Source organism: Sphingomonas sp. (genome assembly GCF_026460985.1).
Taxonomy (GTDB): domain Bacteria; phylum Pseudomonadota; class Alphaproteobacteria; order Sphingomonadales; family Sphingomonadaceae; genus Sphingomonas.
On sequence record NZ_JAPKNM010000062.1, the window covers coordinates 1 to 43,297 of the forward strand.

51 protein-coding genes and 1 tRNA gene are annotated in these 43,297 nt (G+C 68.7%); 29 read left to right on the forward strand and 23 right to left on the reverse strand.

Annotated features, from left to right (window positions below):
• Positions 1 to 670: 670 nt before the first annotated feature.
• From MT490_RS09715 to MT490_RS09725, 3 genes are all read right to left on the reverse strand, one after another.
• Positions 671 to 1,540, reverse strand: coding sequence for a phytanoyl-CoA dioxygenase family protein (locus MT490_RS09715; protein WP_297386579.1), 870 nt, complete (start codon positions 1,538 to 1,540; stop codon positions 671 to 673).
• Positions 1,541 to 1,626: 86 nt separating this feature from the next.
• A complete protein-coding gene (locus MT490_RS09720; protein ID WP_297386582.1) occupies positions 1,627 to 2,040 on the reverse strand; it encodes a low affinity iron permease family protein in 414 nt (137 codons plus the stop codon).
• Between the two features lie 825 nt (positions 2,041 to 2,865).
• Positions 2,866 to 3,294 (reverse strand): cupin domain-containing protein, encoded by a 429-nt coding sequence (locus tag MT490_RS09725; RefSeq protein WP_297386585.1) that lies wholly within the window; start codon positions 3,292 to 3,294, stop codon positions 2,866 to 2,868.
• 118 nt (positions 3,295 to 3,412) lie between these two features.
• Here MT490_RS09725 and MT490_RS09730 point away from each other — a divergent pair, with 118 nt between their 5' ends.
• From MT490_RS09730 to MT490_RS09745, 4 genes are all read left to right on the forward strand, one after another.
• Positions 3,413 to 3,763: a glycine zipper 2TM domain-containing protein gene (locus MT490_RS09730; protein ID WP_297386587.1), complete on the forward strand. Its 351-nt coding sequence runs from the start codon at positions 3,413 to 3,415 to the stop codon at positions 3,761 to 3,763.
• A 53-nt stretch (positions 3,764 to 3,816) separates the two neighbouring features.
• Positions 3,817 to 5,001, forward strand: a complete 1,185-nt coding sequence (locus tag MT490_RS09735) for a glycosyltransferase (RefSeq protein ID WP_297386590.1) — start codon at positions 3,817 to 3,819, stop codon at positions 4,999 to 5,001.
• Positions 5,002 to 5,077: 76 nt separating this feature from the next.
• A complete protein-coding gene (locus MT490_RS09740) occupies positions 5,078 to 5,269 on the forward strand; it encodes a hypothetical protein (RefSeq protein ID WP_297386593.1) in 192 nt (63 codons plus the stop codon).
• A gap of 86 nt (positions 5,270 to 5,355) precedes the next feature.
• Positions 5,356 to 5,940, forward strand: a complete 585-nt coding sequence (locus MT490_RS09745) for a hypothetical protein (protein ID WP_297386596.1) — start codon at positions 5,356 to 5,358, stop codon at positions 5,938 to 5,940.
• A gap of 17 nt (positions 5,941 to 5,957) precedes the next feature.
• Here the strand turns inward: MT490_RS09745 and MT490_RS09750 are convergent, their stop codons facing one another.
• Together MT490_RS09750 and MT490_RS09755 are read right to left on the reverse strand one after the other, a co-directional pair.
• Positions 5,958 to 6,347, reverse strand: a complete 390-nt coding sequence (locus MT490_RS09750; protein WP_297386598.1) for a hypothetical protein — start codon at positions 6,345 to 6,347, stop codon at positions 5,958 to 5,960.
• 68 nt (positions 6,348 to 6,415) lie between these two features.
• Complete coding sequence (locus MT490_RS09755) at positions 6,416 to 7,369, reverse strand: C2 family cysteine protease (protein WP_297386602.1); 954 nt, start codon at positions 7,367 to 7,369, stop codon at positions 6,416 to 6,418.
• A 127-nt stretch (positions 7,370 to 7,496) separates the two neighbouring features.
• On the opposite strand from MT490_RS09755, the gene MT490_RS09760 reads away from it, so the two are divergent.
• On the forward strand, positions 7,497 to 8,597 hold the full coding sequence (locus MT490_RS09760; RefSeq protein WP_297386604.1) for a hypothetical protein: 1,101 nt from the start codon (positions 7,497 to 7,499) through the stop codon (positions 8,595 to 8,597).
• A 41-nt stretch (positions 8,598 to 8,638) separates the two neighbouring features.
• The gene (locus MT490_RS09765; RefSeq protein WP_297386607.1) at positions 8,639 to 9,511 is read left to right on the forward strand and encodes an ankyrin repeat domain-containing protein; all 873 of its coding nucleotides are present in this window, start codon (positions 8,639 to 8,641) and stop codon (positions 9,509 to 9,511) included.
• Positions 9,512 to 9,639: 128 nt separating this feature from the next.
• Here the strand turns inward: MT490_RS09765 and MT490_RS09770 are convergent, their stop codons facing one another.
• From MT490_RS09770 to MT490_RS09825, 12 genes are read right to left on the reverse strand one after another with little or no spacing between them, the layout of a single operon-like run.
• Positions 9,640 to 10,278 carry a hypothetical protein gene (locus MT490_RS09770; protein ID WP_297386610.1) on the reverse strand — a complete coding sequence of 213 codons (639 nt, stop codon included), beginning with the start codon at positions 10,276 to 10,278 and terminating at the stop codon, positions 9,640 to 9,642.
• Positions 10,275 to 10,733, reverse strand: a complete 459-nt coding sequence (locus tag MT490_RS09775) for a hypothetical protein (protein ID WP_297386613.1) — start codon at positions 10,731 to 10,733, stop codon at positions 10,275 to 10,277. The genes MT490_RS09770 and MT490_RS09775 overlap by 4 nt, the downstream gene beginning before the upstream one ends.
• Positions 10,733 to 12,058, reverse strand: a complete 1,326-nt coding sequence (locus MT490_RS09780; protein WP_297386616.1) for a FliI/YscN family ATPase — start codon at positions 12,056 to 12,058, stop codon at positions 10,733 to 10,735. The genes MT490_RS09775 and MT490_RS09780 overlap by 1 nt, the downstream gene beginning before the upstream one ends.
• A complete protein-coding gene (locus tag MT490_RS09785; RefSeq protein ID WP_297386619.1) occupies positions 12,051 to 12,659 on the reverse strand; it encodes a FliH/SctL family protein in 609 nt (202 codons plus the stop codon). The genes MT490_RS09780 and MT490_RS09785 overlap by 8 nt, the downstream gene beginning before the upstream one ends.
• Positions 12,656 to 13,174 (reverse strand): hypothetical protein, encoded by a 519-nt coding sequence (locus MT490_RS09790; RefSeq protein WP_297386622.1) that lies wholly within the window; start codon positions 13,172 to 13,174, stop codon positions 12,656 to 12,658. The genes MT490_RS09785 and MT490_RS09790 overlap by 4 nt, the downstream gene beginning before the upstream one ends.
• Complete coding sequence (gene sctJ / locus MT490_RS09795; RefSeq protein WP_297386624.1) at positions 13,171 to 13,920, reverse strand: type III secretion system inner membrane ring lipoprotein SctJ; 750 nt, start codon at positions 13,918 to 13,920, stop codon at positions 13,171 to 13,173. The genes MT490_RS09790 and sctJ overlap by 4 nt, the downstream gene beginning before the upstream one ends.
• A gap of 36 nt (positions 13,921 to 13,956) precedes the next feature.
• A complete protein-coding gene (locus MT490_RS09800) occupies positions 13,957 to 14,352 on the reverse strand; it encodes a hypothetical protein (RefSeq protein WP_297386627.1) in 396 nt (131 codons plus the stop codon).
• A gap of 8 nt (positions 14,353 to 14,360) precedes the next feature.
• The gene (locus MT490_RS09805) at positions 14,361 to 14,672 is read right to left on the reverse strand and encodes a hypothetical protein (protein WP_297386631.1); all 312 of its coding nucleotides are present in this window, start codon (positions 14,670 to 14,672) and stop codon (positions 14,361 to 14,363) included.
• A 29-nt stretch (positions 14,673 to 14,701) separates the two neighbouring features.
• Positions 14,702 to 15,820, reverse strand: coding sequence for a hypothetical protein (locus tag MT490_RS09810; RefSeq protein WP_297386633.1), 1,119 nt, complete (start codon positions 15,818 to 15,820; stop codon positions 14,702 to 14,704).
• Positions 15,817 to 17,700, reverse strand: a complete 1,884-nt coding sequence (gene sctC, locus MT490_RS09815; RefSeq protein ID WP_297386636.1) for a type III secretion system outer membrane ring subunit SctC — start codon at positions 17,698 to 17,700, stop codon at positions 15,817 to 15,819. Before sctC ends, MT490_RS09810 begins: the two co-directional genes overlap by 4 nt.
• A gap of 15 nt (positions 17,701 to 17,715) precedes the next feature.
• Positions 17,716 to 19,704, reverse strand: a complete 1,989-nt coding sequence (locus MT490_RS09820) for a flagellar biosynthesis protein FlhA (RefSeq protein WP_297386639.1) — start codon at positions 19,702 to 19,704, stop codon at positions 17,716 to 17,718.
• A gap of 7 nt (positions 19,705 to 19,711) precedes the next feature.
• On the reverse strand, positions 19,712 to 20,410 hold the full coding sequence (locus MT490_RS09825; protein WP_297386642.1) for a lytic transglycosylase domain-containing protein: 699 nt from the start codon (positions 20,408 to 20,410) through the stop codon (positions 19,712 to 19,714).
• 486 nt (positions 20,411 to 20,896) lie between these two features.
• On the opposite strand from MT490_RS09825, the gene sctU reads away from it, so the two are divergent.
• The 14 genes from sctU to MT490_RS09895 all read left to right on the forward strand — a co-directional run bounded on the left by sctU (position 20,897) and on the right by MT490_RS09895 (position 30,901).
• Positions 20,897 to 22,057, forward strand: coding sequence for a type III secretion system export apparatus subunit SctU (gene sctU / locus MT490_RS09830; RefSeq protein ID WP_297386646.1), 1,161 nt, complete (start codon positions 20,897 to 20,899; stop codon positions 22,055 to 22,057).
• The gene (fliO, locus tag MT490_RS09835) at positions 22,057 to 22,380 is read left to right on the forward strand and encodes a flagellar biosynthetic protein FliO (RefSeq protein WP_297386648.1); all 324 of its coding nucleotides are present in this window, start codon (positions 22,057 to 22,059) and stop codon (positions 22,378 to 22,380) included. Before sctU ends, fliO begins: the two co-directional genes overlap by 1 nt.
• Positions 22,377 to 23,372: a FliM/FliN family flagellar motor switch protein gene (locus MT490_RS09840; protein ID WP_297386651.1), complete on the forward strand. Its 996-nt coding sequence runs from the start codon at positions 22,377 to 22,379 to the stop codon at positions 23,370 to 23,372. Before fliO ends, MT490_RS09840 begins: the two co-directional genes overlap by 4 nt.
• Positions 23,372 to 24,034, forward strand: a complete 663-nt coding sequence (sctR, locus tag MT490_RS09845) for a type III secretion system export apparatus subunit SctR (protein ID WP_297386655.1) — start codon at positions 23,372 to 23,374, stop codon at positions 24,032 to 24,034. The genes MT490_RS09840 and sctR overlap by 1 nt, the downstream gene beginning before the upstream one ends.
• Before the next feature lie 9 nt (positions 24,035 to 24,043).
• Entirely contained in the window at positions 24,044 to 24,313 is a 270-nt protein-coding gene (sctS, locus tag MT490_RS09850) for a type III secretion system export apparatus subunit SctS (protein WP_297386658.1), read from the forward strand.
• A complete protein-coding gene (gene sctT / locus MT490_RS09855) occupies positions 24,310 to 25,086 on the forward strand; it encodes a type III secretion system export apparatus subunit SctT (protein WP_297386662.1) in 777 nt (258 codons plus the stop codon). Before sctS ends, sctT begins: the two co-directional genes overlap by 4 nt.
• Positions 25,087 to 25,112: 26 nt before the next feature.
• On the forward strand, positions 25,113 to 25,451 hold the full coding sequence (locus MT490_RS09860; RefSeq protein WP_029727311.1) for a helix-turn-helix transcriptional regulator: 339 nt from the start codon (positions 25,113 to 25,115) through the stop codon (positions 25,449 to 25,451).
• A gap of 141 nt (positions 25,452 to 25,592) precedes the next feature.
• Positions 25,593 to 26,201, forward strand: a complete 609-nt coding sequence (locus tag MT490_RS09865) for a hypothetical protein (protein WP_297386664.1) — start codon at positions 25,593 to 25,595, stop codon at positions 26,199 to 26,201.
• A gap of 74 nt (positions 26,202 to 26,275) precedes the next feature.
• Positions 26,276 to 27,187 carry a DUF6683 family protein gene (locus MT490_RS09870; protein ID WP_297386666.1) on the forward strand — a complete coding sequence of 304 codons (912 nt, stop codon included), beginning with the start codon at positions 26,276 to 26,278 and terminating at the stop codon, positions 27,185 to 27,187.
• A 61-nt stretch (positions 27,188 to 27,248) separates the two neighbouring features.
• On the forward strand, positions 27,249 to 27,467 hold the full coding sequence (locus MT490_RS09875) for a hypothetical protein (protein WP_297386668.1): 219 nt from the start codon (positions 27,249 to 27,251) through the stop codon (positions 27,465 to 27,467).
• Positions 27,468 to 27,499: 32 nt separating this feature from the next.
• Entirely contained in the window at positions 27,500 to 28,012 is a 513-nt protein-coding gene (locus MT490_RS09880; protein ID WP_297386670.1) for a hypothetical protein, read from the forward strand.
• 60 nt (positions 28,013 to 28,072) lie between these two features.
• Complete coding sequence (locus tag MT490_RS09885; protein ID WP_297386672.1) at positions 28,073 to 28,915, forward strand: hypothetical protein; 843 nt, start codon at positions 28,073 to 28,075, stop codon at positions 28,913 to 28,915.
• 253 nt (positions 28,916 to 29,168) lie between these two features.
• Positions 29,169 to 30,506, forward strand: a complete 1,338-nt coding sequence (locus MT490_RS09890) for a phage tail tip lysozyme (protein ID WP_297386673.1) — start codon at positions 29,169 to 29,171, stop codon at positions 30,504 to 30,506.
• 38 nt (positions 30,507 to 30,544) lie between these two features.
• Positions 30,545 to 30,901: a hypothetical protein gene (locus MT490_RS09895; RefSeq protein WP_297386675.1), complete on the forward strand. Its 357-nt coding sequence runs from the start codon at positions 30,545 to 30,547 to the stop codon at positions 30,899 to 30,901.
• A gap of 4 nt (positions 30,902 to 30,905) precedes the next feature.
• On the opposite strand, the gene MT490_RS09900 is transcribed toward MT490_RS09895, so the two are convergent.
• Positions 30,906 to 31,256 carry a hypothetical protein gene (locus MT490_RS09900; protein WP_297386677.1) on the reverse strand — a complete coding sequence of 117 codons (351 nt, stop codon included), beginning with the start codon at positions 31,254 to 31,256 and terminating at the stop codon, positions 30,906 to 30,908.
• Between the two features lie 377 nt (positions 31,257 to 31,633).
• On the opposite strand from MT490_RS09900, the gene MT490_RS09905 reads away from it, so the two are divergent.
• Positions 31,634 to 32,296 carry a hypothetical protein gene (locus MT490_RS09905; RefSeq protein ID WP_297386679.1) on the forward strand — a complete coding sequence of 221 codons (663 nt, stop codon included), beginning with the start codon at positions 31,634 to 31,636 and terminating at the stop codon, positions 32,294 to 32,296.
• A 224-nt stretch (positions 32,297 to 32,520) separates the two neighbouring features.
• Here MT490_RS09905 and MT490_RS09910 read toward each other — a convergent pair.
• A tRNA-Pro gene (locus MT490_RS09910) sits at positions 32,521 to 32,597 on the reverse strand.
• A gap of 141 nt (positions 32,598 to 32,738) precedes the next feature.
• On the opposite strand from MT490_RS09910, the gene yajC reads away from it, so the two are divergent.
• Genes yajC through MT490_RS09935 form a run of 5 tightly spaced genes read left to right on the forward strand, consistent with a single transcriptional unit; the run spans position 32,739 to position 36,698 of the window.
• A complete protein-coding gene (gene yajC, locus MT490_RS09915) occupies positions 32,739 to 33,077 on the forward strand; it encodes a preprotein translocase subunit YajC (RefSeq protein ID WP_297386681.1) in 339 nt (112 codons plus the stop codon).
• Positions 33,077 to 34,672, forward strand: coding sequence for a protein translocase subunit SecD (gene secD / locus MT490_RS09920; protein WP_297386682.1), 1,596 nt, complete (start codon positions 33,077 to 33,079; stop codon positions 34,670 to 34,672). Before yajC ends, secD begins: the two co-directional genes overlap by 1 nt.
• 11 nt (positions 34,673 to 34,683) lie before the next feature.
• Entirely contained in the window at positions 34,684 to 35,649 is a 966-nt protein-coding gene (gene secF / locus MT490_RS09925; RefSeq protein WP_297386684.1) for a protein translocase subunit SecF, read from the forward strand.
• A 15-nt stretch (positions 35,650 to 35,664) separates the two neighbouring features.
• The gene (locus tag MT490_RS09930) at positions 35,665 to 36,036 is read left to right on the forward strand and encodes an Mth938-like domain-containing protein (RefSeq protein ID WP_297386687.1); all 372 of its coding nucleotides are present in this window, start codon (positions 35,665 to 35,667) and stop codon (positions 36,034 to 36,036) included.
• An 8-nt stretch (positions 36,037 to 36,044) separates the two neighbouring features.
• Positions 36,045 to 36,698, forward strand: a complete 654-nt coding sequence (locus tag MT490_RS09935; protein ID WP_297386689.1) for a prolyl oligopeptidase family serine peptidase — start codon at positions 36,045 to 36,047, stop codon at positions 36,696 to 36,698.
• On the opposite strand, the gene MT490_RS09940 is transcribed toward MT490_RS09935, so the two are convergent.
• On the reverse strand, positions 36,699 to 37,544 hold the full coding sequence (locus tag MT490_RS09940) for an endonuclease/exonuclease/phosphatase family protein (protein WP_297386691.1): 846 nt from the start codon (positions 37,542 to 37,544) through the stop codon (positions 36,699 to 36,701).
• Positions 37,545 to 37,642: 98 nt separating this feature from the next.
• Between MT490_RS09940 and hslV the strand changes: the two genes are divergently transcribed.
• The 3 genes from hslV (at position 37,643) to MT490_RS09955 (ending at position 40,382) form a co-directional block, all read left to right on the forward strand.
• Positions 37,643 to 38,197, forward strand: coding sequence for an ATP-dependent protease subunit HslV (gene hslV, locus MT490_RS09945; RefSeq protein ID WP_297386694.1), 555 nt, complete (start codon positions 37,643 to 37,645; stop codon positions 38,195 to 38,197).
• Positions 38,198 to 38,320: 123 nt separating this feature from the next.
• Positions 38,321 to 39,613, forward strand: coding sequence for an ATP-dependent protease ATPase subunit HslU (gene hslU / locus MT490_RS09950; protein ID WP_297386697.1), 1,293 nt, complete (start codon positions 38,321 to 38,323; stop codon positions 39,611 to 39,613).
• Between the two features lie 142 nt (positions 39,614 to 39,755).
• Positions 39,756 to 40,382, forward strand: a complete 627-nt coding sequence (locus MT490_RS09955) for an outer membrane beta-barrel protein (RefSeq protein ID WP_297386699.1) — start codon at positions 39,756 to 39,758, stop codon at positions 40,380 to 40,382.
• 103 nt (positions 40,383 to 40,485) lie between these two features.
• Here the strand turns inward: MT490_RS09955 and MT490_RS09960 are convergent, their stop codons facing one another.
• Genes MT490_RS09960 through MT490_RS09970 form a run of 3 tightly spaced genes read right to left on the reverse strand, consistent with a single transcriptional unit; the run spans position 40,486 to position 43,099 of the window.
• Positions 40,486 to 41,109, reverse strand: a complete 624-nt coding sequence (locus MT490_RS09960; RefSeq protein WP_297386702.1) for a DUF4893 domain-containing protein — start codon at positions 41,107 to 41,109, stop codon at positions 40,486 to 40,488.
• 51 nt (positions 41,110 to 41,160) lie between these two features.
• Entirely contained in the window at positions 41,161 to 41,946 is a 786-nt protein-coding gene (locus tag MT490_RS09965; protein ID WP_297386706.1) for a 3-hydroxybutyrate dehydrogenase, read from the reverse strand.
• A gap of 13 nt (positions 41,947 to 41,959) precedes the next feature.
• Complete coding sequence (locus MT490_RS09970; protein ID WP_297386708.1) at positions 41,960 to 43,099, reverse strand: patatin-like phospholipase family protein; 1,140 nt, start codon at positions 43,097 to 43,099, stop codon at positions 41,960 to 41,962.
• Positions 43,100 to 43,297: the final 198 nt, after the last annotated feature.

Consider the following 43,297-nt stretch of genomic DNA (forward strand, 5'->3'; position numbering starts at 1 on the left):
GAGCGCAGTGGTTCCGCCCCCTCCGTCACGCTGCGCGTGCCACCTCCCCCTGGCGGGGGAGGATTGAAACGCCTCGCTCGCCTGAATGTCGATACGACCTAGGCTCGGTGAGACGGACAGGCCCCACCCCCAACCCCTCCCCTGAAGGGGAGGGGCTAGGAAACGGGGCAACCGCTTCCCACCATCCCCGGCCACTCAGCGTCCCAGCCGAACGCGTGACCCAGCGGCTCGACTGGTCCCTCCACATGCGCAGAGGAAAAGAAGCGGGACCCCGGGTCGAGCCCGGGGTGACGGAGGAACCGGCTGACGGCCATCTCCGATCCGCCGCCTCTTGGCCCCCGGGGGTCACCCCACCACGTTATCCCTGGCAAAGTAGGATTTGTTCTGCTTTCGTTCGATCGTGCACGACCAGCAGGATCCTCGCGCGGTGCCGCCGCTCTCCGGTTTGACGGATCCCACGTGCGCGCGTGAGACATGTCAACATCGTCAATCGGCTTGTCGCCGGGAATGGCGGAAATCAGCGCAAATCGGCGCTTTTCGATGCCAACCGAAAGGTTGGATATCATCGGCGCCAACCTTTCGGTTGGCGGTCGCCTCCAGAACCGCCTCGCCGCCGGGAACGGGGTTGCCCCGGCCGGACGGCGCGAACCTGGTCGGTCAGCGCCGGCACTCAGACGTAATGCGGCTCGCCGCGCTCGCGCAGTTCCTCGTAATGGACGAGCGCGGGCTCCGGCCCGAGCGGCACGGGCTCGCCGTCCCGGAACGCCCATTCGCCGCGGTCGCAATCCGCCGCGCGGACATAGCCGTTGATGTAGAGCCGGCGCTGGTGGTCCGAGCGGTTGGTCCCCGAGCCGTGCACCAGATAGGGGTTCCAGAGCGCGAGATCGCCCGGCGCCAGGTCGAGGTCGATCACATCGGCGGACGAGAGCCCCACGCTCTCCAGCACGTCGTCGGCCATCGCGTTGCCGAGCACTTCGGTATCGGTGTCGAGGTCGAGATCGCCGGCGAGATGGCTGCGCGGGATGAAGCGCATCCCGCCCGACCGCGGGTTGTGCGGATCGATCGCGAGGCCGGTCTGGACATAGGAGGTGCCGAGATTGCGATAGCATTCGTCCGGCTTGCGGAAGCGCGAATCCTGGTGCCAGGCGAAGTCGCCCATCCCGCCCGGCGCCTTCCAGTGGAGCTGGTTGATGATCTGCTTGACGTCGCCGCCGATCAGCGGGCGCAGCATCGCCGCGAAGCGCGGATCGAGCCGCACGCGGTCGAGCACGGGCTGGTGGTAGGACGGCCATTGCACCATCCGCACCAGCGGTTCGCCGCCTGGCCGCGGGGCGACATTGTAGAAGAGGTTGCCGTGGCGGAAGCTGCGGCCGTGCGCGACGCCCTCGGCATGGATCTGGTCGATCGCCGCGCCGATCTCGACGACTTCCTGCGCGTCGAAGAAACCGCGCAGCACGGCATAGCCGTCGCGCCGGAACTTGGCGGCATAATCGGCGCCCTCGGCGCCGCTACGCAGCCCAGGCTGTTCGAAACCCACCATTTTCCTCCACGTCCGGACATTATGATCCTGGCCCGTTCACCCTGGCCGCGGCAAGAAGCGTGCGCGCCGTCCATAATGCCCTGCGGCTATGGCACGCGTCCACGCCGCTTGAGCAGGCGGCCCACGCCTTCGTGGCGCTCCGGCATCTCGCGCCCGCATTCGCGCTCGAGCTTGTCGCGGATCGCGATCAGTTCCTTCTCGCTCAGATGCTCGATGCCGATGAACTCGTTGCGGCCATGGTCGAGCGCGCGGATCAGTTCGTCGAGTTTGGCCTGGATCGCCGCGGCGTCTCGATTCTGCGCGTTCTGGATCAGGAACACCATCAGGAAGGTGACGATGGTCGTGCCGGTGTTGATCACCAATTGCCACGTGTCCGACCAGGCGAAGAGCGGGCCGCTGATCCCCCAGACCAGCACGATCGAGAAGGCGATCGCGAAGGCTGCCGGCCTGCCTGCCCATCCTGCAACTGCTTGTGCGAACCGCTCGAAGACGCCGCGCATGCCAATCCTCTCGATTTCGGCACGCATGGTAGCGAGGGATCGGGCGCCGGTCATCAGCCCGCGGTGCGACGGGAAGCGGCGGGCCCGCAGGCTGCGAAGGGAAACCGCGCACCGAAACGCAAAAGGGGACCGGCATTGCTGCCAGTCCCCATGTCACCGGACTTCAGCCTCTCATCCCGAAGGACCCGTGGCCTGGTTTCGGCGGCATGCTCCACTCGCGCCGGCAAGGGCATGCGAGCTTCGCGTCGGTCACCGAGGCCGGCTGATCCTCCCATATCCGGAGACATGGGCTTCCTTTCCGGCCATCGGCGGCCCGCTTCATGACCTCGCCCGGAGGCGGAACCATAAAGCCTTGCTGGATGCGGTTTCCCGATCGATCCATCGGCTTCGGCTTTCGCTTGCGCGTCGGCCACCGCCTTGGGTTTCTCTCTTCGAGACGATCCCTCCGCCGATCTGCCGCTTGCGCGGGCCCATCGCCTTCGGTTTCGTCCATCAGGGGGATCCTTCGCCTCGACCGGCGCTTTCGCGCGAGCTCCGGCACCCAGTTCCACCCGGCTTCGGCGTCTCTCGAAATCGCCGCGACGCTTGCGCACCGCCTTGATCCCGATCGCTACCGATGCTTTCGCATCCCCGTCTCGTTCCAGCGCGGTTTCCCGAAGGCACCATCGCTCGTTCGAGCCGTGTAAGTTGTTGATCCTGCTTTGGTTTCCCGCTGCCGAACCGCCTTCCTTACAAGACTGATGCTGTCATCGATCGCGAGTCGCTCAAAGCGCGAAATGGGAGTCCGAGCCTGTGGATAACGTGAATAACGGGGACAGATGGCGGCTAGAGCGGGCCCGGCGTCCATCCGGGCGCGGCAAGCTCGAAGCCGGCGAATTCGAAGCCGGGGACGACCACGCAGCTCACCAGCGCCCAGCCGGAGCGTGCCTCGGTCGATTGCCAGCGATTCGCCGGCACCAGGCATTGGGGCGCATAGCCGCGCGCCACGTCGCCGCCAAGCCGGATCGTCGCGATCGTGCCGTCTTCCTGCTCGACCAGCACGTCGAGCGGCGATCCTGCATGCCAGAGCCACAGCTCCGCGGCGTCGACGCGGTGCCAGTGCGAGCGCTGGCCTTCCTCGAGCAGGAAATGGATCGCCGTCCCGGCCGAGCGCGCGCCCTCCACCCCTTCGGCGCGCCAGGTTTCGCGGTACCAACCGCCCTCTGGGTGCGGTGAAAGGTTGAGCGCGTCGATGATCGTTCGTGCCGCGTTCATGTCTAAAACCCCAACCTCAGATGAGCGGAACGTAGTTTTATGTTCATGAAACTTCGCCTCGCCGCGGAACGTTTCGCTACCGGTTTCTGCAACTAGAATCGATATATGGGAGTGAATCATGCGTAAGTTCATTGTCGCGCTCAGCGCGGTCGCGGTGGCGATCCCCACCGCAGTTGCCCTTCCGACCGGCAAGGCCGAGGCCAAGTCCTATGACTATGGCGCCGGCTACAGCGCCGATCAGCGCCGTCGCTATGCCTATCGCGAATGGCGCGGCCGCGACGGCCGCCGCTATTGCCGCAAGCCCGACGGCACCACCGGCCTGGTCATCGGCGGCGTCGCCGGTGCGCTGGTCGGCCGCAGCATCGATACCAGCGGCGATCGCGCCGCCGGCACCCTGATCGGCGCCGCCGCCGGCGCGCTCGTCGGCCGTGAGGTCGAGCGCAGCAACAGCCGTCGTCGCTGCCGCTAAGGGCTGAACAGACGCACGCGGAGCATTAACCTTGGCGCTGTACAAGCGCCGCCATGCTCCGCGTGCTCATCCTCTCGACGCTCTTTCCCGATGCCACGCGTCCCAATTTCGGCATCTTCGTGGAACGCCAGTCGCTCGCACTCGCCGAGCGATCCGGCGTGGAACTCCGGATCGTCGCCCCGCGCGGCCTTCCCCCCGCCCCGCTCGACCGCCTTTCCCGCTATCGCGGCCTCGCCGGGCTTCCCGAGCAGGAGGACTGGAAGGGGCTCCAGGTCCGCCGTCCCCGCTTCCCCAACTATCCCGGCACCGGCGGCCGCTTCCACGCGCGCGCGCTCGCCGACGCAGTGACGCCGCTGCTCCGCGAGATCCGCCGCGACTTCGCCTTCGACGTGATCAACGCCGAATTCTTCTTCCCCGACGGCGTCGCCGCAGTCGAGCTCGGTCGCCGCTTCGGCGTGCCCGTATCGATCAAGGCGCGCGGATCGGACATCCACGATTGGGGCCGCAAGCCGGTGACGGCCGAGCAGATCCGCACCGCCGCGCATGCCGCCGACGGGCTGCTGGCAGTCTCCGAGGCGATGCGCGACGACATGACCGCGCTCGGCCTCCCCGGCGCGCGCACCGAATGCATCGTCACCGGGGTGGACTTCGCGCGCTTCGCGCTCGGCGATCGGGCCGGAGCCAAGGCCGCGCTCGGCGTGAGCGGGCCGCTGGTCCTTTCGGTCGGCGCGCTGATCCCGCTCAAGGGCCATCAGATCGTGATCGACGCGGTGGCGGCGATGCCCGGCGTCCAGCTCTGGATCGCCGGCGAGGGCCCGTACCGGAGCCAGCTCGCCGAGCAGATCGCCCGGCTCGGTCTCGGCGATCGCGTGCGTCTGCTCGGTTCGGTGCCGCATGCCGAACTCCCGCGCCTCCTCGCCGCGGCCGACGCGATGGCGCTCGCCTCCGAGCGCGAAGGCCTCGCCAATGCCTGGCTCGAGGCGCTCGCCAGCGGCACGCCGGTAGTGATCCCCGATGTCGGCGGCGCACGGCAGGTCGTGCGCAGCGACACCGGCGGCCATATCGTCGCGCGGACCCCAGCGGCTTTCGCAAATGCGCTCAACGGCTTGATCGCCGCGCCTCGCGATCCCGCGGCGGTCCGCGCCACTGTCGAGCCCTTCACCTGGGCCGCCAACAGCGAGCGCCTCCACGCCTTTCTCCAGCGCCTCGTGGACGAACATCGGCGCATGGCCGCCTGACTCCTCGGGGGCGCAGGCGGAACGACTGGCCCCGCGCACCGTTGACGCGCTTCGGAGCGGGCCACGGAGAGAGCAGATGGCTGACTATGACCGCAAACCCACGATCATCGGCCGCGACGCCGACGCCGCCGATGATGCGGATCTGATCGGACAGCTCGCCCGGCCCCCCGGAAGCGACGGGGCCAATGTCGGCGGCACCGGGCCGCTGGAATGCGACGAGCTCGAAATCGTCTTCGAGCGGGAGGACTCGCAGGACACGCACCATTGACCCGGCAAGGACACAGCTTCGCGATCCTGCGTTGACTCACCCGGCGGTGATTGTGACACTGATGTCACGAAGCGCGGAGGATCTCGATGGCGGGCAAGAAGAAGAAGGACGACAAGGGTGCGGCCGGCAAGGGCTCGTTCCTTCCCAAGAGCATCGCGGGCGTGAAGCTCCCCAAGACCGTGCGCGGCAAGCTGGCCGAGCTCGCCAAGCACCCGCTCGTCGCCGACATCCTCGCCGCCGGGCTCGTCGCCATCGCCGCGAAGCTCAAGAGCGAGCCTGCCGTGCAGAAGGGCGCGGCCAAGGCTGCGGATAAAGCGGGGGACGCGGCGCAGAGCGTCGCCCAGGCCGCTGCCGACGTGGCAACCGCGGTCGCCGAGCCTGCCACCAAGCGCACCCGCAAGGCTCCTGCCGCGGCGCCCAAGGCGGAAGCTGCCGAAAGCGCGGCCAAGCCCGTGGCTCGCCGCGCGCGCAAGCCGGCTGCGAGCCCGGCGCCCGCTCCCACCGCGCGGACGCGCAAGGCACCCGCGGCGGCTGCCACGGCGGACGCTGCCAAGCCGCCCGTGCGGCGCACGCGCAAGGCAGCGGAAAGCACCGCCGCCAAACCGCGCGCGACGCGTCGTGCGGCCCCGAAGACGCCCAAGAAGCCCTCGCCTCCCAAATCGACCGAATAGTCCGCCGCGGGGCGCGATCACTTGCCCGTGAAGCGCACCGCGAAATAGGCGACCGTGCCGCCGGCCGGCGAAGGCACCATCGCGACGAGCACGCCGTGCCCGTCGCGCGTGCGCCAGGCCTGGGCGAGCTTCTTGCCGGGATCGGCGCCGGGCAACGCCACCGAAGCGGCGCCGCGCTGGCGCGCGATATTGTCGATGCGCTTGGCGACCGCGACCCAGGGGAGGCCCTTGCCGACCTTGAACAGGCGTTCGCCTTCCACGGTGAGCGTGCCCTTCGACACGTCCTGCGCCAGCGCATGCAGCGCCTGCCGCTCGGCCGCGCTCGCGCCCGGCTGCGCGCCCGCAGGCGCAGGGAGCGATGCGAGGTCGAACCCGCGCGCCAGGCCCAGAAAGGCTAACAGACTCAAGAGCGCCGCTTTCAGCAAGGGATGTCCTTCGGGGCCAGCTTGCCCCCTTTGCGCAGGGAGCTCAACTCTCAGCGCGATGCCGGCCCGACCGTGAAGGCCTCGGCGCCGCCGGTGTCGGCGAGGGTGCGCAGCGGGACCTCCATCGTCGGCCCTTCGGTGTCGTGCCCTTCGCCCACGTTCATGTTGGTGCTCCACGGATTGCGCACCGATACCATCCACTCGCCGTCGGCGTTCTTGTGGATGCCCTCGACCGTATAGACGTGGTTGTCGACCAGGCCGTCCTGCGTGCCTTCGTTGCCGCGGATGCGGTCCCAGAAACTGCGGTTCTCGGGCACGGTCCAGAGCGTCACCGGGCGACCGTTGGACAATGCCGCGTCGACCTGTCCCGCCATCCGGTCGAGCGCCGAATTCTCGCTCTCGAAGAAGCCCTCGGAATAGCGGATCTCGTCGCCGCGATCGCCGGTGATCGCCTGCATCGCGTCCTGCGGCCAGCCGCCGTTCGCGATCGCTTCATAGCCCTCGGCAAGCCCGTCCGCCGGGTTGCCGTCATGGATCTTGGCATAAGCGGTCTCGGCGACCGCGGGCCAGATCGGGCCGTCGAGCCCCGTATTGTCGGCGGTCGAGCCGCCCTGCCGCGCGAGATTGTCCTCGAGTTCGGCCTGGGTGACCTGCACCGATTGCGGATTGCCGTTCTCGTCGTGGAGCTGGACCGTGAAGTTGCCGTTCTGCGCGTCGAAGCTGATCATGTTGCGGATCGCGTCGGGCTGCTGCTGCGCCACTGCGCCCAGGGTCGCGACGAAATAGCAGTCGCCGAGCGCGTCCTGGCGGATGTCCGCCGCCTGTGGCCCCTTGGCGCCATAGAGGTCGGCGGCGTCGAAGCGGACCTCGGCGGGCTTGGCACCGCCGCCCGCCCCGTCGATCGGGATGCGGAACCCTGGGACCGAGACCGAGCTGCCCGCGAGCAGCGAATCCAGGTTGAAGCGACTTGCGACGCCCATCGCGGCGCCTGCGGCCTCGATCATGCCGACTCTCCCATTATCGCACGGAGCTATGCCCCGCGCGTGTCGCGCCCGCGATAATCGGATCGATTATGGCGCGCGCCGCCCGCGGACGGCATCTCCGGCCCATCCGATCGAAGGACGGCGCGCTATGCAGGTAAACAGAGCAGCCCACCCTACGGCGTCGACTCCCCCGTCGACCCCGCCTTCGGCGTCCAGCAGGGGCGCCGAGGCCTATCGTTCGGACTGGCAGTCGCCGAGCGTCACGCCGGCGCTGCACACGACGCCATCGGTTTCCCCTTCCCCCCGGACCGATGGCGTCGACTCGTTTCAGCAGCGCGCCGCGAACGACCAGGGCGCCGCCGTCCCGTTCGCCCCCGGCACGCGCAACGCCTCCGACGCCCAGCCGACGCATCTCGCGACTTTGTCGCCCGTCACCGCCACCGCCGCTTCCTCGGAGCCGCGCCTCGCCGCCAACGACGCGCCCGACCTGAACCAGGTCCATACCAACGCGCTGCTCGCCAAGGACGTCTACAACGACGTGCCCAGCCCGCCCGCGGGCTATCGCGCCGCCGGCGCCACCGATCTCGCCCGGCTCGGGCTCACCGCCGAGATGCTCGAGCAGCCCGGGGAAAGCAGCTTCCGCGCGCGCGTCTATGTGAGCGGCGAAGCCGGCCAGGAGCGCTACACCGTCGTCTTCCGCGGTAGCCAATCCGGCGACGACTGGAAGAGCAACGCCCAGCAGGGCCTCGGCCTGAACTCGACGCACTATGCCAATGCGCTCGAGATCGGGAAGAAGCTCGCGCGCACCGACGCCGACGTGACCCTGGTCGGGCATTCGCTCGGCGGCGGGCTCGCGGCGGAGGCGGCGATCGCGTCAGGCCGCCCGGCCGACACCTTCAATGCCGCCGGCCTGCACCAGAACACGATCGATCAGGCCCGGGCAGTCGCGCAGGCCAATGACAGGGGCCTCTCCTCGATCAACAATTATCGCGTCCCCGGCGAGATATTGACCACGCTGCAAGAAGGCGGCGACCGCGCGATCGGCGCCGGGATCGGCGGGCTGATCAGCGGTGGCAGCGGCGCGATCCTCGGCGGGGCGGTGCTCGACCTGCCCGAGGCGGTCGGCACGCAGCACGACCTGCCCAATGTCCGTCCCGAAGGCGCGCATTGGTGGGATTCGATCAACCCGGTCGATCGCCACAGCATGGACTGGGTGCTCGCCGGAACCGCGGCACAAGCCGGCCGCTGAGCCATTGACGCGCCGGGTATGATCGGCAGAGGATGCGGCGTGTGCGCAACTTCCTCCTGTTTGCCCCAGCGCTCGCGTTCATGACGATGGGCTGCGAGAACGACGCCCGCGCCGACTGCTTCGCGCAGGGCACCGAGCTGCCGACGCGCCGCGACACGCTGACCGACCAAAGGCTGGGCGCCGCCGCGCGCGACTTCGCCGAGGCTTTGTTCGACGGCGATCTCGGACGCGCCGGCCAGTTGCTGCAAGGCGATCCCGGGCTCGCGCGGCGGCGCGTGGGCGCGCATTACGACATGCTGTCGGTCGCGCTCGCGACGTGCCGCGCCGACGCGGTCGACCTGGTGATCCGCGGCGGGGCGCCGCTCGACGGCGTCGAGGACAAGGGGCTGCCGCTCCGGCTCGCGCTGCGGGCGAAGGATCCTGCCTTCGCGCACCGCCTGCTGGAGGCGGGCGCCAGCCCCAATCCCAAGGGCAATCCGAGCGGGCCGCTGCGCACCGCGATCGCGCTCAACTCGCTCGGCGCGGTGCGCATGCTGCTCGACTTCCGCGCCGACTCGAACGTGATGGAGGCGACGGGCAACCGCCCGCTCCACACCGCGCTCGACATGGAGCATTTCCGTATCGCCGAGCTGCTGCTCGATCGCGGCGCCGACCCCTGGGCGATCGACAGCGGCGGCGCCAACCTCGGCACCGCCGCGACCACGCCAATGCTCACCAACGCGGCCGCGGAGGCCGAGGCGCAGCACCGGCTGGCGGAGCGGCTCAAGCGTCTCGGCTGGCCCGAACCGGCGCCCTCCTTTCGCGAAGTACGCGCGGCGGCGGCGTCGGGTCGATGGCCGCCGGCAGGCGCTGCGGGCGCAAAGCCGGTGCCGCCAGAGGTACTCGCGCTGATCAAGGCGAATGCTGCGCGCTAATCCTTTCTCCGTCATCCCCGCGAAAGCGGGGACCCATCTCCCAGACGCGCCGCGCATACGGCAGCTGTCATATTGCCGGGACAGTGCACGAGATGGGCCCCCGCTTTCGCGGGGGTGACGGGTATGAGTCAGCCCAATCCGGCCTCGGTCGAGAGACTCCCCAGCGCCACCCCCGCATCCCGAAGCTGCGCCTCGAGAGCGCGTAGCGTGCCGTCATAAGGCGGCCCGCCATTCCCGAGCAGCAATGCCACGTCGAGCGTCCCCGCGGCATTGCGCACCAGCCGTGCGCCGGTGGCGGGCCAGGCGCGGTCGCCGAAGGTGACGGTGACTTCCTTGGTCCCCTTGCCGTTCTCGCGCGTCCAGAGATCGGCGAGCAGCTGCGCGAACGCGCCGGGATCGACATGCGCGGCGGGCATTGCCGGCATCGCCATCGGCTGGGGCTGGGCATGGCCGGCAAAGCCGAACAGCCCGTCCTGCCGCTCGCGCGCCTCGCGCTCCTGGCGCAGCGCGGTCTCGCGCGAATCGCCGAAGGCCTCGCGCTGCTGGACGATCGCCTCGCCGCGACGCTCGGGCTGGACCAGCCCCTTCATCGGCTTTTCGCGCACGGTGCCGGCGGGCTGCTCCTTCGCCTGGAGTTGCGCCTTCGCCTTTCCCAAAGCCTCGTTCATCGCCCGGATATCGGCGGGGGCGGGCTGGGCGCGGCCCTGGGCCGGACCCTGGGCCGGCTGGCGCACCGGCTGCGCGTTGGGGGAACTGACGCGGGTCATGATCGCCTCCTTGCCTCCGCATTGTCGAGCGCGGTGCGCTCCTCCTGCCGGCGCGCCCATCGGCGCAACGCCTGCCCGGCATGCTCGACCAGCCGGTCGTGCCGCGCCCGCGCGAGGATCATCGCCTTGCGCCGCTCGGCCTCGGCCTCGCCGGTCAGCCGCTCGGCCTCGCGCGCGTCGTTGAGCGCGCTGCGCGCCACCGAGCGCCGGAAATGGCTGCGATCGACCACCGCGAGCAGCCGCTCCGCCTCGGCCGGATCGGTCGCCAGGCTCGCGCGCGCCTCGGTCATCGCGGCATCCGCGACGTCGGCTGCGGCGTCGGCTGCGGCGCGCTCGCGCTCGGCCGCAGCGGTGGCTTCGCGCGCCTCGGCAAGCGCGAGCGCCGCGCTCTGCATCCGCACCGCGCGCAGCCGGACCAGCGCCCGCGTCTGAAGCTGCTGGTCGCGCGCGTCCATCAGCCGGCAACTCCGCGCAGCAGCATCAGCGAGGTCGTGAAGTCCTCGGGTCGGTTCGCGTCCTGCCGCAACAGCGCGTCTATCTCGGGCTTGGCGGCGATGGCGCGATCGGCGAGCGGATCGGCACCCGACCGATATTCGCCGACTTGGACGAGGAACTCGATCTCGGCATGCTTGGCGAGCAAGGCGCGCACCCGCGTCGCCGCCTCGCGATGCACGGGCTCGGCGAGCCGGGGGAAGAGGCGGCTGAGGCTGCCGAGCACGTCGATCGCGGGATAATGGCCCGCCGCGCCAAGCTTCCGGGAAAGGACGATGTGCCCGTCGAGGATCGAGCGGACTTCCTCACCGATCGGGTCGTCGCCTTCCTCATCCTCGATCAGCACGGTGTAGATGCCCGTGATCGATCCGGTCGCGTCGTTGCCGGCGCGCTCGAACAGCCGCGGCAGCTCGGCGAAGACCGAGGGCGGGAAGCCGCGCCGCACCGGCGGCTCGCCCGCCGCCAGCCCGATCTCGCGAAGCGCCCGGGCGAAGCGCGTCACCGAATCCATCAGCAGCAGCACGTTGCGACCTTCGCTGCGGAAACCTTCGGCAATGGCGGTGGCATGATGCGCCGCGCGCACCCGCTCCATCGCCGCGCGATCCGAGGTCGCGCAGACGATCACCGAGCGCGCGAGTCCTTCCTCGCCCAGCGAATCCTCGATGAACTCGCGCACTTCGCGGCCACGCTCGCCGATCAGCCCGATGACGATCACGTCGGCCTGGGCAAAGCGCGCGAGCATGCCGAGCAGGGTCGACTTGCCACCGCCCGCCATCGCGAACACGCCGAGCCGCTGCCCCTGCCCCACCGTGAGCAACGTATCGATCGCGCGCACCCCGGTGGGCAGCGGCGCGTCGATCAGCGCGCGCTCCATCGGCTGCGGCGCGGGGGCGTGGAGCGGGCGTCGCTGGAGCCCGGGCGGCAGTTCGCCCTTGCCGTCGATCGGGCGGCCGCGCCCGTCGAGCACGCGGCCGAGCAACCCCTCGCCCCAGGGCACATTATCCTCGCCGCTGCGCACGATCACCTCGGCATCGACCGAGAGCCCGCGCACGTCGCCGAGCGGGGTGAGGATCGTCGCCTGTCCCGCGATACCCACGACCTCGACCGGCACCACGCGCCCGGTCGAAGGCTCGATCACTTCGCAGAAATCGCCGACGCGCGGCGCGATCCCGGTCACCTTGAGCGTCGTGCCGAGCACTTCGACCAGCCGCCCGCGCCGCTCGACCGTGGGGCTGCGCTGGAGCCCGGCGAGCAACTGGTCGATGGTGCTGGCGGAACCGTCAGGCATCGAGCGCCTCGCCCCACATGCGCGCGATCTGCGCGAGCTGGGTGTCGAGCCCGGCATGGGTGCGCCCGAGCGCGGTCTCGATCACGCAATCCTGCGCGCCGAGCATTGGATCGGCCTCGACGCTCAGCCCGGCACGCCCGTCGAGCCGCGTGCGCACCATCTCGAGCGCGGCCGGGGCGACGCGGACCACCGCGACGCTGTCGGGCGCGAGCTGCGCCGCCGCGCGTTCGGCGAGTCCCGCCACCATCGCGCCATGGTCGAGCTCGCCCGCGATCCGCCGCACCACTTCGAGCGCCAGCCGCGCAATATCCTTCTGGCGTTCGCGCTGCAGCTCGCCGTCGCGCAGCGCGATGCGGAAGAGCTCGGCCTGCCGCTCGCTTTCGGCCGCGGCCAGCCCCTCCACGCGCCCGGCGGCGAAGCCCTCGGCCCGGGCATTCTCGCGCGCAGTGTCGATCGCGTCGCCCGCCCCGGCTCGCAGCCGGCCCGCCTCGGCGAGCAAGGCGAGCGCGTCCTGCACGCGGCCGACATCGTCCGCGGGCACCAGGGGATCGTCGGTGAGCGCGGTCGCCAGCCGATCGGCGTGCAGCACGAGGAAACTCATTCGCGCGCCGCCTCGACCGCCGCGGCGACGAAGGCGTCGAGCGCGTCGCGCGGGCACGACAGCGCCAGATGGTCCGCGCGCCACGGGAGATAGCCGCGCAGCGCCATCGGCAATTGCTCGCGCAGCAGCGAGAAGCCGTAGATCTCGAGATCGCCCGGCTCGAGCCGCCGCGCAGGCGCCGCGGGCATCGCCGGGATCGTCGCGATCGCCCAGTCGAGCAGATCCTCGCCCGCGACCTCGGCCAACCCGCCCAGCCAGGCGCCGTCGATCGATCCGGCCAGCGTGTCCCCCATCCACAGCAACGCGACGCGCAATGCGAGCTTGTGCTGCGCGGCGGCGGGCAGGCGGAGCCAGCCGGGCGCGCTCGGCAGATCGGTGAAGCAGGCGACCGGATCGTCGCAGCCGCTCAGGTGCTTCAGCAACAGGGCGGCACGGCGATGTCCCGGCCCGCCCTCGACCGCGACGAGATCGTTGCCGATCGCCGCGAGCGTCGCGCGCTGCTCGGCCGCCCTCATGCGCCGCCCTCGCGCCGCGCGACCGCGGCCCGCCGTTGCTGCCAGCGCCGCAAGCTCGGATAGCCGAGCGCGGCGATGAGCAGGACCAATCCGGCGATCGCGATGCCGAGCAGATTGGCGTTGAGCACGGCCTCGCCGTCCTTGCGCGCCACCGTCGGCAGCGGCTGGGCGGGGAAGGTCTCGACCGAGACATTCTCATATTTGAGGCCCTGGACCGAATTGACGATCAGCGCCTTCACCTTGCCGATCTGCGTCTCGATATTGGTGCCCGGGCGGTATTTGATGAACACCGATGCCGAGGCGGGCTGGCCCGTTTCCGCGAGCGGCTGGGTGTCGGGCAGGACGAGGTGGACGCGCGCCTGCACCACGCCGTCGATCTCCGAGATGGTGTGCGACAGCTCCTGGCTCATGCCATAGACCAATCGCGCCTTCTCCTCGGTGGGCGAGGAGACCAGCCCCTCGCGCTTGAACACCGTTCCCAGCGAGGCGAATTCCTCGCGCGGATAGCCCTGGGCATGGAGCACTTCGACCGCGCGGCTGAAATCGCCCTCGTCGGTCAGCAGCGTCCAGCCGGCCTCGCCATTCTCCTTCTTGGTCGCACCGATCCCGGCGCTCTGAAGCACCGCGATCATCTCGTTGGCCTGCGTCTCGGTGAGCTTCGAATAGAGCTCCGCCCGGCCGCAGGCGGCGAGCAGCAGGCAGAGCCCGATCAGCGCCGGGCGCAGGTTGCGGGCAAACTTGCCCATGTCAGTTCTCCACGTGTGGGCCCGCCAAAGCGGACCTCACGATTGCTGCCGGAACAGCTGCTGGATGCCGTCCGAGGTGCGGTTGGCGATGTTCGAGGTCAGCTGGCAGTGGAACATGAACTCGTGGCACTTCATGGTCAGGTCGACCACTTCGCCCGGAGTCATCTCCGAACCGCTGGCCTGCGCCGCCTTGGCGTATTCGGACACGCTCTTGGCCTCGCCGTTGACGCGCTCGATCTGCGAGAACATCGCCTGCATCGCCGGGCCGAGCGCATCCGCCCCGCCGACCCCGCTAAAGCCCGCCGCGGAGAGCGAGCCCTGGAAGCTGGTGACGTCGGAGAGCGAGGCGTTCGGGCTCGCCTGGACGATGTCGGGCGGCGTGGGGGCGAAGGCGGAACTCGCCATGGCCCCCGCGATTGCTTCGATCGACATGGCCGCCGTCAGTTCTTGCGGGCCATGGTCTCGAGCGCCTTGCCGACGCTGTCGATCGAGCTCGACGAGCTGTTCGCCATGAACGACATCCGCATCGATTCGGCGGTCAGCTTGGTGATCTGCGAGGGATTGTCGCTGCCGTTGTTGCCGACTTCGTTCGACATCGCCTCGATCCGCGTCGCCTGCTTGTCGAGCGTCTGGCCCCATGCGTCGGCCAGCGCCTCGAACCAGGTGCCCGGCGCCGAGCCCTTGCTCATCCGGTTGCCGGTCAACGGCGAGAGCGAGATGTTGGTGAGCCCGGTGGTGACGGTATTCGACATGACTATACTCCTTCACTCAAAACATCGGTTCAGAACTTCAATTGCGTCTCGCGGCCGTTCTTCTCGAAGAAGACCGTGTCTCCCTGGATGGTGATCAGGCGGTGGCCGCTGGGCATGATCGCGCCCGCGAAATAGCGCGCGCCATCGACGGTCTGGATATAGGCGGGGTCGCCCCCGACCACGGTCGAGACCTTCTTGGTCGCGTCGGCGACGGTGCGGAGCGGCGTGTCCTCCCGCGGCGGCAGATCGTCGCGGAAGACCAAGCGGCCCAATTGCCTGACGTCGGTACGGATCGCCTGGGCGAGCTTGAGCCTTTGGTCCCCGGTCAGCCGGGTGATGCGGAGCTCGACGCCGGTACGCGAGATCGGGCGGCCCATCGCCTGGAGGCCATGGATGCGCGCGACGTCCGCCGCGGCCTGGGCGAGTTCGGCGCTGGTCTGGACGTTGACCGTGGCGTCGATCCCATGGTCGCGCAGCACTTCCTGCGCCTTGAGCCGCTCGGCATCGTTCGAAACCACGCCGCTCACGGTCACGCCGCCCGTCGCGGCGTCGTTCGCGGTCGCCAGCGGCGCCAGCCCCGCCGAATCGAGGACGTGATCGGCGCGCGCGGCCAGGTCGCCGCGCAGTCCCAGCGCGTCCATCGTCGGCACCGCCAGCGCGGCCCCGGCCGCCAGCGTGGCGACCGCGCCGATCACGATCGCGCGCTTGCGGGTGAACCAGCCGCTCACCTGCTCGCTCGCCTTGCCGAGCAATGCGAAGGCCTCGTCCTGCGCCGAGGGGGGCGGCAAGGGCGGCGCGGGCGTGCTGCCCGCGATGCCGCTCGCCTCGGCCCAGCGCGCGCTCTCGGGATCGCCCCAGGCGAGCGCCACGCCGCCGATCGAGAAGGGAACGTAAGGCGGGAGGATCGCAGTCTGCCCCTCGCCCAGATGCGAGCCGAGCAGCAGCGCCTCCCCGGTCAGCACCGTGATCTGGGCCCCGCCTTCGCCGTCGACCTGCAGGTCGACGGCGATGCCTTTGGTCGCAGGATCGCGGATGACGACATCCTGCCAGAACTGATGACCGATCGACACGGTTCCGCTCGTCGGCAACTGCTTCTCGGTGCCGGCGAGCCGGCCGTTGAGCACGCGAAGAACGGAAGCGTCGGTCATTGGGTCAGGTTTCCGCTGGCCGGAACCGGGATCCGCGCGGGCGGCTGGTTGGCCGCGGGCGTCGGCGCGCCGGGCACCATCGCGGTCGCGCGCGAGGCGAGCGGCACGAGCCGTGGCGTGATCAGGAACAGCCGTTCGGTATGGCCCTTCTGTCGGGTGCGGAACTTGAACAACTCGCCGAGCAGCGGGATGTCGCCGAGCAGGGGCACCTTGGTCTCGTCGTTGATGTCGGCGTCGATCGTCATGCCGCCGAGCAGCAGGCTCTCGCCGTCGAGCACCATGCCCTGCGTCGCCACGCTCGCGCGGTCGACCACGGGGATGTTCTCGACCATCGAATCGGGGCTGATGCTGCCGTCCTCGATATTGACCAGCATGCGGATCCGCGTCTGGTCGTGATCGCGGAAGACGTGCGGGTTGACGCGCAGCACGGTGCCCGCGGTCACGTTGAACAGGTCGACTTCCTCGCGGCCCGCCACGCGGACGTAGAAGGTGCGCGTGCGATCGAACACCGCCTCGACGTTCGACAACGTCATCACCTGCGGCCGCGAGACGATGCGCGCGGCGCCCTTGTTCTCGAGCGCGGTCACCCGGGCCAGGAACTCGCGCTGGCTGCCGATGATCGTCGAGATCGTGCCGCCCTGGCCGACGGGGGTGATGTTGCTGACATTGTCGCGCCGGCTCGATCCCGGCACCGGCAGCAGCCGCGTGTCGCTGTCGGCATTGCCGCTGCCGAACAGCGCGCCGAACCCGCCGCTGCCGAACCGCCAGTTGATCCCGAGCCGCCGCATCCGATCGACGTTGATGTCGATGATCGTCGCCTCGACCTCGACGATCTGCGGCTCGACGTCGAGCGCGCGGATCAGCGAATCATAGGCGGCCATCCGCTCGGGCACGTCGCGCACCACGATCGCGTTGAGATACGCGCTCGGCTCGATCCGGACCACGTCCTGGCTGAGCGGCGCGGCAAGCCCCATGTCGCCGCCGCCGAGCACTTCGGTCGCGGCATAATTGCCGCCGCCGATCGGCGTCTGCGCCGCATCGGGCGGGACGGCGTCGAGCCCCTGCCCCTTCAGCCGCGGCTGGCTCTGCCGCACCAATCGCGCGCCCAGCGAAGGCACCACGGCGCTGCCGCCGGGCTTCTGGTCGAGCACGAGGTTCTGGAGGATCGTCGCGAGGCCCGGCACGCGGGTCTCGCGGCCGCCGGCGGTGATCACCGTGTCCTCGGCGCGCGCATAGCGCAGGTAGAAGACGCGGAATTCGATCGGCTGCGACACCGGCAGGCGCGGCGCGTCGTAATAGCCGCCGCCGCGTCCGCCGCCATAGGCGCCGCCGGGCGCGGCCGGCGCGCCGTCGGCGAACCCGCCCTCGCCGCGCGCCATGCTCGCGACCTGCTCGATGAAGCGCGGCGTGCCGCTGACGACGAGCCCGTCGGTGGTGACGCGGAGCAGGTTGCGCCGGTCGGGCAACCGCTGCGCCCGCGCCTGGCGCGCGACGCGCTCGGCGGCGGCGCGCCCGAGGGGCAAGTTCTGCACGCCCAGCTCGGTCGGCGCGTACACATAGACCGCCGCGCCGTCATAATAAGAGATCAGGTTGAACGCCTTGGCGATGTCGCCATAGATCTTCTCGACGCTCCCGTTGAACACGCCGTTGACCGTGCCGGTCAGCTTGGCGCTCGGCACCACCGGGCGCCCGACGCGGCCGAACAGGTCGCGCAGGAACGCCGCGATCGGCTGGTCGCGCGCAACGATCGAGACCTGGTTGCGATTTTGCGTGGGCGCCGGCGCCGGTGCCGGCGGCGTCTGCGCGCTGGCGGCAAGCGGCACCGGCAAGGCGGCGGCGAAGGCCAAAAACAGCATCGACGAATTCTGGTGCAGCTTCAAATCGGCCCTCCGTTATCATTCCGCCGCCAGCGCGGCCTGCGACTCTTCCGCCAAAGCCCCTGGCGGCAGTCCGATCTGGCCGACCATCTCCACGGAAGTGGTCGGCGAGAGTTCGTTGAAGGCGAGCACGGGCAGCTCGAACAGGTCCGGCTCGATCAGTTTCCGGACCGAACGCCGCACCTCGAACGACGTGACCAGCGCGTTGGCGCCCGTCTCCGCCGCGGTGCGGCCGATCGTCGCGACCAGCTCGCGCGCCACTTCGGGCTTGACCGCGAGTCGCTCGACTCCGTCGACGAGGCGGGTCGCCTCGCGCACCAGGGTCTCGAGCTCGGGAGTCACCACCAATGCGCGGATGCCGCCGCCCTGCGCGACCGCGTCGAGCAGATAGCGCTTGAGCGAAATGCGGGTGAGATCGGCGATCCGCGCGATCTCGCGCTCCTGGTTGGCCGCGTCGGTGAGGCCCTCGAGCACGTCGCGCATGTTGCGCAGCGGGACCTCTTCCTCGGCGAGTCGACGGAGCACCTCGGCGATGCGCGCGGCGGGGACGGCGCGCACGGCTTCCTTGACCACTTCGGGATAATCGTCGCCGACGCGGTTGAGCAGCCCCACCGCTTCCTGCACGCCGAGGAAGCGCGGCAGGTTGCGGCGGATCAGCGCCTCGACTTCGCGCACCAGGGTCTCGGCATCGCTCCCCTCGCCCGCGCCGACCGACAGCTCGAAGGCGAGCAGCCGCCACGCGCGTGGGCCTTCGGGCGCGAGGAAATGGATCGCAAGCTTCGGCAACGGCACGCCGCTGCGATATTGCAGCCGCTCGAGCATCGCGGTGAGCCCCGCCGAAAGCGCCGCCTCCTCGTCCACCGGCGGCTGCGGGCCCGAGATCTGGAGGAGCAAAGGCACCACGGCCTTGGGCGCCTCGGGCTGGGCGAGCAAGGTGACCGGTCGCGGCGGTTCGCGCCCGCCGGTGAGCAATTTGCGCATCGGGCCCGAGTGCCGGACCATGTGCGGCTTCAGCCGCGGATGCATCGCCGCGCCCGAGAAGAGCGACAGGAAGCCCAGGCCGATGAACACCGCGGCGGGGAAGCCGGGGATCAGCGCCATCAGGAAACAGATCCCGCCCACCGCGAGCAGCACGCGCGGATTGGCGACGAGCTGGCGGTGCATCGCCTGGCCGAGATTGGAGTCGGTCTCCTCGTCGGTCGAGCGCGTGACCATCAAGCCCGCGGCCATCGCGCCGAGCAAGGCCGGGATCTGCGCGACGAGGCCCTCGCCGATCGTCAGGATCGAATATTTGGAGGTCGCCGCACCGATCTCCATGCCCTGCTGCATCACGCCGATGGCGAGGCCGCCGATCAAATTGACGATGACGATGACGACCGAGGCGATCGCGTCGCCCTTCACGAACTTCATCGCGCCGTCGAGGCTGCCGTGGAGCTTGCTCTCGAGCTCGAGCGTGCGGCGGCGGCGGCGCGCCTCGTCCTTGTCGATCAGCCCCGAGCGCAGGTCGCTGTCGATCGACAGCTGCTTGCCCGGCATCGAATCCAGGCTGAACCGCGCCGCGACCTCGGCGACGCGCTCGGCGCCCTTGGCGATGACGATGAACTGGACGATCGTGATGATCAGGAACACGACGAGCCCGACGACGATGTTGCCACCGGCGACCATCGTGCCGAAGGTCTGGATGATGTGCCCGGCATGCCCCTCGACCAGGATCATGCGGGTGGTGGCGATCGACAGCGCCAGCCGGAACAGGGTCGAGACCAGCAGGATCGAGGGGAAGGAGGAGAAGTCGAGCGGACCGCGGATGTAGAGCGTGGTGAGCAGCAGCATCACCCCGAAGGTGATGTTCACGCCGACGAGCATGTCGATGATCAGCGTCGGCAGCGGCAGGATCATCAGCCCGACGATCGCGATCACGCCGACGATGAGGAACAGGTCCGCGACGCGCGCCGACAGCGGCAGCGGCTTAGCCGCGTTGCTGCTGGCGAGATAGCGCTCGACGCTCATCGCGGCCTCAGCGCGCCGCGCCGCGCTGCGCGGCCTGGTAGCGGCCCACGACTTTCTTCACATAGGCCTGGGTCTCGCGATAGCGCGGCACCTTGCGCCCGGCCTTGATCACCGCACCGGGCCCGGCATTGTAGGCGGCAACCACCAGCGGCACGTTGTTGCCGAGCTGGCCCTGGAGCTGCTTCAGATATCTGGCGCCGGTGTGCATCGCGAGCACCGGATCGTCGAGCAACGCGCCCGGATCGCGCACGCCGAGGCCGCGCGCGGTCGCCGGCATCACCTGCATCAGCCCCAGCGCGCCCTTGTGCGACACCGCGCGCTGGCGCCCGGCGGACTCGGCATTGACCATCGAGGCGAGCAGGTTCGGATTGATCCGATAGCGATAGGCGACCGACGCGATCAGCGCGTCATGCGTGCCGTCGCCGCCCGCGCGGACCGCCCGCGTCGCCGAAGCAAGCCTTTTCTCGAAGCCCGGCATGCTGACGCTCACCGAATCGCGTTCGGGAAGCATGACGGGTTCGGCCTGGACTCGCGGCGCCTCCGCGGCCTGCGGACCGCAGAAACGCAGTGCCTCGACATAACGCGTACCGATCGCCGCGGCGTCGCAATCCCCCGCCTGCGCGGGGATTGCCGCCACGACCGCACTCCCGAGCGCGACGAGCTTCAACGCGAAGCGGAGCGACGGGGCGTAGCCTGAAATGCGCATACACGACCTCCCTGCAAGCCCCGGACGGGGCGTGCTGACGATCGTTTGGCTCGCAAATGGGTCCTGCGATCCGGACTGATCCGGCCAATAAAGGCTACGCCGTTCGGTTGGTCGCGGACACCCCCGGATTTCGTCAAGTCATCGCGGATTTGGACCGCCCCATCCCGGCCAAATGGCGGCTCACCGATGCCCGAATGATTGTATCACATGCGAAACGGTCGGCAGAACGCCGTATCGTTTCAAGTGATTCGAGTTCGTTTAATTACGACTTTACTTCGCTTTAGTGACGATTCTGCACATGCGCGCCGTGTTGACCGGCGCGACGGCTTTTGGGAAATACGTCCCTGTTTGGCACGCAACAGGGTCCTGCGCTCCAACCATGAAGCCTAGCCGCCGCGTCCTACCCGGACGCGGGTGGGCGAACGCATCCGGCGCTCTCCTCTCATCCGTCGTTCGGATGAGGCAGGCGTATGGCTGGAGGCGCGATTGGCCGAGAAGAACAACGGCGGCGACAAGACCGAGAAGCCGACGCCCAAGCGGCTGCAGGATGCGCGCAAGAAGGGCGACGTCGCCAAGTCGCGCGATATCACGGCGACCGCGACTCTGTTCGTCTGGCTGCTCGTGCTGCTGTTCGGCGCCGGCTATGCCGGGAACCGGATTATCACTTTGTTCGACGACGGCTTCGCGCTGATCGGCGGCAACGCGCCCTTCCACGCCGCCTTGTACCAGCTCGGCTGGAGCGCGCTCTGGGCGCTGCTCGGCATCACCGCCGTCGCCCTGCTGCCCGCCGCGATCACCGGGGTGATGAGCGAGTTCCTCCAGGCCGGCGGCGTGTTCACCACCGAGAAGATGAAGCCCTCGCTCGACAAGCTCAACCCGGTCGAGGGCTTCAAGCGCATGTTCAGCATGGACAACCTCGTCGAGCTTGCCAAGACGCTCGCCAAGGCGACGCTGATCGTGTTCGTCGTCTGGCTGGTGCTGCGCGGCTCGCTCGCCGAGATCATCGAGCGCACCGGCCCCGTGCTCCTGCCCGTGGCGGAGACCGACGGCCGCGCCGCCGCCGCATCGATCCTGGTCTATACCGGCGCGCTGGTCCGCACCGCCTTGCTCTGGACCTTCGGCGTCTTCCTGCTCGTCGCGGTGCTCGACATGGCGTGGCAGAAGCACAGCTACATCAAGAAGCTGCGGATGAGCCTGCGCGACATCCGCGAGGAGCATAAGGAGAATGAGGGCAACCCCCTCATCAAGTCGAGCCGCCGCCAGCTCCATGAGGAATGGGCCAGCCAGAACGCCGTCGGCGCCACGCGCGACGCCAATGTGCTGGTGGTCAACCCGACGCACATCGCGATCGCGCTCGCCTACGACCAGGAGAGCTGCCCGGTCCCGATGATGACCGCCAAGGGCGAGGGCCCGCTCGCCGCGGCGATGCGCGCCGCCGCCGAAGAGGCTGGCATCCCGATCATCCGCCACGTCCAGGTCGCGCGCCGGCTCTACGAGGACGGTGCGCCCGACGAGCTCATCCCGCGCGACATGTTCGACGCCATCGCCCAGATCATCCTCTGGGCGAAGCGCGTCCGCGATGGTCAGGCCGCGCCCGATCTCACCGAACCCGAACTGGCAAAACACGAACCGATGGGGCCCCATTGATGGATTCGACGATCGGCACTGCGCTTTCCAGCCTGCTCGGTATGGTCATCGCGCTCGCGGTGGTGCTCGGCCTCGCCTGGGTCAGCCTGCGTGCGCTGCGGCGCTGGCAGGACCGCGGCCTGGGCGGGCGCGACAATGGCGCCGAACGCCAGATCCGCTTCGTCCGCGCGCTCCCTGTCGGCCAGCGCGAACGGCTGGTGCTGATCGAGGCCGAGGGCGAGCTGATGCTCGTCGGCGTCTCGCCCGGGTCGATCTCGCTGCTGCGCAACTGGGGCACCGGCGCCGGCAAGGACGCGGACGGCGCGGCGGAGGAGGTCCGATGAACGCGCCCCACGAACCCCTCCGCGCCAATCTGCGCGCGATCGACCAGACCCGCGCGCAATTGCAGACCATGCTGATCGGCGCGCTCAACCGGCGGCTGATCGACGCGCTCCAGACCGGCGTCCGGCTCGCCACCGAGCGCGACCGCCGCGCCGCCATCGCCTGGATCCAGTTCCGCAGCGGCGAGCATCTCGTCCAGATCGCGCCGTTGCTGGTCGACGGCACGCTCGCCCGCGTCTCGGGGGCGCAGGGCAGCGTCGACGCCGCCGCCGCCGCCGCGACGCTCGGGCGGATCGAGCCCCTGGTCGGCGCGCTCGAGCTCGTGCTCGGCTGCGAGCTCCAGCCCGCCGGGCTCCACAAGAGCTATGCCGGCGATCCCGTCCTGCTGCGGCTCGACGCGACCAGCGCCCAGGGCGTGATCCAGCACCGGCTGCTGCTCGCCATCCCGCCCGACATGGCGGTCGAGCCGCTCGCCGAGATCGAGCTCGCCTCGACCGCGATCGGCGGATTGCGCCTGCGCTGGACCGCGCGCTTCGCCGGTCCCGCGGTCCGCGCCGCCCGCCTCGCCGGACTCGCGCGCGGCGATCTTCTCCTGCTGGGAACCGGCACCCCGGTCGCGAAGTTATCATTGCCGGGTCGCAACGATGCGCCACGCGCACGAATCGCTTTCAACGATGGGATGCTCGTTTTGCAGGATGATGTTGCGATGGACGGTTCGCAGGAGGCGTCCATGCCCGCCGCCGCCGCTGGCGGCGAACCCGGTTGGGCCGAGGTCCGGCTTCCGACGACGATCGAGATCATCGGCTCGGGGATGACCGCCGCCGAGTTGGCGACCCTGGGCAAGGGCAGCGTGCTCCCCTTGCCCGCGGGCGGTGGGACGCTGCCCGTGCGCGTGATCGCGGGCGACCAATGCGTGGCCGAGGGCGAGCTCGTCGCGGTGGGCGACGGCTTCGGGGTGCTGGTCACCGGAGTCTCCGCCGACGGGGAGGCGTGATGGAACTCTCGAGCTTCACGCCCGGCTCGGCGCTCGTCGTCGTCGTCGCGCTGGCGCTGGCGCCCTTCTTCGCGGTGATGGTCACGTCGTTCACCAAGATCGTCGTGACGTTGAGCCTGCTCCGCAACGCGCTCGGCCTGCAGCAGGTGCCGCCCAACATCGTCCTAAACGGCCTAGCGCTGATCCTGACGCTCTACGTCATGTACCCGGTCGGCCAGCAGATGCAGGACGCGATCGCGGCGCGGCAGGCCGAGGGCAGCGTCCTCCAGTCGACCGCATCGATCTCGACCGCGATCGACGCCGGCAAGGAGCCTTTGCGCGAGTTCCTGATCAAGCACAGCGATCCCAACGAGCGCGCCTTCTTCCTGCGCACCGCGCAGCGCGTCGGCAATCCCGAGCATGCCCGCGAGATGACCGATCGCGACCTGATCATCGTCATCCCCGCCTTCGTGGTGAAGGAGTTGAGCCTCGCCTTCCAAATCGGCTTCCTGATATTCCTTCCCTTCCTCGTCATCGATCTCGTCATCTCGAACATCCTGCTCGCGATGGGGATGATGATGCTCTCGCCGACGACGATATCCTTGCCGTTCAAGCTGCTGCTGTTCGTGCTCGTCGACGGCTGGGTGAAGCTCAGCCACGGCCTGGTGCTGTCCTATGCGTGAGGCGGCCCCATGAACGGCGACTTCATCAGCCTCACCAACGACGCGCTCTGGCTCGTGCTGATCCTGTCGGCACCGCCGATCATCGTCGCGTCGGTGGCGGGGCTGCTCGTCGCGATCGTCCAGGCGGCGACGCAGATCCAGGAACAGACGCTGCAATATACCGCCAAGTTCTTCGCGATCGTGCTAACCCTGTTCGTGACCGCATCGCTGATCGGCGCGTCGCTCTATCGCTACAGCGACCGCATCTTCAGCGAATTCCCTGCGATGATCCGGCGGTGACCGGCTGGAGCGATCCGATGCTCCTGCTCGGTGTCGCGACCGCGCGGATCGCGGCCGCGTTCATGCTGATGCCGATCTTCTCGCCCGATCTGATCCCGGCGATGGTGCGCAACTCGATCCTCGTCTCGCTGGGCATCGTCTCGCTCACGCTCCAACCGACGCTCGACGTCTCGATGCTCGGGCCGGGCCAATGGGGCGCGATGTTCGCCAAGGAAGTGTTCGTCGGGCTGCTGATCGGCTTCTTCTTCGGCTCGGTGCTCTGGGCGCTCGAGGCCGCGGGGCAGATCATCGACACCAAGGTCGGCGCCACCATGGCGCAGATCGTCGATCCGCTCTCGGGGCACCAGACCTCGCTCAACGGCGCCTTCCTCGGCCGGCTGGCTGGGATCGTCTTCATCTTCTCGGGCGGGCTCTCGCTGCTCGTCCATGTGCTGATGGAGAGCTATGCGCTCTGGCCGGTCGCCGCGCCGATGCCGACGCTCGACGCGCGCGGGCTGGCGCTGTTCGAGGCCGAGTTCGGCCGGCTGATGGTGCTCGCCACGCTGTTCGCCGCGCCGGTGCTCACCGTGCTGTTCCTGATCGACATCGGCCTCGGCCTGATCAACCGCTTCGCCCAGCAGCTCAACGTCTTCACCCTGTCGATGTCGATCAAGGCCTTCGCCGCCACCGCGATCGTGCTGCTGCTCGTCGGCTCGTTCATCGAGGCGATCACGCGCGACATCCTCAGCCGGCCCGACATGATCCTCAATATCCTGCGGGGGCTGGTCCATTGAATGCCGCCGCGCCCGCCCCGGCACCGATGACCGAGGACGAGCGACTCGCCGCGATCGCCGAGCTGCTGCGCAAGGCCGACGCGATGCCCGGCGCACCCGAGCGCGTCGCCTTGGGCGAGCACATGATCGAGGCGGCGCGCGTGCCCAAGCGCCACCGCGAGGCGCTGCTGCGGCTCACCCCCACCGAGATCACCTGCATCCGCTTCCTCGGCTGGGGCCGCTCGAACGGCGACATCGCGACTCTGCTGCTGATGGCGGAGAACACCGTGCGGGTGCATCTGTCCAACGTCGCGCGCAAGCTCGAGCTCGATGGGATGCGCGAGCTGGCGGCGCTGGCGGGGCTGCTCTTCTACCCCTCGGACTGAGGCTAATCGGATCGACTAGGGGCGCCTAATCGTTTCGCGGAGAGAAAGGCCGGAGGAAAAATGCTGAAAGGTCATCGTCGATCAGGAGCATCGGCACCTGACCATCCGGCGGCGGCGCCGCCCTCGTGAAGGAGTAAGGCGATGTTTGGTGGCGTTCTGAACAATGTGATCAACCCGACCAATCTTGCGATGCTGGCGATGGGCCCGGGCGGCTGGGCCGCGCTCGCCGCAAAGACTTTGATGTCGGCCGTCGGCCAGCAGATCATCCAGCAGCTCGGCGAGAAGCTGGGCCTGCCGCAGTCGACCATCGATCTCGCCCAGGGCGCCTTCTGCGCCTCGATCGGCGACACGCGCGGTGCGACCCGCAACATCGGCGAAGTCGTCTCCGGCATCGCCAACCAGACCGGCGCCAGCCCGTTCGAGGCGGCTTCGGCCGAACGCGAGCTCAGCGATATCGTCGACAAGATGTCAACCAGCCTGGCCGAGAGCCGCGAGGCCAAGGAAGCCCGCGCCAGCGGCGGCGGCAAGAGCTGGCTGATGGCGATCGCCGAAGCGCTCGGCCGCACCTCGGACAAGCTCGCCAAGGAAATGGACGACATGAGCAAGACCCTCGGCGAGGGCGAGAACAAGTCGTCGCAGAACCTCAAGTTCGGCGCCAAGTCGCAGGAGTTCAGCCAGTTCTTCAGCTCGGCCAACACCGTGATCAAGACGCTGGGCGAAGCGCTTTCGCAGGGTGCGCGCAAGCAGTAACCAGCGCACTCGTCACACTCTCTCACCTCGGGGTCCCGCGCCCCGGGGTGAGTATCTGTTTTGGGAGATTGTCGATGCGTTTCCGGAAAGCTCACAGCCGCCTCGCTGCGCTCGTCCTGCTGCTCACGGGCGTCGCCGCCCCGGCCGCGGCCCAGGAATTCAGCGCGATGGATATGACCGGAATGGGCATCTACGCGATGGAAGACAGCGTTATGGAGGCCGCCGGCGAGACCGTGTCGACCACGCGCCGCGGCCAGGCGCGCGTGGCGCCGGCGCGAAACGTGCGGCTCACCTACACGCCCTCCATGGAGCGCCGGCGCGCCAACTTCGCCCAGTTCGTCGCCAAGTCGCGCAAGAAGGATCCCAAGGGCGCCGCGATGCTCGAGAAGGAGCTGGCCTCGTCCGACGTGATCGCCAAGATGGGTCGCGAGCTCTCCGCCTTCGGCATGCGCACCGACAATGTCGCCGACGCCTATGCCGCCTGGTGGCTCAACGCCTGGCTCGCCTCGCGCCAGCGCACCGACACGCCGCCCGCGCGCCAGGTCGCCGCGGTCCGCGCCCAGGCCGCGCGCGCGATGGCCGCGGTCCCCGAAATGGCCAGCGCGAGCGACGCGGTGAAGCAGGAGATGGCCGAGGCCAATCTCGTCCAGGCCGCTCTGATCGGTGCCTATATGGAGCATGCCAAAGGCAATCCGGGATTCGGCCGCCAGGTTGCCGCCGCGGTCCGCAAAGGCGCGCGCGCTTCGGGGCTCAACCTCGACGCGATGGAGCTCACCGACGACGGCTTCGTCGGCGCGGGTATCGGCGCGGTCGACGGGTCCGAGCAGCAGGCGGCCGCCACGCCCGAAGCCAAGCCGCAGGTGGCGGCGGCGCGCGAAGAAGAAAAGGGCGGCAACGACACGATCGTCTATGCCGTCGGTGCAGCTGCGGCCGCCGGGCTGATCGGCGGCGTGTGGCTGGCGCGCAGCCGCAAGGCGCAGGGCTAATCGTTGCGATTATGGCGTGCACGGGCGCGCCTCGCCACATAGGCTGGGAACGGAGATAGCCATGTCGGTCGAAATCGGCGCGAGAATCGGAAATGTGAACGTGGGCGCCACGCTCGCCTCGCGTTCGCAGCAGCGCAACGACATGGCGACCGAGATGCAGCACGAAAGCGGCGACGTCGTCCGCGACGCCAATCGCCGCTCGCCGCTGGCAGAGGGACCGCTCGAGCAGTTGCTCGCCACGCCTTCGCCGCTCGACCGACTCGCCGAAAGCAGGAAGTGACCGGCAGCGACGCCAGCCATGGAAACAGGATCATGACCAGCATCGACCGCATCTCGGGCCTCTCGCCCCTCTCCCCCGCCGGGGCCGGCGCGTCGAGCGACGCGCGCGGCGCGGCGATCGAGACCTTGGGCGAGATCGGCCACCGCGTCCTCGCCTGGGTCGACGCCGCCGGCCGCGGTAATGGCAGCGGTGCGCAGGCATGGAACCAGACCGCCGGCAACGGCAGCGGCTTCGCGCCCGACATGGGCGAGCTCGCCCGGCGCGGCGACGTCTACGGCCTGGGCGAGCTGACTCGCGACCTCTCGGCGCGCTTCGGCGCCAGCCCCGCGCAGGAAGGCGCGCTGCGCCGCGCGCTCGACGATTTCACGAGGGCGGCGGTGATCCAGGTCGCCGGCCTTTCGGGCGCAAGCGGCGACCAGCAGGTGAGCGGCGTCCGCGCCGCACTCGACAGCGCCTCGCGCGCCGACGCGCCCACCGGTCTCGACGGCGTCATCGCGCGCTTCGAGGCCGCGACCGCCGATCTCTCCGCGCAAAATCGCAGCTGACGCGGAACCTCGCGCGCGCTCGCGCGTGCTAGCGCCACAATCCATTCGGGAGGGTCCTTCATGCACCGGCCGTTGATGCTGCTCGTTCCCTTCATGCTGTCCGCAGGCGCAGCGGCGCATGCCGCCGATCAGAAGGCAGTCGTGGTCTCGACCGGCAGCGAGCAGGCGATCAAGCTCGGCAAGACCGTGATCTCGCGCCCCTTCGGCGCCGAGCTGGTCGATCGCCTCGCGGTGATCGGCAGCTATCCGGTCGACGGCGCGCGGCTGCACCTGATCCGCGGCAATGGCGGCAGCGCCTGCCCCGCGCGCTACGCGGTGATCGTCACCCGCGCCGGGCAGGAGCCGCGGATCAGCCAGAGCTTCGGCACGTGCAGCACGGCGGCGCGGCCCCAATTGCGGCGCGGGGTCTTCACCGTCGCGATGCCCGCCGTCGCGGGCGGTCCGCTCGTCCAATATCGCTACGCCAATGGCCGGATGCAGCCGATCGCGGCGGCGCTCACCCAGGGCGCGGGGACGATCGCCGCCGCCGCGCCCGCGGTCTCCGCCTGCAAGTCGGCGAACGCCCTCGACCCCGCCGGCCAGACCCGCGCGCTCGATGCATTCGAGCGCGACTGGCCCAAGGATTGGCGCCGCACCGGCAAGCTCAAGCGCGTCACGCTCGGCCCGGGCGAGATGCGCCGGGTGGTGACCGACCTCGCCTGCATGGCGAGCTGGCCGATCGGCGAGCGCCGCGTGCCCGAATTGGCCACGCCTCTGTTCCGCAGCCAGCGCCACCGCGCCGCCGCCTTCGCCGCGCTCGAATCGATCCAGCGCGATCCGGATACCGACGCCAACCTCAAGGCCGTCGCGCGCAGCTTCTCCGCCGAGATGCGCTACCGCATCGCACTCGATCCGCCGCTTTAAGCCCAACGGCTCCCCTCCCTGCTTGCAGGGAGGGGCTGGGGGTGGGTGCGCGCGTCTGCGCGCCCAAAAAGCCTCAATCGCCTGTTCGAGGCGTCGGCCGGGGCGTCGAGCCCCGCCCGGCGCCACCCACCCCTAACCCCTCCCTTACAGGGAGGGGAATTTGGCCCGCCCCCCTAAGCGTTCCGATTAGCGACCCGCCTTTCCCCCTCGACTATCAGGCTGAAACACAATCGTTTCCGGCGGAGTAAGGGCCATGACGGGCGTCTCTTCGGTTCAGCAGACTCAGACCAGCGCCGGCAGCGGCGGCGGCGATCGCGGCTATATCGTCAAGACCGGCGACACGCTGAGCGCGATCGCGCGCGACAAGGGCGTCTCGCTCAATGCGCTGATCCAGGCCAATCCGCAGATCCTCCATCCGGACCTGATCCGCCCCGGCCAGCATGTGAACATCCCGTCGGGCGCCGCTGCCGCCGAGGCCCCACGCAGCTACACGATCCAGCCCGGCGACACGCTCTCCGCCATCGCCGAGCGCTACGGCACGACCTGGCAGGCGCTTGCCCAGGCCAACAACATCGCCAACCCCAACCTGATCTTCCCCAACCAGACGCTGACCATCCCGAACGGAACGGGCACCCAGGGCAGCGGCTCGGTCGAAGGCGGATCGCCGGTGGGCGGCACCCCCGGCACCGGATCGAGCGACGTCGCCGCGATCGCCGAGAAGTATCTCGGCCAGAACGCTTCGTCGCTGAAGGTCAACCGCAACGACAATCTGCCGATGAACGCGAATGTGCCGTCGAACGTGTGCTGCGCGAACTTCGTCTCGGCAGTGCTCACCGAGGCGGGCAAGCTCCCGGGCAACCTCCACACCGATTCGGTCGCCCAGCTCAACTCGACGCTGCGCGCACGCGGCTGGACCCCGGTCCCCGCTTCCGAGGCCAAGCCCGGCGACGTGGTGATCATCCAGGGCGGCGGCGTCTCGCATACCGAGATCGTCTCGGGGCCCGGCCAGATGATCGGCTCGAACAACGTCAATGCCGACGGCAGCCAGCGCATCTCGCACAACAATCTCAGCTGGGCGCTGAGCAAGGGCGCGGTGATCCTGCGCGCGCCCGGCGGCAATGACGGCGGCCAGACCCAGGGCACGCAGAGCACCGGCGGCGTGGTCCCCACCGGCCAGGGCAGCCGCCAGGAGCGGATCGATCAGGCGATCAACTATTTCCAGGGCCAGGGCTGGAGTCGCGCCCAGGCGATCGGCATCGTCGCCAACCTGGATGCCGAGAGCAACATGGACGCGGGCATCCGCCAGATCGGCGGCGGCCCCGGCTATGGCCTCGCGCAATGGGAAGGCCCGCGCCAGCGCGACTTCGCCGCCTGGGCCGGCCACGACATCCGCGGCTCGTCCTTCGCCGAACAGCTCCGCTTCGTCCAGTACGAGCTGACCCACAGCGAATCGGCTGCGGGCAGGGCGCTGCGCGGCGCCACCGATGCACGCTCGGCCGCCGAGATCGTCACGCGGCTCTACGAGCGCCCGGCCGACACCGCGGGCGAGGCCGCCCGCCGCGGCGACCGCGCCGCCCAGATGGCGCGCTGACCGGGGAACGGTCGGAGCGGCGCCGCGTTCGGCGGGACATGCGAATCTCGATCCCGATCGCGCTCGCCGCGGCCATGCTCCTCCCCGGCTCGGTGGGCGCGCAGGGCGCCGCCTCGCGCGAGACGGTGCGCTGCACGTTCAACGACGGGCCCGAGCGCGCCTGCGTCTTCACCGACCAGGCGAGCCGCGGCGGCCAGCACCGCATGACCTTCACTGGCCCGGGGATCCGCGTCACCTTCGTTGGCCACGCGAACAGCGGCTGGTGGTCCGGGCAGCTCAACGGCAAGCCGGCGATGGGGTTCGAGCGCAACCGCGGCAATGTGGTGTACAGCACCACCGATCTCGGCACGCGCTTCGCCTGGTGGTATCCGCAGAACGCCCGCGGGAGCTATTGAGCGGTCAGCCCGGCGCGAACAGCTTCGCCGGCGCGCCGTAGCGCCGGGACCAGTCCTCCCATGCCACGTCGCTCGGCCCGATCGCCTTGGCGACGACTTCCCATCCGCCCGCCTTGTGGCGCAGCAACGCCGCATAGGTGCGCGAGACGAAGCCCTGCTGCGCAGCCTCGGCGAGCGGCGTGCCGGCATAGTCGAAGGGCTGGCCGTCGGCCTCCTGCATCGTCGCGAGCAGGAAGACCCAGTCGCCGTCGCGATGGAGCTGATCGACTCGGAACTTCGGCGCCTTGCCGAGCTCGGCGCGCACCGGCCCCCGCGCCGCCTCGATCACCGCCGCGCGTTCGCCCTGGTCGGTCATTGCCTGCGCTCCCCCAATGGCGACGACGGCCGCCGCGACGATCCCCGGTTCCAACATGCCTTCACAAACGGCAGTGCGGCGTCCGGGTTCCCGCGCTTGGGGAGGACGTGCGGTTTGGAGCGTCGCACCCCTTCCGGGGTTATCGCTAAGCGATTCCAATGCTCCGGAAAGACTGGTCGGGGCGACAGGATTCGAACCTGCGCCCCCCACCCCAGTGTGATGCGCCAGGAAGCATTCAGCGCGTCGCTTTCAAAATAATTCTATATTATTCAATGACGTGATAGTGATGTTCGCGCGCCGACCGCTTCTGCTCTTGCTTTGTTGGTCCGCAAATGGTCCGCAGGGAAACAGTCGGATGTAGTGGTAAGAGGTCGTCGATGGGACGGGATGATTGGTATCGTAATACTGATTGGACTCCGGCTATCGAAGCCGCCTTCCGTGCCAAGCTCAAGCGATCTCGCACTATGCGACCGCAGTATCTCCAGATTCAAGCCGGGCAGATCGCGAGCTCCCATCCGGAAGTGGCGCTAGCGCTAATCGACGAGTATTTTGAAACTGGAGACGATTTCGTTGTTCCCAGCGCCCTCTGCACAAAAGCTGAAGCCATGCTTGCTTTGGGAAAGGTCCAGGAAGCACTGGACGCCTACCGCCAAGCGCTCGCATGGGAAGACGCTCATCCGAACTTCATCACGACGGCACGTATCGACCTACCAAAGCTGGTTGCCGAACAGAGGATCGAGAGTGAATATGACTTCGCTCTGGATATCTTGACGACGCGCTTCAAAGCCTCGGATCATCAATTTCCGAGCATGCGCTATTACTGGAATGGCAGTTGTGCGCTTATCACGCATGAGCGTGGTGAGGTTGCCGAAGCGAAGGAGTTTGCAGATCGCGCGCTACGTGCGGCTGCCCAAACCGAAAGCCCGTTCCGCTACCACCGCTCAGTCGGAATTGTGAAAGACGCCTCCGATGAATTTGGTACGCGCATAAAGCGTATCGCGAAGCCGTCGAAGCTTCGATCGCTGTTCAGGCTCATCTAAGGCCTCTTTGCATATGGGAATTAAGCGATACTCCACACTGAGCCCGCTTGGTAAGTTTGGCTCGCCCCTCACAATACCACTGGTGAAGCGAGACTCGGCAATAGCGGTCCGCAAATGGTCCGCAGGCAAAGCGCTAGAGGGGTCTAAACACAAGCGATCGGCACTACTGTCACGCGCTAAGCGCCAGCAGCTCTAGCTTAAGCCGTTTATATAACGGCAAATTCTGGTCGGGGCGACAGGATTCGAACCTGCGACCCCCACACCCCCAGTGTGATGCGCTACCAGGCTGCGCTACGCCCCGACCAAGGGTGCGGCCTCTAGATCGGTCCGGCGCGGGATGCAAGGCACTGCGACAATAGTTGCGTGGTCAGGCAACGCATGATAGCGCGCGCCGCTTGAACGGGGCCGTTCCGCGCCCCGCAATCCAGGCAACCGGAAACCCATGTTCGCCACCCCAGCATATGCACAGGCCGCAGGCACCGCAGCACAGGGCGGCTCCGGCTCCCTATGGATGCTCCTCCCGTATCTCGCGCTGATTCCGATCTTCTACTTCCTGATGATCCGCCCCCAGCAGAAGCGCATGAAGGCGCTGCAGGATTCGGTCGCGGCCGTGAAGAAGGGCGACACCGTCGTCACCGCGGGCGGGCTGATCGGCAAGGTCACCAAGGTCGACGAGACCGAGGTCGAGATCGAGCTGGGCACCAACGTCAAGGTCCGCGCGATCAAGGCGACGCTCGCCGAAGTGCGTCCGCTGGGCGGCGCCAAGCCCGCGAACGACTGATGCTCAATTTCCCCCGCTGGAAGGTCTGGGCGGTCATCGTCACGATCGTCGTGTGCGTCGCACTGTCGATACCCAGCTTCCTCCCCGACAATGTCCGCCGCACCTGGCCGAGCTGGATCCCGCAGCCCTCAGTGAGCCTCGGGCTCGATCTCGCGGGCGGCAGCTATCTGCTACTCGAGGCGGATACCAAGGACGTCGCCGCTACGCGCCTCGACGCGATGCGCGAATCGGTCCGCTCGGTGATGCGCCGCGATCCGCGCATCGATATCGGCGACATCTCGGTTCAGGGCGGCCAGCTCAGCTTCATGGTCCGCGACCCCAGCAAGGTGGACGCGGCGCGCGAACGCCTGCTCGAGATCACCGGCAGCGGCGCGGGCCTCACCGGCCAACGCGTCTGGGATATCTCTGTCCGGGATACGTCAGTCTTCGTGCTCAAGCCCACCCAGGCGGGCCTCGACGAAGCGATCGACACGGCGATGAGCGATGCCCGCGAAGTCGTCTCGCGCCGCATCAACGCATTCGGCACGCGCGAGCCAACCGTGGTCCGCCAGGGCTCGAATCGCATCGTCGTCGAGGTGCCCGGGCTCAAGGACCCGCAGGCGCTCAAGGAACTGCTCGGCAAGACCGCCAAGCTCGAGTTCAAGCTGGTCGACACCAGCGTCACGCCGGAGCAGATCCAGGCGGGCAACATCCCGCCGGGCAGCCAGGTGCTCCCCCATCAGGGCGGCGGCCAGGTCGCCGTGTTCCGCAGCGCGATGATCACCGGCGACATGCTGGTCGACGCGCGGCAGGACTATGACCAGCAGGACGGCACCCCCGGCGTCGCGATCCAGCTCGACGGCGTCGGCTCGCGCCGCTTCGCCAAGGTCACCCAGGAAAACAGCGGCAAGCCCTTCGCGATCATCGTCGACAACACGGTGATCTCGGCCCCCAACATCAACGAGCCGATCCTCGGCGGCGCCGCCCGGATCAGCGGCGGCTTCACCGTGGAGAGCGCCAACCAGCTCGCCGTCGCGCTGCGTTCGGGCAAGCTGCCGATCGCGCTCAAGGTGGTCGAGGAACGCACCATCTCGGCCGAGCTCGGCAAGGATTCGATCAGCAAGGGCGTGCTCGCCGGCGTGATCGGCACCGTGGCCCTGATCTTCTTCATGCTGATCACTTATGCCCGGTTCGGCGTCTACACGACCTGCGCGCTCGTGGTGAACGCGTTCATGATCGTCGGGATCATGGCGATCTTCAACGCCACGCTGACGCTGCCGGGTATCGCCGGCTTCGTTCTGACGATCGGCGCCGCGGTCGACGCCAACGTGCTGATCAACGAGCGCATCCGCGAGGAGCAGCGCGTGCGCAACCGCAACGCGCTCGCCTCGGTCGAGTTCGGCTACAAAGAAGCCAGCCGTGCGATCTTCGACGCGAACATCACCAATGTGATCTCGGCCTTCATCATGTTCATGATTGGCCAGGGACCGATCAAAGGTTTCGCGGTCGTGCTCGCGATCGGCATCTTCACTTCGGTCTTCACCGGCGTCACCTTCACCCGTCTGCTCGTCGCGGACTGGCTGAAGCGCAACCGCCCCAAGACCATCCAGATCTGAGGACGGCGCCCATGTTCCCGCTCAAGCTCGTTCCCGACAACACCAACATCCCGTTCCTCAAATGGCGCAACATCGCCATGACGATGTCGATCCTGCTGATCATCGGCTCGATCGCCTTGTGCGCGGTGCGCGGGTTCAACCTCGGCATCGACTTCGTCGGCGGCCAGACCGTGCGCGTCCATTTCGACCGCGCGGTGCCGATCGACGAGATCCGGAGCAAGATGGCGTCGATCGGCTTCGCCGACGTCACCATCCAGGAATTCGGCAGCGCGCAGGAAATCGGCATCCGCACCTCGCTTCCCGAGGGCGGCGACGACGCGGCCGAGGCGGCGGCGACCAAGATGCGCACCGCGATCGAGAAGACCTTCCAGGGCGCGCGCGTGACCGGAGTCGAGAGCGTCTCGGGCAAGGTCTCGAACGAGCTGTTCCGCACCGGCGCCTGGGCGCTCGGCGTCGCGATGGTCGCGATCGCGCTCTACATCTGGTTCAGCTTCGAATGGCAGTTCGGCGTGGGCGCGCTGTTCGCCCTGTTCCACGACGTCGCGCTGACGCTCGGCTTCTTCGCGCTGACCCAGCTCGAATTCGACCTGAACGTCGTCGCGGCGATCCTGACGATCATCGGCTATTCGCTCAACGACACGATCGTCGTCTACGATCGCATCCGCGAGAATATGCGCAAATACCGCAAGATGGAGATGGTGCCGCTGCTCAACCTCTCGATCAACGAGACGCTGTCGCGCACCGTGGTCACCAGCCTCTCGATCGGCATCGTGCTCACCATCCTGCTCGTGCTCGGCCCCGAGGTGATCTTCGGCTTCACCGCCTCGATGCTGCTCGGCATCGTCATCGGCACCTTCTCGTCGGTCTATGTCTCGGCGGCGATCCTGCTGTGGCTGCGCCTCAAGCCCGACAGCTTCGTCCAGAAGGCGACCGGCGACAGCAATGCCGAGCGCGTCACCGCGCGCGACCTGCCGTAAGATGCGGATGGCCCAATGAAGATGGAACGCCGCAGCGCCGAGGGGCCGGTGATCTCCGGCTTTTCGGGCCGCGGCTTCAAGGTCGACGACGGCGTCTATGAAGGGCTGCTGATCACGCCCCGACGTGCCGACGGCTGGTCGCCCCCGCCGATCGCCGAACTGACCGAGGCGGATCTCGCGCCCGTGCTGTCGCTCGACCCGCAGCCCGAATTCCTTCTGCTCGGCACCGGCGACACGCTCGTCCGTCCGGCGCCCGCTTTGGTCAAGGCGCTCGGCGCACGCGGCATCGGCGTCGAGGCGATGGACAGCCGCGCCGCCGCCCGCGCCTGGGGCGTGCTCCGCGCCGAGCTGCGCTGGGTCGCCGGCGCACTCTACCCGCTCGGCTGAGGATCGCCATGCAGCAGCTCCACGGCCCCAGCCTCGCGCCCTTGTCGGGCGACGCGCCGAAGCAGCTCGTCGTACTGCTCCACGGCTACGGCTCGAACGGCGCCGACCTGATCTCGCTCGCGCCGATGTGGCGCCGGCTGCTCCCCGACGCCCTGTTCGTCGCCCCCAACGCCCCCGAGCGCTGCCCCGGCGCGCCCGGCGGCTATCAATGGTGGGCGCTCCACGACCTCAGCCGCCCCGCGCTCGCCGCCGGCGCGCGCCACGCCGCGCCGGTGCTCGACGCCTGGCTCGACGCCCTGCTCGCCGAACATGGGCTCACCGAGGACCGGCTGGTGCTCGCCGGCTTCAGCCAGGGCACGATGATGGCGCTCCATGTCGGCCCCCGCCGCGAACGCACACTCGCCGGCATCCTCGGCTATTCGGGCATGATCGCCGGCCCCTCGCTCGACCCGGCGGAAATGCGCAGCAAGCCCCCGGTCCTGCTGATCCATGGCGACGCCGACACGATCGTCCCGCTCAGCGCCTATCACCACGCGCATGGCGAGCTGCAGCGCCTCGGCTTCCCCTTGGAAAGCCACGTCTCGCGCGGCCTCGGCCACGGCGTCGATCCCGCCGGCATCGAGCTGGGCGGGAAGTTCGTGACACGGGTGCTGGGCGGCTAACTATCGCCGCACCCAGCCGAGCTCCGCCATCACCGGGAAATGGTCCGACGTCTGCACCTCGCCCCGATGGTCGGTGATCGTCGCCACTCGCTTCGCCGCGAAGCCGCGGGTGAAGATCCAGTCGATCCTTTTGTCGGGCGTGCCGGTGAAATTGTGGAAGGTCCCCTCCGGCCCCTCGCGCTTCGGCGCGCTGACCCAGGCATCCTGGAGGTGCGCGCTCAGCGTCCGATAGGTCGGGCTGCCGGGCACTGTGTTGAAGTCGCCGGTAAGCACCACCGGCAAGTCCCCGGCCATCGCCTGGATCCGCGCGAGCACCAGGGCCGCGCCCTTCTCGCGCGCGCCCTCGTCCTGCGCGCGGTGCGGTAGATGCGTGTTGAAGGCATAGAAGCGACGCTTGCCGTCGATCGTCTCGAACAGCCCCCAGGTCGCCAGCCGCGGCAGGTCCGCGCCCCAGGCCGCGCTGCCCGGCACCTCGGGCGTGTCGGACAGCCAGAAATCGCCCGACTTGATCAGCCGGAGCCGGTCGGTCCGGTAGAAGATGCCCATATGCTCGTCGTCGCCGCCGCCGCGGCGGCCGACGCCGAACCATGCGTAATTCTTGAGCCGCTGCGTCAGGAAATCGCCCTGCGGCTTGAGCAGCTCCTGCGTCCCGAACAGGTCGGGCGCGGCCTTTTCGAGCATCGCCGCCGCCACCTCGCGCCGCTTGCTCCAGGCATTGGCGCCGTCGCTCTCGTTGGCGTAGCGGATGTTGAAGCTCATCACCTTGAGCGGCGCCTGCGCCAGCGCCGGTCCACCCGCGCACAGCAGCAGCGCCAGCATCGTTCGCAGCAGCATCCTGATCGTCATTCCGCTCTCCTCTTCGCCGCTTCCGCTTAGGCCAGATGATTGTTTCGCCGGCGTTGCCCCTTTGCGGCGCTGCGCCGCGATCCCATATCCCCGGCGATATGAGCGAAAACAGCAATGCGTGGCACGGCACCACAATCCTCTCCGTGCGCAAATCGGGCAAGGTGGTCATCGCGGGCGACGGGCAGGTCTCGGCGGGTAACACGGTGATGAAGCCCAATGCCAAGAAGGTCCGCCCGCTGGGCGACGGCAAGGTCATCGCGGGCTTCGCCGGCGCGACCGCGGACGCCTTCACCTTGTTCGAGCGGCTCGAGTCCAAGCTCGAGCGGCACCAGGGCCATCTCCTCCGCGCCGCGGTCGAGCTCGCCAAGGACTGGCGGACCGACAAGTACCTCCGCAACCTCGAGGCGATGCTGATCGTCGCCGACAAGGAAGTGACTTTGGTGGTCACCGGAAACGGCGACGTGCTCGAGCCCGAGGGCGGCGTTGCCGCGATCGGATCGGGCGGCAATTTCGCCCTCGCCGCGGCGCGCGCCCTGGTCGATTACGAGACCGATCCCGACAAGATCGCCCGCCAGGCGATGAAGATCGCCGGCGAGCTCTGCGTCTACACCAACGACCGGCTCACGGTAGAGACGCTGGACTCGGCGACCTGACCCTCAAAAAGCCCCTCCCCTTCAGGGGAGGGGTTGGGGTGGGGCCTGTCCGCGGGCCACCACTCTGCGAGACATCCCCCACCCCTTCCCCCTCCCCTGAAGGGGAGGAGCTGAAAGAAGAAAATGAACGAGAATCTCACGCCCAAGGCGATCGTCGCCGCCCTCGACGCGCACATCATCGGCCAGAAGGACGCAAAGAAGGCCGTCGCCGTCGCGCTCCGCAACCGCTGGCGCCGCCAGCAATTGAGCGCCGACCTGCGCGACGAGGTGACGCCCAAGAACATCCTGATGATCGGGCCGACCGGCTGCGGCAAGACCGAGATCAGCCGCCGCCTCGCCAAGCTCGCCGACGCGCCCTTCGTGAAGGTGGAAGCGACCAAGTTCACCGAGGTCGGCTATGTCGGCCGCGACGTCGAGCAGATCGCGCGCGACCTGGTCGAGGAGGCGATCCGGCTCGAGAAGGAACGCCGCCGCGCCGCGGTGAAGGACAAGGCCGAGGAGGCGGCGATGAGCCGCCTGCTCGACGCGCTCACCGGCAAGGATTCGTCGACCGCGACGCGCGAGGCGTTCAAGCAGCGCTTCCACGACGGCGTCCTCGATCAGACCGAGATCGAGATCGAGGTCGAGCAGGCGCCGCAGATGCCGTTCGACGTCCCCGGCGGCGGCGCGCAGATGATCAATCTCGGCGAGATGATGAAGGGCCTTGCCGGCACTCCGCTCAAGCGCCGCAAGCTCAACGTCCGCTCGGCATGGGACAAGCTCGTCGAGGAAGAGGCCGACAAGCGCCTCGACCAGGACGAGGTCAGCCGCCAGGCGCTCGCCGACGCCGAGGCCAACGGCATCGTCTTCCTCGACGAGATCGACAAGATCGCGGTGAGCGACGTGCGCGGCGGATCGGTGAGCCGCGAGGGCGTCCAGCGCGACCTGCTCCCGCTGATCGAAGGCACCACCGTCGCCACGAAGTACGGCCCGATGAAGACCGATCATATCCTCTTCATCGCGAGCGGCGCCTTCCACGTCGCCAAGCCCTCGGACCTGCTCCCCGAGCTCCAGGGCCGCCTGCCGATCCGCGTCGAGCTGAAGGCGCTGACCGAGGAGGATTTCGTCGCGATCCTCTCGGACACCAAGGCGAGCCTGGTCCAGCAATATGCGGCCCTGCTCGGCACCGAGGGCGTCCAGATCGATTTCACCGAGGACGGCATCCGCGCGGTCGCCAAGATCGCCGCGGAGGTGAACGGCGAGATCGAGAATATCGGCGCGCGCCGGCTCCAGACGGTGATGGAGAAACTGCTCGAGGAAGTCAGCTTCGACGCCGAGGACCGCACCGGCACCACGCTCGCGATCGATGCGGCCTATGTCGACAGGCAGCTCGCCGCAGTGGCGCGCAACACCGATCTCAGCCGCTATGTACTCTGAGTATTTGCGCAATCGTGAATTTGTTGCGATTTCGCAACGATTAGAAACAAAGTAAGTAAAATCGGCCTCCGCGAGCACGAAAATGCTCGCGGAGACGGCTTTTCCTCTTTACCGGCGCCCTCCTCAACTTTGGGGGGACCAAATGAAGAAGATGATCTTGGCGTCGCTCGCGGCGCTTGGCGTAGCCATGCCCGCTTTCGCGCAGGACGCCGCTCCGGAACCGCGCGAAAAGGGCGTTTTCGACGGCGTGTCGTTTGCGGGCATCGTCGGCCTCGACGTGCTGACCATCCAGGAGAATGACGAAGCCGATACGGCGCGCGACGTGCTCTTCGGCGGATCTATCGGCTATGACCGCCAGGTGGGCCGGGTCGTGATCGGCATCCAGGGCGAGATCACCAGCTCCGGCGCCGCGTACAAGATCGAGAACCTGCTCGCGAGCGGCGATCGCTTCGAGTCGAAGGCCGGTCGCGATCTCTATGCCGGCGTCCGCGTCGGCCTGCCGACGGGCCGCACTTTGCTCTACGTCGGCGCCGGCTATGTGAACTCGCAGCTCCGTTCCTATTATGCGGACGCCACCGACTCGATCGAGCAGACCGAGGAGAAGGGCGGCTTCCGCGTCAGCATGGGCGCCGAGCTCCAGCGCAAGAACATCTTCGGGCGGATCGAGATGCGGTACCAGGATCTCGGCGACTACACCGTCTTCGCCCTGCCGACCGGCTATGCCCGGACGCACACCCAGATCGTCGCGGGCGCCGGCGTCCGCTTCTGATCCAGGGACGACGCTCCCTCGCACAGCGGGGGAGCGGACCGGCCAGGAGCCGGTGAGAAGGGGTCTCGCGCCAAGCCGTGCGCTTGGGGCGAGGCCCCTTTCGTCACGCCGGGACCAGCTCCATCACGTCGAGCACCGATTCGAAGCGCGGGCGCGGGAAGACCAGCCGCCAGCGCTTGGGGCCGATGCGCTCGACATAGCCGATCATGTCGCGATCGGCGTCGAGGCCGTAGCGCAGCGGCGCGGTCTCGTCGCCGAGGACGAGCGTGCCGAGGAAGATCTGGCGCGTGGCGTCATGGGGGAAGACCAGGCCGGTGGGGCGCTGCGATCCGGTGACCTTGTGCAGGCTCCGGACCTCGCCCTCCTCGGCGACGCGGCAGTCATAGGCGGGATAGGCGGTGAAGTCGCGCACCGCGGTGCCCCGGCCGCCCAGCTTGAAGGTGCGGCAGCGATATTTGCCCTGCGGCAGCGCCGCGTCGGCGAGCGCGCGATCGGGATCGAAGAGCAAGGGATCGGCGGCGAGCGCCTGCGGGTCGGCCTTGCGCGCGAGCGGCAGCGCCTCGTCCCACGCGTTGCGCCAGTCGCGCATCCGGTCGCGGTCGTCGCCGGTGGCGACGCGCTGCCAGCGGACGTTGGTGGGCGGGCGCGACGCGGTCGCCTCGCGATAGACGCTGCAGCCCGTCAGGCCCAATGCGAGCGCCGCGGCAACGGGCAGCATCCACTTCATCTTCGGCTTCTTCCTCTCGACCCTCTTGCGGGCGACCCTGGGGCCCGTACCCTAGGCGGCGGTCCAGCCGCCATCCATCGAATAATTGGCGCCGGTGATCTGCGCAGCCTCGTCCCGGCAGAGAAAGAGCGCGAGCGCGGCGACTTGTTCCGGCTGGACGAACTGCTTGGTCGGCTGCGCGTCGAGCAGCACGTCGTTGATCACCTGCTCCCGCGTGAGGCCGCGCGTCTTCATCGTGTCGGGGATCTGGTTCTCGACGAGCGGAGTCCAGACATAGCCCGGCGAGATGCAGTTGACCGTGATGCCGTGCGTCGCGACTTCGAGCGCGGCGGTCTTGGTCAGGCCGGCGATGCCGTGCTTGGCGGCGACATATGCGGCCTTGTTGGGGCTGGCGACGAGGCTGTGCGCCGAGGCGGTGGTGATGATCCGGCCCCATTTCCTCGCCTTCATCAGCGGGATGGCGGCACGCATCAGGTGGAAGGTCGAGCTCAGGTTGATCGCGAGGATCGCGTCCCATTTCTCGACCGGGAACTCGTCGATCGGCGCGACATGCTGAATGCCGGCGTTCGAGATCAATATGTCGACGCCGCCCAGCTCGGCCGCCGCGCGCGCGACCATCGCGGCGATCTGGTCGGGCTTCGACATGTCGGCGCCGTCGTGGAGCGCCTTGGCGCCGCTGGTCGCCGCGAGCGCGGCGCGCTCGGTCTCGATCGCCGCGGCATCGCCGAAGCCGTTGATCATCACACTCGCCCCCTCGGCGGCGAGCGCCTTGGCATAGGCCAGGCCGATGCCCGAAGTGGAGCCGGTGACGATCGCGGACTTGCCCTTGAGGAACATGGGGGACTCCTGACTAGCGGTGCGTGAGGTCGAAGGCGGCGGTCTTGCCGTCGAGGATGTTCTGCGCGACGAGCTGCGCGCTCGCCATGGTCTCGGCGACTGCGGCGCGGCCCGCCTGCCAATGCTCGTGCATCGAACGCGCCGAGAATTCGAAGTCGCGGCTCCCGCCCTCCCAGGCATTGGCGCGGTAGATCAAATGGACGAGGCTCAGCGGCTTCTCGTCGGCGAGGTGGCGGAGCGCGGCGACGTCGGGATCGTCGGCGAGGGTAGCCGGCAGCTTGGCGAGGACGCGGCGGATCGCCTCGCGCTCTTTCCGAAGCCGCAGCCGCTCGTCCGAGACCTGGCGGGTGCGGCTCGAGAAGCGGATCTCCTTCTCGCGCGCGACCACGTCGGTGATCGTGCGCGGCAGTTCGGCGGCGGCGGGGAAGAGATCGACCTGGAAGACGAGCGTGTCCTCGCGCTGGCGGTCGAGGATGTGCGTGAGCGGCGTGTTCGAGACGAGGCCGCCGTCCCAGTAGAAGCGGCCGTCTATCTCGATCGGCGGCAGCCCCGGCGGGAGCGCGCCCGAGGCCATGATGTGGCGCGCGTCGAGCCGCTCGTCGGCGGTGTCGAAATAGCGGAAATTGCCGCTCGCGATATCGACCGCGCCGACCGAGAGGCGGACGGGCCCCGTGTTGAGCAGGTCCCAGTCGATAAGCGCGTTCAGCGTCTCGGCGAGCGGGCTGCTGTCGTAGAAGCTGAGCGCGCCGGGCGTACCGGGCAGCGCCAGGGCCGGCGGGATCGCGCGCGGGCAGAAGAAGCCCGGCACGCCGCCGATCAGCACCGTCGCCGCGGCCCATTCGTGCGCGAATTCGCGCGCGGTATCGCTCAGGGGAATCGAAAAGTCGGGAAGCGCGGCGGTGACGCCCTCCCAGAAGGAACGGATCGCGGCGAGGCGATTCTCGGGCGGGTTGCCGGCGAACAGGGCGGCGTTGACCGCGCCGATCGAGATGCCCGCGACCCAGTCGACTTCGATGCGCGTATCCTCCAGCGCCTCGATCACCCCCGCCTGGAAGCTGCCCAGCGCGCCGCCACCCTGGAGCACCAGCGCGACGCACTCCGGAAGCGGCAGTCCGGCGACGCGGCGGCGCGGGCGGGTATCGGCGTCGGCCATGGGGCGCATGTGGCGTATCTGGGTGGCTCCTGCAATCCTCCCCGGGGACGGGAGGATATAGATCGAATCGACATTCGGCCTTCCAATCCTCCCCCGCCAGGGGGAGGTGGCGCCGAAGGCGACGGAGGGGGAGGAATCACGCCGATAGTGAGTCGCCGTCCTCCCCCTCCGTCAGCCTGCGGCTGACACCTCCCCCTG

Excerpts from the sequence above, each read along its gene's own strand:
- MT490_RS09715 (WP_297386579.1), bottom strand. The coding sequence starts at position 1,540 with ATGGTGGGTTTCGAACAGCCTGGGCTGCGTAGCGGCGCCGAGGGCGCC.
- MT490_RS09720 (WP_297386582.1), bottom strand. The coding sequence starts at position 2,040 with ATGCGCGGCGTCTTCGAGCGGTTCGCACAAGCAGTTGCAGGATGGGCA.
- MT490_RS09725 (WP_297386585.1), bottom strand. The coding sequence starts at position 3,294 with ATGAACGCGGCACGAACGATCATCGACGCGCTCAACCTTTCACCGCAC.
- MT490_RS09730 (WP_297386587.1), top strand. The coding sequence starts at position 3,413 with ATGCGTAAGTTCATTGTCGCGCTCAGCGCGGTCGCGGTGGCGATCCCC.
- MT490_RS09735 (WP_297386590.1), top strand. The coding sequence starts at position 3,817 with ATGCTCCGCGTGCTCATCCTCTCGACGCTCTTTCCCGATGCCACGCGT.
- MT490_RS09740 (WP_297386593.1), top strand. The coding sequence starts at position 5,078 with ATGGCTGACTATGACCGCAAACCCACGATCATCGGCCGCGACGCCGAC.
- MT490_RS09745 (WP_297386596.1), top strand. The coding sequence starts at position 5,356 with ATGGCGGGCAAGAAGAAGAAGGACGACAAGGGTGCGGCCGGCAAGGGC.
- MT490_RS09755 (WP_297386602.1), bottom strand. The coding sequence starts at position 7,369 with ATGATCGAGGCCGCAGGCGCCGCGATGGGCGTCGCAAGTCGCTTCAAC.
- MT490_RS09760 (WP_297386604.1), top strand. The coding sequence starts at position 7,497 with ATGCAGGTAAACAGAGCAGCCCACCCTACGGCGTCGACTCCCCCGTCG.
- MT490_RS09770 (WP_297386610.1), bottom strand. The coding sequence starts at position 10,278 with ATGACCCGCGTCAGTTCCCCCAACGCGCAGCCGGTGCGCCAGCCGGCC.
- MT490_RS09775 (WP_297386613.1), bottom strand. The coding sequence starts at position 10,733 with ATGGACGCGCGCGACCAGCAGCTTCAGACGCGGGCGCTGGTCCGGCTG.
- MT490_RS09780 (WP_297386616.1), bottom strand. The coding sequence starts at position 12,058 with ATGCCTGACGGTTCCGCCAGCACCATCGACCAGTTGCTCGCCGGGCTC.
- MT490_RS09785 (WP_297386619.1), bottom strand. The coding sequence starts at position 12,659 with ATGAGTTTCCTCGTGCTGCACGCCGATCGGCTGGCGACCGCGCTCACC.
- MT490_RS09790 (WP_297386622.1), bottom strand. The coding sequence starts at position 13,174 with ATGAGGGCGGCCGAGCAGCGCGCGACGCTCGCGGCGATCGGCAACGAT.
- sctJ (WP_297386624.1), bottom strand. The coding sequence starts at position 13,920 with ATGGGCAAGTTTGCCCGCAACCTGCGCCCGGCGCTGATCGGGCTCTGC.
- MT490_RS09800 (WP_297386627.1), bottom strand. The coding sequence starts at position 14,352 with ATGTCGATCGAAGCAATCGCGGGGGCCATGGCGAGTTCCGCCTTCGCC.
- MT490_RS09805 (WP_297386631.1), bottom strand. The coding sequence starts at position 14,672 with ATGTCGAATACCGTCACCACCGGGCTCACCAACATCTCGCTCTCGCCG.
- MT490_RS09810 (WP_297386633.1), bottom strand. The coding sequence starts at position 15,820 with ATGACCGACGCTTCCGTTCTTCGCGTGCTCAACGGCCGGCTCGCCGGC.
- MT490_RS09820 (WP_297386639.1), bottom strand. The coding sequence starts at position 19,704 with ATGAGCGTCGAGCGCTATCTCGCCAGCAGCAACGCGGCTAAGCCGCTG.
- MT490_RS09825 (WP_297386642.1), bottom strand. The coding sequence starts at position 20,410 with ATGCGCATTTCAGGCTACGCCCCGTCGCTCCGCTTCGCGTTGAAGCTC.
- fliO (WP_297386648.1), top strand. The coding sequence starts at position 22,057 with ATGGATTCGACGATCGGCACTGCGCTTTCCAGCCTGCTCGGTATGGTC.
- MT490_RS09840 (WP_297386651.1), top strand. The coding sequence starts at position 22,377 with ATGAACGCGCCCCACGAACCCCTCCGCGCCAATCTGCGCGCGATCGAC.
- sctR (WP_297386655.1), top strand. The coding sequence starts at position 23,372 with ATGGAACTCTCGAGCTTCACGCCCGGCTCGGCGCTCGTCGTCGTCGTC.
- sctS (WP_297386658.1), top strand. The coding sequence starts at position 24,044 with ATGAACGGCGACTTCATCAGCCTCACCAACGACGCGCTCTGGCTCGTG.
- MT490_RS09860 (WP_029727311.1), top strand. The coding sequence starts at position 25,113 with ATGACCGAGGACGAGCGACTCGCCGCGATCGCCGAGCTGCTGCGCAAG.
- MT490_RS09865 (WP_297386664.1), top strand. The coding sequence starts at position 25,593 with ATGTTTGGTGGCGTTCTGAACAATGTGATCAACCCGACCAATCTTGCG.
- MT490_RS09870 (WP_297386666.1), top strand. The coding sequence starts at position 26,276 with ATGCGTTTCCGGAAAGCTCACAGCCGCCTCGCTGCGCTCGTCCTGCTG.
- MT490_RS09875 (WP_297386668.1), top strand. The coding sequence starts at position 27,249 with ATGTCGGTCGAAATCGGCGCGAGAATCGGAAATGTGAACGTGGGCGCC.
- MT490_RS09880 (WP_297386670.1), top strand. The coding sequence starts at position 27,500 with ATGACCAGCATCGACCGCATCTCGGGCCTCTCGCCCCTCTCCCCCGCC.
- MT490_RS09885 (WP_297386672.1), top strand. The coding sequence starts at position 28,073 with ATGCACCGGCCGTTGATGCTGCTCGTTCCCTTCATGCTGTCCGCAGGC.
- MT490_RS09890 (WP_297386673.1), top strand. The coding sequence starts at position 29,169 with ATGACGGGCGTCTCTTCGGTTCAGCAGACTCAGACCAGCGCCGGCAGC.
- MT490_RS09895 (WP_297386675.1), top strand. The coding sequence starts at position 30,545 with ATGCGAATCTCGATCCCGATCGCGCTCGCCGCGGCCATGCTCCTCCCC.
- MT490_RS09900 (WP_297386677.1), bottom strand. The coding sequence starts at position 31,256 with ATGACCGACCAGGGCGAACGCGCGGCGGTGATCGAGGCGGCGCGGGGG.
- MT490_RS09905 (WP_297386679.1), top strand. The coding sequence starts at position 31,634 with ATGGGACGGGATGATTGGTATCGTAATACTGATTGGACTCCGGCTATC.
- yajC (WP_297386681.1), top strand. The coding sequence starts at position 32,739 with ATGTTCGCCACCCCAGCATATGCACAGGCCGCAGGCACCGCAGCACAG.
- secD (WP_297386682.1), top strand. The coding sequence starts at position 33,077 with ATGCTCAATTTCCCCCGCTGGAAGGTCTGGGCGGTCATCGTCACGATC.
- secF (WP_297386684.1), top strand. The coding sequence starts at position 34,684 with ATGTTCCCGCTCAAGCTCGTTCCCGACAACACCAACATCCCGTTCCTC.
- MT490_RS09930 (WP_297386687.1), top strand. The coding sequence starts at position 35,665 with ATGAAGATGGAACGCCGCAGCGCCGAGGGGCCGGTGATCTCCGGCTTT.
- MT490_RS09935 (WP_297386689.1), top strand. The coding sequence starts at position 36,045 with ATGCAGCAGCTCCACGGCCCCAGCCTCGCGCCCTTGTCGGGCGACGCG.
- MT490_RS09940 (WP_297386691.1), bottom strand. The coding sequence starts at position 37,544 with ATGACGATCAGGATGCTGCTGCGAACGATGCTGGCGCTGCTGCTGTGC.
- hslV (WP_297386694.1), top strand. The coding sequence starts at position 37,643 with ATGAGCGAAAACAGCAATGCGTGGCACGGCACCACAATCCTCTCCGTG.
- hslU (WP_297386697.1), top strand. The coding sequence starts at position 38,321 with ATGAACGAGAATCTCACGCCCAAGGCGATCGTCGCCGCCCTCGACGCG.
- MT490_RS09955 (WP_297386699.1), top strand. The coding sequence starts at position 39,756 with ATGAAGAAGATGATCTTGGCGTCGCTCGCGGCGCTTGGCGTAGCCATG.
- MT490_RS09960 (WP_297386702.1), bottom strand. The coding sequence starts at position 41,109 with ATGAAGTGGATGCTGCCCGTTGCCGCGGCGCTCGCATTGGGCCTGACG.
- MT490_RS09965 (WP_297386706.1), bottom strand. The coding sequence starts at position 41,946 with ATGTTCCTCAAGGGCAAGTCCGCGATCGTCACCGGCTCCACTTCGGGC.
- MT490_RS09970 (WP_297386708.1), bottom strand. The coding sequence starts at position 43,099 with ATGGCCGACGCCGATACCCGCCCGCGCCGCCGCGTCGCCGGACTGCCG.